This is a genomic window from Mesorhizobium sp. M0106, assembly GCF_040322715.1.
Lineage (GTDB): Bacteria > Pseudomonadota > Alphaproteobacteria > Rhizobiales > Rhizobiaceae > Mesorhizobium.
Window position 1 is genome coordinate 164,834 of sequence record NZ_JAMYUA010000006.1, and the last position, 55,974, is coordinate 220,807.

A 55,974-nucleotide genomic window follows, 5' to 3' on the forward strand; every position below is an offset into this window, starting at 1 on the left:
TCGCTCAAGCGCCACAGCCGCAAATATGCCGAGGGCCAGCTGGACGAGAAGGGCAGCTTCTATTTCCGCGGCCCCGACAATGCGATGAACCTCCGCGCCCATAATCTGATGATTTTCGCCCAGATCGCCGAGGGCATCGACGACAGGACCTGGGAACATCATTTGCGCGCCGGCGACTATTCCGAATGGTTTCGCCACCAGATCAGGGACAAGGAACTGGCGCGCGAAACCGCCGAAGCGGAGAAAGACGGCACACTTTCGGCGCAGGAGAGCCGCAGCCACGTCCTGGACGCGGTGCGCCGCCGCTATACCGCGCCCGCGACCGCGCCGAAGGAATAGATGCAAACGGCGCCCAGCCGGTCCAAGCCGGCTGGGTTCACCTCGTGGTCGATCTCCGTCCCGCCTCGGCAGACGGCCGAGTCCCAGTCGGTTCCAACCGTCGATGGTCCATCGTGGAACCTCATCCGCCAAACGAGATTGTGTTCTATCGGGCGCCAGATCTATTCAATGCTGAATAATTGCCCGAAAGGAGACGATGGATGAGCAACGACCGGGACAAGGATGGTCCTGTCTTTTCAGCGGAACAGGCGCGGCAGGGCGAGATCATCCTGCGGACGCGGGCGCGCCGGATCATTTTCATCGCCGGCCTAGTGGGTCTCGTCTTGCTGGCATTGGTGGTGTGGTGGATTTGAATTCCTGACGGCTGGAGCGAAATCATGAAATCACAGCTTGTTGCCGAAAGCGCCGGACAGAGAACGTTCGTCGTTGTGCTTGATCCCGGCGACGAGGCGTTTGCGCAGCTGACCGCGTTTGCGGTCGACCACGGCGTTGGCAGTGCGTCGCTGACCGCGCTCGGTGCTTTCGAAACGGCGACTGTCGGCTGGTTCGACCCCGGGGAAAAGACCTATCGGAAAATCCCCGTCCGGGAACAGTGCGAAGTGCTGAGCGCGATCGGCGATGTTGCCATCGGCGACGACGGCAGGCCCAGCTTGCACGTCCACGCAGTCCTTGGATTGAGTGACGGCACCACGAGGGGCGGTCATCTGCTGGACGGCATCGTGCGGCCGACGCTCGAGGTCACATTGGTGGAGACGCCTGGCCATCTGCGCCGCAGGCACCGTCCCGAACTCGGCGTCGCCCTGATCGACTTGGAGGCTTGATCCGAGCCGATCACTTCGTTGATTTGACTGCGGCCGTTTCGGGTACGACCTCCCAACCGAAGACGCTGCGGCCGCCGAGCAGATGCGATTGCTCGAACTCCCCGGCGACGATTTCCTTCAGGCTTGGGCCGGTGACATAGCGCTCGACCTGCCTCGACTGGTCGTCCAGCCGCCGCAAGGCGCCGATCTCTTCGTCACGGCCGAGCCTGGCCTTCTGGACAGCCGACTTCAGTACGCCGATGGTCTCGTCATAGACCTTCAGCGGCACGGGGAACGGGTGCCTGTCCTTACCGCCATGCGCCAGCGAGAAACGGCCTGGATCGGAAAAACGGCACGGCGCGCCATGCACGACTTCGGCGACCAGCGCCAGCGCCCGCACCGTGCGCGCGCCGACATTGGGCACCAGGAGAAGCCCGGCGAAATCTGTCGGGCCGCGCTCGGCCGCCGCCGCGATGTTGCCGTGCAGGCGGCGCATGACGACATCGCTTTCGCGCACATCGTGGTGCGCCGGCATCACCAGATGCGGCAGCAGCTTTTGTGCCGGCTCCGGCGCTGGCGCCGAACCCCGCTCCAAAGCGGCAAGCTCCCTCACGATGCGATCCGGTCCAAGGTCGTGCAGAAGGTCCAGTTGTCCCTGGCGCGACGCTTCAGCGCGGCGGTCGGTCAGGTTGACGATCTCGCCCTGGTTGGCGCCCTCGATGGCAGCATGCGGCTGGTCGACAAAGCTCTTCAGGCCTTCGGACAGCCAGTGATAGCGGCGCGCCACCTTGCTGTCGCCGTTCATGCCCTGCTGCACCACCACCCACTTGCCGTCGTCGGTGACGATAAAGCCGTGCAGATAGAGATCGAAACCGTCCTGGACCGCGGCGCTGTCCACCTTGGCGACAAGCCGGCTGGCAGTCGCGAGGCCTTGCCCGTCGAGGCCGACACGCTCGCCGATCAGGGCAAGCTCGTGCGGGGTCTTGCGCGAATGCGCGCCGCGGCCGCCGCAAACGTGGATGCCGAGTTCGCCGGAAAGCGGCGACAGACCGCGCTTCAACGCTCCGACGACGCTGGTGGTGATGCCGGAAGAGTGCCAGTCCATCCCCATCACGGCGCCAAAGGACTGGAACCAGAACGGATGCGCCAGCCGGCGCAGCAACTCATCGCGGCCGTAATGGTGGATGATCGCCTCGCACATGACCGCGCCAAGCCGCGTCATGCGGTCGCCGAGCCATTTCGGCACGCGTCCGCCGTGAAGTGGAAGATCAGCACTTCCCGATCGCTGTGCCACGGTCTTTTGCTTGCTCCTTGAGTCCTGCCTCGACAGATAGGTATCGAAAGGGGTGTGGAGAAGCTATGGCCTGATTCAGGCCGCGATCGTTGCAAGCCGCCAGCTAGCGGGCAGGTTCGCTGAGGAGATCAAACTTCTGGATCTCGCAATGCTCGCCCACCGATGCCAGCAGATCCATCGGCGGTGCGCCCGTGTCGGGCCGCCTCCAACTGATCTCGAACGAGAACACAGGGTCCTTGAGATCTGGGCGCCTCTCTATTGCGACGAGGCGTGCCTGGTAGCCAAGCGGCCCGATGAGCGCATCGAGCTCCTGTCGAGCCGCGGCCTTCCACGTCAGCGCCAACTGGGCATGGTGTTCGCGCGACATTCGAAGGTCCACCCATTTCAGGACCAGCAAGGTGGCCAGCGTCAGCGCCGTGCCGGCCGCGCCCAAGCCGTATTGGCCACCACCGAAAGCCAATCCGATCGCCGTCATCACCCACAACGTGGCCGCCGTGGTGACGCCGCTGACAAGATTGCCGCGGCGAAGAATGGCGCCACCGCCGATAAAGCCGACGCCGGTCAACACGCCCAGCGGAAAGCGCAAGACGTCCATCGATGCAAACGAATCCGGGTGCTTGCCAACGGTCTCGAGCAGAATACTGGCCTGGATCATTGTGATGGCGGCGGCCAATCCGACCAGCACGGTGGTGCGTAGCCCCGCCGCGTGCCCGCGCGCCTCGCGGTTGAGGCCTATCAACAGGCCGGCGAGCGCGGTCAGAAGCAGTCGTGCCGCGATGTCCTGCCAGACCGGAGCAACGAGGAGCATCGCGGTCACCCGTCAGGCCAAGCGCTGCTGGCCAGGAATAGCGCCAGGGTCAAAGCGAACAAGGGCAAGAGCGTCTTCATCGCAAATTCTTTTCGTCGATAAGCAACAAACGATGCGCTTGGATTTTGGTTGCGCCGCCGACGATTCACCCGCGGCGATGGGCAGCGGCGGAACAAAACCTTCGGCCTGCGGGTTGGTGGGTTCACGCCAACGAAGGATTTGCAGTCATGGTCCGCTTGCTGCTTGCCGGAGCCGTCGCTTATCTGGCCTATCGCATCACCAAGGAGATCGGTGGGTCCGACGAGGTCGATCCACGGTCGCCTTCACCCGACCAAACCGGCCGCAAGGTGCCGAGGCGGGAAAGCGGGGCGCGGGGGAATGGCCGACGGCGGTAGCGAATGCCTCAGCGGCGGCGCGGACCAGCCATGACCGCATTTCCGTTGCCGCTCGACCTTCGTCCGATGGAAGCCAAAGCCGCCGACGCAATTCCTGGCGGCGACGGCCTTTGGCAGTACGAGCCGAAATGGGACGGGTTTCGCTGCCACGTGTTCAAGGGCGATGATGCCGTCGATCTGCGTGCAAAATCGGGCAAGCCGCTTGGCCGCTATTTTCCCGAACTGGTCGCGGTGCTGCGCGATGTGAGCTCGCGACGGTTTGTTGCCGACGGCGAGATTGTCATCGAGGTCGACGGATCGTCCTCGTTCGAGGCCCTGCAAATGCGCCTTCATCCCGCCGAAAGCAGGATCCGCAAGTTGAGCCTCGAGACGCCTGCCATGCTGGTCCTGTTCGACATGCTGGCCGAACCCGGCGGCAGGATCATCATCGAAGAGCCTCTCACCACCAGGAGGCAGGCGATTGAGGCCTTTGTCGCGTCGGCGGGACGGCCCGAACTGCGCCTGTCCGAATGCACGCACGATGCCGCTGCCGCCGAGCGCTGGCTGCAAGGCGCCGGCCATGGCTCGACCGACGGTGTCGTTGCAAAACTGATCGCCGAGCCATACCGGCCCGGCGAGCGCGCCATGGTCAAGGTCAAGCGGCTGCGCACTGCGGATTGCGTGGTCGGCGGCTTTCGCTATCTCGCCGGCAGCAACGAAGTCGGATCCCTGCTGCTTGGCCTCTACAATAACGAAGGCAGGCTGGACCATGTCGGGTTCACCTCGACCATCGGCAAGGACGACAGGGCGGCGCTGACCAGACGGCTGGAAAAACTGCGGGCCAAACCGGGTTTCACCGGCAAGGCGCCGGGCGGACCAAGCCGCTGGAGCACGGAGCGGAGCGGACAATGGGAACCGATAAAGCCTGAACTGGTGGTCGAGGTTCGGTTCGACCATGTGACAGGCGACCGGTTCCGGCACGGAACCAAGCTGTTGCGCTGGCGGCCGGACAAAGAGCCCCGGCAATGCACGTTCGATCAGATCGAGTAAGTCCGCTCCGAGGCACCGCTTCAAGGCTCTAGCTGCCCGCTCTACCGTTCATGACAGACCAATGCAGAATTCGCTGGTTCGCCGCGGCCAACCGAGCCTTGGCAACCATTTCCGAGGCTCGGTTGCGGTTTTGAAATCAAGCGGCTTCTTGCATTGCGCGTTCGTTGACACCGCTTTCGCCGAGCTTGGAAAGCGCTTCGTCGGTCGCGACCTCTTCCTTGAGAGTTGCCCTGAGCAGCTCGACAACGTCGCTCTTGCCGAGTTCTTCCGCCCACGCGATCAAAGTGCCGTAGCGAGCGATCTCGTAATGCTCGACGGCTTGCGCCGCACCGACAAGCCCGGCGTCGAGCGCGGGAGCACCGTTATACTCCTCGAGCATTTCCGAGCCCTCTTCGATGATTCCGTCAATCGCCGGACAGGTTTTGCCGCGGGCCGGCTTGCCGAATTTCTCGAACACCTCTTCCAGGCGGTCGACATGTCCTTCGGTTTCCATGCGGTGTTTCTCGAAGGCGGCGGTCACTTCTTCCGACTCCGCGCCCTTGGCCATTTTAGGCAGCGCTTTCAGTATCTTCTTCTCGGCGTAGTAGAGGTCTTTGAGCCCGTCGAGGAACAGATCCTCAAGGCCCTTGCTTGCCGCCTTCGCGGCCTTTTTCGTGGTCGCCATGATCCTCTCCCGAATGGTTGGTGCCGCCTCGCAAAGTAGAGGCGTCCCATAACCCTCCGACGGGAAACAAGTTCCCTGACGGTCCGGGAGCTTTGAAAATTTTTCCGACCCGCCGTGTAGTGTCGCAAGGGGCCTCGACCTGCGGCAGCAATCGGCCAGGAAAGCGCCGTCAGCGCTCGCCGATATGCTCGACCAGGCGGGTATATTCGGCCTCGGCCAGGCCGTAGCCGCCATCCGCCAGTGCGACGAGACCATCGCGATCGCGAATGATAATTTCGCCGCGGCGGGACCGGATGAGCCCTCGCCCCTCGAGCAGCTGCAGCGCGACCGTGACACCCGGACGCCTTACGCCAAGCATGATTGACAGGAATTCATGAGTGATCGTCAGCCGGCCGCCGTCCACCCGATCGTCACACATGAGCAGCCAGCGCGCCAGCCGGTCTTCAAGTTTCGATCGCGCGTTGACCAGCGCGGTATAGCCGGTCTGGACATGCAGATATTGCACGTAGCGCAGCAAGAACAGCCGCAGCGTCGGGCTTTGCGTCAGCGCCGCCTTGAACGGCTCGGCGTCGATCCTGGCGGCTTCTCCCGCCAGCTGCACATAGCAATCATGGACCGTACGGTCGTCGCCCATTATCAGGGCCGAGCCGGTCATACCTTCCAAGCCGACAAGGCCAACTTCCGCATCGCTGCCGTTCGGCATTTTCGCAACCACCGAACCGATGCCGTCCTCGAGGAAATAAATGGCCTCGATCGGCGATCCGGACACTTCGAGCGATTGCCGTAACTCCAGTGAACAGCGCTCGATGTGCGGCTCGAGAGATGCGAAATCGCCGGCGCTCATCCGGAGCAACAGCTTGTTTCTGTATAGATTTCTATTGGAAATTGCTGGATCAGACATAGCTGGCCCCAAAACAGGGCAAGAGCTTTTTTATCTCCCAGCCGTCCGCGCCCGGTATAACCTGCGGACGATAACGCTCATATAGGCACTGAAAGGTATGGAGCCTACTAAATAAAAAAATGAATCGATGCACGACAGTTTCTCCTGCCGCTTGCCTACGAAAACATCCGACTGAAAGTTAGAGTTGGAAACGTACCAAAGACGGTTTGGTACGAAAACGACAATTGAGGTCACCGGACGCGAAAGAGCCCGTCGCGAGGGATGCAACGGGCTCCATTCGGGCGTCGTGGGCTACGCCCAATGATCCAAATGAGGGGTGGGTTGGATCGCAGCAACAATGCAGGTGCAAGGCAGTCGTTCCCAAACTGTCTGCTTGGTAATTTCCGTACATTGAGTTTGGACGAGAGCGGCGCTAATTGAATTGGAGTCGTCCACACAGGCACGGCGAGTGGACGCTTGAAAGACGCTTCGCGCTTTCGCCCTTTTCAAGGGAGGATGGGATGCCGATGCAAGGTGCAGCAACTCCAGCCGAACTGAGCGTGCTGAGAAAAGCGCTCGACGACTGCTGCCGCGAGTTGGGTGTTGCGGACGACAGTCCTGTCCGCGAGCGGTTGGCAGCCCGTATCATGTCGCTGTTCAACGAGGGTGTGCTCAACGCCGATCTGAAAGAAGCGCTGGCCGCCGATCGCCAACAATAAGCTGCTGCTATGGTGGCGTCCTCGGCGCCGAAAGGTTCGGCACCGAGTCGCCCTTTCTAGCCAGGGTCCCGGTTTGCCAAGGATCTTGGAAATCTAGTCTTTTCACGACAAAACGCCCGGCGCTAATTACCAAGCGGCAGGCGTTTTTGTCGCGAGCGTGACACTAACGCGTGTCGCGTTTGGCCGGCCTCATGCGACGCGCTTACTTCCTGTTTTATGCATGTCGCTATCACAAAACCGCTGCACACTTTTGCGCGACATGCATTAAATGCGCCCAAGCAGGACCAGGATAATGACGATAAGCAGCACCAGGCCGAGGCCGCCACCACCGTAATAGCCGGTGCCATAGAACGGTCCGCCGCCCAAGCCGCTGAAGCCGCCAAGCAAGGCAAGGACCAAGATTATGATGAGAATGGTTCCAAGGCCCATGATGTCTGCTCTCCTTGTTTGCGCTGCCGCCATTCGCATCAGCGCGTCGCATTGTACAAAGGTATGAACTCGCAAGAAGCATTCCTGTTCCGGCGGAACGGTAAGGCGTACGCTCATACGGCGAGCAAAATGCCGGGCTGTGCCGTTAGAAAAGTCCACAGAAGCATGCCCGCGGAGAATGGCATGGCGGCCGCCTTGAACACCTGAGAACATGCTGAATTTCATGGGGAATTTGTCGGAACCTTCGCCCGCCCGAACGGTTGTTTTCGTAGTCGCAACGCGACGACCCTCGTAAAAAGGAGAAGCATCATGCTCACAAAAATTCTCGCAGCTTCGGCGCTTACGATCGGTCTGGCCACGTCAGCGATGGCCCAGAACGTCGGCGACCCGTCCGGAGCCGCTGCCGACGGTAGCGGGCGGACGGTCGTAGTCCCGGATAATGGCGGCCCTGACACCGGCACGGATTCGACCATCACCAATAGCATTCGCGATTTCTCAACGACGAATTCGAATGCCGACCGGAATTGCCCGCCGGGCCCGCAGGGGGCTCTGCCCGATGCGACCGGCAAGGCTCCGGGCACGATGGCGCCGACGGTGAACGACAACCACTGCGGCAAGTAAGCGCCCGGTCATCACAGCCTGACGAGGCCGCGGAGCATAAGCTCCGCGGCCGGCTGGTTTTGCCGTAAAATCAGCCTAGCGGCCGCGGTGGTCGAAGCTGACCGCGATATCCCGACCGTCCAGCGCCCGAACGATGAAGCCAACCAGCTCCTCGTCGGTTTGCGGGAACCGGGGAAAGCGTTTGCGCAAATCGGCTATGACGACGGTGGTCGAGAGAATGTCGCCGGAATGATAGTCGGCCATGATGGTATGAACGGCAGCGTCGGTGTCAATACCGATTCCTAGCGGCGACTTGATCTGCCCCACGGAAGCCTCCACCCATCTCTCTCCCAGCCAACGATAGCAAGACTGCCGCAAAGCGAAAGAGCTTGTACGATTCCGTACGATCTCGTGGCTTGCGTTGCACTTTGCAGGACGCAGCCGGCGTCTTTTGTTTTGCGTTTCCAAACCATTGTTTGGCGTGGCGGCAGCTGTGGCCGCCACGACCAGGCAACCTCGCCGCAGCTTGCGCGTTGAGCCAGCGGAGGGATGACATCAGCCTCGGAGAACCCCCATGAAAACCCTTCTATCCATCACTGCGGCAGCGATGATGGCCGGCGCACCTTTGGCTGCTTTTGCCCAATCGGCGACGCTGACGCCTCTAACGACCGACACCATGAGCAAGGTTGACACCGCAACGTTCGTCAAGACCGTGCCCATCGCCAATACATTCGAAATCGAATCGAGCCGACTTGCGCAGACGCAGGCGACTGCCGACGACGTGAAGGCATTCGCGGCGCAAATGGTCACGGACCACACCAAGGCCGGCGAGGACTTCAAGGCGGCGCTCAGCAAGGGTCAGACGACTTCGGCCACCGCGCCAGCCGGCCCGTCGCTGGACACCAAGCACCAGGCGCTGCTCGACCAACTCAAGGAGGCCAGCGGGGACAGCTTCCAATCGAAATATATCGACATGCAGACCCAGGCGCATAAGGAAGCGGTGGCGCTGTTTTCCGCTTACGCGAATTCCGGCGACGATCCGGCGATGAAGGAGTTTGCCAAGAAGACGCTGCCGGTGCTGCAAATGCACGAACGTCATGTCAAGGACCTCGCTGCCGCGCATCAATGAGAGCGAAGAGTGCCTTTTGCAAACGAAAGGCCGCCCCACACACGGCCTGTGTGACGCGGCTGTCGTCCGGCGACACGGCCGGGAACAAAGCACCGAGAGTGTCGTTATTTATCCGGCTTGTTCGGGGAGGATCCAATGGAAGGCGGCATTCGCGGGGCCTCAAGGATAGTAGCGCCGGCTTTCGGCGCCGTCCTGGTCGCCGCTGTCACAGGCTGAAATCGCTTTCCGAACGGGACAGGCTGCCTTCATGCGCTACGGCGAGATATTTGCAAATGTTACGGCTCTCATGTTGCTGGCCTTGATGATTGGCGGCGTCTTCGTCCTGTTTGGAGACCCGCTGTGGCCGCGGCACTACGCGAGAATGGTGCTGGTTACGGATATCGATGCCATGACCACCGCGTCAGTCCGAACAAGCTGCGTGCCCAGTCCCTGCCTGCCCGACACCATCGATCACACCGTGCTCACTCCTCGCCCCGAGGACGGACCTTGATTTGCGATTTGCAGACGCTCGAGCCGGGTACGGAAAAGCCCGCCGCCCGAGCTGCGCGGCGGGCCTTTTTGGTGCATCAACCCACGGTAGACCGTCTGGCCACGACTAGGTCAGGATAATCACGATCTTGTAGGTATTCGGGTCGACGATGACGATCCGGCCGTCGGCGAGCACGAAATACTCATAGCCTTCGTAAGCCGGAACGATCTTGACGATGCGCGCCGGCAGGCGATGCAGCCGGACCTTCTTTCGCGGAACCTCGACACCGACAGAGATGTCGAAATCGACGCTGGAAACCGGTTGGACGTTCGTCTCCTTGATGACCTGCGTGATCTCCGTCTTCTGTTCAACGGTCACATTGTTGATGGAAGCGGTCGAACTCTGGTCTTGCGTCTGCGTCGAGGCATTGCCCTGAGTCTGCTCGGTGGTCGTGGTCCCAGTCTTGCCCTGAGCCTGCTCCTCGGTCTTCATTTTCGTGTTGCCTTGGGCCTGCTCGGTGGTGGTGGTTCCGGCCTTGCCCTGGGCTTGCTGATCGGTCTTCATCTTTGTGTTGCCCTGGGCCTGCTGGTCAGTCGTGGCGCCAGCCTTGCCCTGGGCTTGCTGGTCAGTCGTTGCGCCGGCCTTGCCTTTGGCTTGCTCATCGGTCTTCAGCTTCTTGTTGCCTTGCGCCTGTTGATCAGTTGCAGCGCCGGCCTTGCCCTGAGCCTGCTCGCCCATCTTGGCGCCGTTCTGGCAATTGGCAGTGCCGGCTGCACAATTGGCGCCGGACTGGTCGTCGGTCGACTGCTGCGTCTGGGCAAGTGCAGCCCCGCAGCTGACGCTGATTGCTAGCATGCTGGTGATCAGAACGCCCTTCATGAGAGATCTCCTTGGAAAACGCGTCCCTTCACCGCGCAAAACTGCGGCTAAAAAACTTTGTTCCAAAATAATGGAGCGAAACGGCAAGCGATCCGAGTGGCGGAACAAGCTCCACCTGATGACGTTACCGGCCTATAGCGACCCCGCTGCGAACAGCATGACGCGGCGCAGCGCAGAGGTGGCTCACGACGAAAGGAGACGATCATGAGAATGCATCTTTCGGCCGCCGCGGCTGGGTTCTTGCTGCTTGCGGGTGTTGGCGCCGCTGCCGCTCAGGACGTGATCATCGAACCGCAGCAGGAGACGATCGTACGCGAGTATGTGAAAAAGCAGCCTCTGGCGTCCGTCCAGCTTCCCGGCGTGGAGCTCAATGTCGGCTCGACCCTGCCCGATACCGTCGAGCTTCATGAGGTTCCCGACGTCAAATACCGCTACGTCGTCGTCGACAATCGGACCGTCCTGGTCGATCCTGGCACGCGCAGGATTGTAAAGGTCATCGAGTGAGCAAGCGCGTCGCTTTGAAGGGACATGCGGCGCGTCCAGCATTGTCGAATCCCACACTGCTGCCCGTGTTGGGCATTCGGACGCAGAAAGGCCCGCCGCTTCGAAGCACGGCGGGCCTCGTAGCGGAGACGACGTCCGGACAATTTCTGAACCAGCATTGGCTTAGAACGCATGATCCCAGCACGCCCTGTGCTCGCCAGGCCCGTAACTTTGAGAGAATATTCCTGGCTTCGCATTTCGCGGGAAATACGGTGCTTTGATCCGATGGTCAGCATTCCCGATGATGCCGGCAAGGCTTGGCACTCCGCCTGGCCGCAACGACTTCAGAACCGACGGGATAGATCATGTCTTGGAATACCAACACTTTGCTCTCATTTCTCTCCGCAAGTATAAACCGGCGCGCCGGTCTGGCTGTACTTTTCGCGTCGGCGGTTGCGATTGTCGGCCTTGCTGCGCCGTCGTTCGCCGAAGACAAGACGGCGGTCAAGGTCGGCATCATGAGCGGCGAGGACGAGGATGTGTGGCGCGTCGTCACCGCCCAGGCGGCGGAGAGGGGGCTGACGATCGAGACCGTGGTGTTCAACGACTACACCCAGCCGAATGAAGCACTCGAGCGTGGCGAAATCGACGCCAACGCCTTCCAGCACAAGCCCTATCTCGACAACCAGATCAAGACGCAGGGCTATCACATCGTCCCGGTCGGCTATACCGGGGTCTGGCCGATCGGCCTCTATTCCAAGAAGTACACGAAGATTGCCGACCTGCCCGAAGGCGCCGTCATTGGCGTGCCGAACGACCCGTCCAATGAGGGCCGCGCACTGCGCGTTCTGCAGAGCGAAGGTCTGATCAAGCTCAGGGAAGGCACCGGCATTCTGGCGACGACCACCGACATTGCCGAAAACCCGAAGAAATTGGTCGTCAAGGAGCTGGACGCCGGCATTGTCGGGCGCTCGGTGGAAGACCTCGACGGGGCCGTGGTCAACACGGATTGGGCGCTTAAAAGCGGCCTCACACCGGAGAACCGCATCGCCCAGGAGGCGGTGGCCGACAATCCCTACCGCAACTTCATCGCGGTCAAGGCCGGCAATGAAAACCAGCCCTGGGTAAAGATATTGGTCGCCTCCTACCAGAACGAAAAGGTGAAGGCCGAATTCGACCGAGTCTACAAGGGAACCGGCATCAGCGCCTATTGATGCCGAGCTCGACTTGGCGCTGAAGCCCGGCATGATAAAGCGGTCCGCGCTCCAACGCGGACCGCGATCGCGTTTTGCGGGACACCAATACAGGAACTCTCATGAACCAGCATTTCGCCTCGGTCACCGAAGTCATGCATCCCGTCGGCAGCCGTTCCGCCGGACCGAACGACGTCGTGCGCCTCATCGAGCTGAAGCGCCGCTTCGGCGCGACAGCGGCGCTGGACGGCGTATCGCTCAGCGTGCGCCAGGGCGAGATCCTCGGCATCATCGGCCGGAGCGGCGCCGGCAAGTCGACGCTGATACGCTGCCTGAACGGCCTGGAGCGGCCGGATACAGGACAAGTCTTCATTGAAGGCCGCGACATCAGCCGGCTCGGCGAGCGCGAATTGCAACCGCTGCGCCGGCGTATCGGCATGATCTTCCAGCATTTCAACCTGCTGTCTGCCAAGACGGTCGAAGACAACGTAGCGCTGCCGCTCAAGATCGAAGGCCGGCCCAGGGCCGAACGCCTGGCGCGCGCTGCCGAGCTGCTCGAGCTCGTCGGCCTGTCGGAGAAGGCGAAAGCCTATCCGGCGTCGCTGTCGGGCGGGCAGAAGCAGCGCGTCGGCATTGCCCGGGCGCTTGCGGCGCGCCCGGCGCTGCTGCTGTCCGACGAAGCGACCTCGGCATTGGACCCGGAGACGACGCGCTCCATCCTCGCCTTGCTCAGGGATATCAACCGGCAGCTCGGCCTGACCATCCTGCTCATCACCCATGAGATGGAGGTGATCCGTTCGATCGCCGATCGTGTCGCGGTGATTGACGCTGGGCGGATCGTCGAGCAAGGGCCGGTGTGGTCGGTGTTTGCCGATCCGAAGTCGGCGATCACACAAAGCCTGCTCGGCGGCATCCGGCCGCAATTGCCGGCGGAGATCGCAAGCCGGCTAACGCAGAACGCCGGCCTGGAGGCGATCCTCAGGATCGACGTGGCGGGTGAGGCCGCCCGAAGCCCGCTTTTGTCCGATCTTGCCTCGGCAGTTCCCGGCTCGTTCCGCCTCGTGCATGGCGGCATCGATCACGTTCAGCAGCAGCCTGTCGGGACACTGTTCGTGGCGGTCGCCGGCAGCAATGAAGCTCACCTGGCAGAGGTGATCGCGTTCTTGAAAGCCCGCCAAGCGCGGGTGGAGGTGCTTGGCCATGTCGCCGGTTCTGTTTGAGCTTCTCGTCCGTTCGATCTGGGAAACGATCCTGATGACGGCCGCCTCCGGCCTCATCTCGCTGGTTTTCGGGCTGCCGCTCGGCCTGGCGCTGGTCGCCACCGACCGCGGCGGTATCGCCGAAAACCTGTGGGTGAACCGCGCGCTCGGAGCGGTCATCAACGGCTTCCGCTCGGTGCCTTTCATCATCCTGCTGGTTGCGCTGATCCCGGTGACGCGGCTGATCGTCGGCACCTCGATCGGCACCTGGGCAGCGATTGTGCCGCTGTCGATCGCGGCGACGCCCTACTATGCGCGGATCGCCGAAGTGTCGCTGCGCGAGGTCGACCACGGGCTGATCGAGGCAGCACGCGCCATGGGCGGCAACCGCTGGACGATCATTCGCGAGGTGCTGGTGCCGGAAGCGTTGCCCGGCATCGTTGCCGGCTTCACGGTGACGCTGGTGACGCTGATCGGCGCCTCGGCCATGGCCGGTGCCATCGGCGCCGGCGGTCTCGGCGACCTCGCCATCCGCTACGGCTACCAGCGCTTCGAGACATCCGTCATGATCGCCGTTGTCATTGTGCTGATCATCCTGGTCTGCGGCATCCAGTGGGCCGGCGACCGGCTGGTCGCGAGGCTGGACCACAGAGCGTGACCGGCGAAACGCGGCCAATCCACGCCTTTAATTTCCGGGAAAGTTCAGATTGTTCTCGATGGTCTCGCTCGCCCAAGCGAGCTTTTCGCGATCGTCGGGGCGCAAGGGAGCCTCGACCGCGACGGTGAACAAGTGCCAGGCGAGACTGTCGGATAGAAGCCATGTGGTGACCTGTTCGCTGAAGATCACCTGCCCCTTATCGAGTGTCTTGATGTTGCCGGTAATCAAGTCCGCACAGTGCAACATGGCCTCGGGGTAAGGGCTATCACGCCATGCCGCTAATGCAGCTGCTACATCCATTCCGGCAAGCACTATGCCCTCCAGCCAGGGAACCGCGTTCCCTTCATCGGGATGTATGGTCATCGCTTTTCGCCAGGCAACCTGAAACAGCACCTCGACAGCCTGCTGTTCTTCCAACGGCCAATCGCGCCAGGAGGTCCTTTCGAGCTTTGCGGCAATCACGTTGGCGTCGAACCCCATCGAAGGTTCGCCTTGGATGGCAAGTTCAAGCACTCTCGGCAGAAAGTGCCGGTAGTCATCGACGTCGCCGACCGTCCATATGGCCGATCCGGCATAGGCGCCGAGGTTTTCACCACTGAGCTCCCGAAGCGGACCACTGGATACTCCCCGAAAGATCGATTCCAAATCCTTGTACGGCGAGCCATGCAGGTGGCGGGGCGATGGATAAGACGCGAAAGCGGCATAGACGCGTTCGACTGCGTGGGCCAGTTCGGACGAGAGATCAGCCTCCAGGGGATTTGGATTGCTCATCCGCTACGACTCCGAACAGGTCTCTGGCTTGCTCTGCGGTATAGTAGCCGAGCTTGACATCCCGAGCGACCAATTGCGGATCGCGCTGCAACGGATCGCCGTAGCCGCCGCCGCCAGGCGTGCCGACGCACACGCGGTCGCCTGTCTTCAGCGCGATGTCCTGCTCCTTGGACAGATGCGGCGGCACATGTTCCTTGCCGTCGCGGAACACGGTGACCGTGTTGACCGCGCCGTCCTTGCCGCCGAGCACGCCTTGCGGGCCGAACCGGCCGTGATCCATGACGAAGGAGGCGCGGGCGTCGCCGCGCAGGATCTCGACCTCATAGGCGAGGCCAAAACCGCCGCGATGCTTGCCGGCGCCGCCCGAGCCTTCGCGCAAGGCATAGTGGCGGTAGAGCACCGGGAAGGCCTGCTCCATGATTTCGACCGGCGGCGACTTGGAGATGCCTATGGTCGAGCAGCCATTGGTCAGGCCGTCGTGACCGGCATTGCCGCCATACCCGCCCCCGGAGATCTGATACATGACATAATCGCGGCCGCGGGCCGGATCGTTGCCGCCGAGCGCGAAATTGCCGCTGGAGCCGGCGGGGGCCGCCGTCACCTTGTCCGGCAGCGCCTGCACCATCGCCGCGAACACCGCTTCAGCAATGCGCTGCGAAACCTCGGCCGCGCAGCCCGATACCGGGCGCGGATATTTGGCGTCGAGGAAGGTGCCTTCCGGCCGCTTGACGATCAGCGGCTCGAAGGCGCCGGCGCTGATCGGCACGTCGGGGAAAATGTGCCGCATGGCGAGATAGACCGAGGACAAGGTCGTCGCCAGCACGCTGTTCATCGGCCCAGCGCAGGGCTTTGACGAACCGGAGAAGTCGAAGCTGAGCGTGTCGCCCTGTTTTTCGACGGCCAGCGCGATAGTCAGCGGCTCGTTGACCACGCCGTCGGAATCAACAAAAGCCTGCGACCGGTAAATGCCGTCGGGAATGGCTGATATGTTCGCGCGCATCTGTTCGGCGGCGCGGCGGCGCAGTTCGGCGATCGCATCGACGACCGTTTCATCTCCGTAACGATCCAGGATTCCGTTCAGTCGGTCTTGACCGATCAGCAGTGCCGCCGCCTGCGCCCGGATGTCGCCGATGCGCTGGTCGGCAACCCTGATGTTCGAGCAGATGATGGCGTAGATCTCAGGGTCGAGCACGCCCTTCTTGAACAGTTTCACCGGCGGCAGTCGCAAGCCTTCCTGCTCGACCGCTGTTGCCGAGGCGGAAAAGCCGCCCGGCACCGAACCGCCGATGTCGGGCCAGTGGCCGGTGTTCGACAGCCAGCAGAATATCCTGCCGTCGCGGTAGACCGGCATGGCGAAGCGCACATCCATCAGGTGGGTGCCGCCGAGATAGGGATCGTTGACGATGTAGATATCGCCCGGCTCGGGCGGCAGGCAGCGTCCGTCGGCGATCATCTCGATCACGGTTTTGGTCGAATACTGCATGACGCCGACGAACACCGGCAGGCCCTGGCTGCCTTGCGCGATCAGCGAACCATCGAGCGCTGAATAGATGCCATCCGAACGGTCATTGGCCTCGGCGATGACAGGCGAGAACGCGGCGCGCGAAAACGTCAGGTCCATTTCGTCGCAGACTTGCTGTAGCGCCGCCTGGATGACTGAAAGGGTGATGGCGTCGAGTTTTTCCATCTCAGGCCTCGCCGATATCGATGATGATGTTGCCGTCGGCATCCGATCGCGCCCGGTCGCCGGGCTCCAGCACAGTCGTCGCGTCCATCTGTTCGAGGATCGCCGGACCTTCGATTGTTGCGTCGAGCGGCAACTTCTCTCTGCTGTAGACCGGCGTGTCGTACCAGCGCCCGCCATACCAGACAGGCCGGATCTCGCGCCGCGCCTCTTCGAGCGTTTTGGCGCGCCCAGCCGGGTCGATCAGCCGGGACAGATCGATTGCCGGCCGCACGCCGGTGACCGAGGTGTTGAGGTTGACCAGATTGGCGCGGATTTCCGGCAACTGGACCTTGAAGCGGGCGAAATAGGCCTTCTCGAACAGGTGCTGCAGTCCCTCGCGTGTCACCGCAGACGACGGCAGCGGCACGTTGATGATATGCGTCTGGCCGACGAACTGCATGTCGGCGGAATGCGTGACGCGGATCATTTCCGGCTTCACCGCCTCCTTGCCGATCAGCTCCTCGCCTTCGTTTCGGTGCCGTTCCAATGTCTCATGGAGCTGGGTTTCATCGAGACTGGGCACCGACTGATTGACCGTGTTGACGAAATCATGGCGCAGATCGGCGACGACGCAGCCGAGAGCATTGGTGATGCCTGGCCGCGCCGGCACCAGCACTTTCGGCAGGCCTAGTTCGCGCGCCAATGCCGTCGCATGCAGCGGCCCGGCGCCGCCGAAGGCGAACAGCGCGAAATCGCGCGGGTCGTGGCCGCGCGACACCGAGACCATGCGGATGGCGCCGGCCATCTTCACGTTGCCGAGCCGCAGCACCGCACCCGCCGCCTCGACGCCGGACAAGCCTGTGGCGCGGCCGATCCTGTCCTCGAATATGCCGGTGACCCGTTCGACGGTGACCGGGTTTTCCACCGCGAGCAGCTTCTTCGGCGCCAGCCTGCCGAGCACCAGATTGGCGTCGGTGATGGTCGGCTCCAAGCCGCCGCGTCCGTAGCATATCGGGCCGGGATTGGCGCCGGCGCTTTCCGGGCCGATCTGGATCAGGCCTGCCGCATCGACGTGGGCGATCGAGCCGCCGCCGGCGCCGACCGTATGCACCGCCACCATCGGCACGTGGATCGGCATCGCATACTCGATCTCGATCTCGTTCGACACCGCCGGCTCGGCGTTGCGGATCAGCGCCACGTCGGTCGAGGTGCCGCCCATGTCATAGGTGACCAGGTTTTCGAAGCCGGCGCGTTTTCCCGTATAGGCGGCAGCAATGACGCCGGAAGCGGGGCCGGACATGACAGTCTTGGCCGACTCACGTGTGACAAAGCGGGCCGAGATCATGCCGCCATTGCCGTTCATGATCAGGAAGTCGCGGGCGTAGCCTTTTGACGCCAGCTCCTTGCGCAGCCGCTCGACATAGCGTTCGAGGATCGGTTGCACCGAAGCGTTGACCGAAGCGGTGACGCCGCGCTCGAATTCGCGCGCTTCCGAAAGCAGCGCATGGCCTGTCGTGATGTAGCCGTTCGGCCAAAGCTCGGCCGCGATCTCGGCGGCACGCCGCTCATGCCTCGGGTTGGCGTAGGAATGCAGGAAATGGATGACGAGGGATTCGCAGCCGGCCGCGATCAGTTGTGAAATCGCTGCCCGCATCTCGGCCTCGTCGAGCGGGATGCGCACCGCGCCCGAGGCCTCGACCCGCTCCGACACTTCGAGCCGCAGATTGCGCGGAATGATCGGCACGAACGTGCCTGTCATGCCATAGGCTTGCGGCCGTGTCCGCCGGCCAAGCTCGATAACGTCACGAAAGCCGCGCGTGGTGATCATGCCGGTCTTGGCCAGCCGGCGCTCCAGGACCGCGTTGGTGGTGGTCGTCGTGCCGTGCACGATGAGGTCGATGCCGTCGACCGGAAATCCGGTGGCGCCAAGCGCCGAAACGACACCGAACGCCTGGTTGTCGACTGTCGTCGGGGTCTTGGCGATGTGCACCCGGCCGCCGTCACGGCCGTCGATCAGAAGCAGGTCGGTAAAGGTGCCGCCGACATCGATACCGGCGACGACGCTGCCCGTCGAATCCAGAGCTTGCGCCGAAAAATTCTGTCCCATTGTCGAAACCCGAAATGCCCGAACTGCCTACATGCCTTAGTTTGGAAAGCTGTTTTACGGCGGCGTCTTGACGCAAATATCGTTTGTATACTAATAAATTCCGGACACAAGAGCTTACCGCTTCGGAGTGTGCAAACGGCACGCTGGAATCTGACCGGTTCGGGCGCGCAGGTGAGGATTTGGCGCGGCCGCTGAGCTGGCCCGGAAGGTTAGGTTTGATGAACACCACATCCGCGTTCAACACTGCTGGCGCCCGGCCGTTGCAGTTCCCGATACCGGCCAATGTCTATGCCGAAACCGTCGTCTCGGTGAAGCATTATACCGACCGGCTGTTTTCGTTCCGCATCACCCGGCCGCAATCGCTGCGCTTCCGTTCCGGCGAGTTCGTCATGATCGGCCTGCCCAATGCCGAGAAGCCGGTGTTCCGCGCCTATTCGATCGCCAGCCCTGCCTGGGACGACGAACTCGAATTCTTCTCGATCAAAGTGCCGGACGGCCCGCTCACTTCGGAGCTGCAGAAGATCGAGATCGGCGACACCGTTATCATGCGGCAGAAGTCGACCGGCACGCTGGTGGTCGACGCGCTGACGCCGGCCAAGCGCCTGTTCATGATCTCGACAGGCACCGGCATCGCGCCCTTCGCCAGCCTGCTGCGCGATCCCGATACCTATGAGAAGTTCGAGCAGGTTATCCTGACCCATACCTGCCGCGACAATGCCGAGCTCACCTACGGCCAGGAGCTGGTGGCCGCACTGGAGAACGACCCGCTGATCGGCGAACTGACCGGCGGCCGCGTCACGCTCTACAATTCGACGACGCGCGAGACCTCCGAGCGCATGGGCCGCATTACCGCGCTGATCGGCTCGGGCAAATTCTACAGCGATCTCGACATCGACAAGCTCAATCCCGAGACCGACCGCATCATGATCTGCGGCTCGATGCATATGCTCAAGGACGTCAAGGAACTGGCCGAAAGCCTCGGCTTCCAGGAAGGCTCGCTGCACCATCCGGCAAGCTTCGTCGTCGAGCGCGCCTTCGTCGGCTGAGACGCGGCAGTTCAGAGTCTACTGGTTTGCGAACCTGATTTTGACCATACGGTCAAAAATCGGCTGCCTTGACTGTCTTTTTCCGCTATGACCGCTTGAAGGACTCGTGAAGCGCTGCTTCACGGTCTATCTTCGGCATAACTCGCTGAACAAGGGGCAGGAGATGAGCAGCACAATCCGCGAAACCGATCTCGGCACGTCCAAGATCACGCCGCTGCCGGCGCGCGCCGCGGCCAATGCACCAATCCCGCAAGCCCATGGCATTGCTCGCAATCCCGGCATGAGGCTCGATCTCGGCTTCATGGAATCGATGCGCGGCGTCAACCGCTCGGCGCTGGAACGCCGCGTCGCCAGCCTGACCAAAAGACGCTCGATCAAGGCCGATAACCAGGCCGCCTGGCTGCTGCGCGCCGTCGCCTGCATGGACCTGACGACGCTGAACTCGAACGACACGGAAGAGCGCGTGCGCCGGCTTTGTGCCAAGGCGGTCAACCCGTTCCGTCGCGACATTGCCGAGGGGCTCGGCATTACTGGTGAAAAGATCCGCCCGGCGGCGGTCTGCGTCTATCATCCCTTCGTCGCCACTGCCGTCGAAGCGCTGCGCGGCAGCGGCGTCCATGTCGCCGCCGTTTCCACGGCTTTCCCGCATGGCCTTGCACCGCTTTCGACACGTCTGCAGGAGATCGAAGCATCGGTAAGGGACGGCGCCGACGAGATCGACGTCGTCATCCCGCGCGGCCTGGTATTCGGGGCGAAATGGCAGGAGCTCTATAACGAGATTGTCTCGATGCGCGCCGCTTGCGGCGAGGCCCATCTGAAGGTGATCCTCGGCACCGGCGACCTCGCGACGCTGCGCAACGTCATGCTCGCCTCGATGGTGGCAATGATGGCGGGTGCAGATTTCATCAAGACCTCGACCGGCAAGGAAAGCGTCAACGCGACGCTGCCGGTCGGCCTTGCCATGGTGCGCGCCATCCGCGCCTATTTCGAGGAAACCGGCTATCTCATCGGCTTCAAGCCGGCCGGCGGCATTTCCACGGCAAAAGCCTCGCTCGACTGGCTGGTGCTGATGAAGGAAGAGCTGGGCCGGCCGTGGCTGGAGCCGGAGCTGTTCCGCTTCGGAGTATCGAGCCTTTTGACCGATATCGAGCGCCAGCTCGAGCATCATCTGACCGGCCACTACTCGGCCAATCATCGCCACGCGATGGCGTGATTCGGAGCGCGCCATGAACATTCTCGAACGCTATCACGCCATGGAATACGGCCCGGCGCCGGAGGCGCGCAGCGAGGCCGATGCGTGGCTTGCCGCGTGGGATTTCGGCAAAGCGCTGTTTATCGGCGGCGACTGGAAGGCAGCCAGCGGAGGCAAAACCTTCGACACCAGCGATCCGTCCTCGAGAAAGCTGCTGGCCAAGGTGTCGGATGCCGGTGCCGCCGATATCGACGCGGCGGTTTCGGCCGCCACAAAAGCGCTGCCGAAATGGAGCGCCAGCACTGGTTATCAACGCGCCAAAGTGCTCTACGCCATCGGCCGCGCCATGCAGCGCCACCAACGGCTGTTCGCGGTGCTGGAATCGATCGACAATGGCAAGCCGATCCGCGAAAGCCGCGACATCGACGTGCCGCTGGCCATCCGCCATTTCATCCATCATGCCGGCTGGGCGCAAGCGCTGGACAGGGATTTTCCAGGCCATAAGGGGGTCGGCGTCGTCGGCCAGATCATCCCGTGGAACTTCCCGCTCTTGATGCTGGCCTGGAAGATCGCGCCGGCGCTCGCCGCCGGCTGCACCGTGGTGCTGAAGCCAGCCGAATTCACGCCGCTCACCGCGATCCTGTTCGCCGAGATCTGTGAACGATCTGGCGTGCCGAAGGGCGTCGTCAACATCGTCCAGGGCGGGCCGGAAGCGGGTGGGGCAATCGTCAATCATCCCGGCATCCAGAAGATTGCCTTCACCGGTTCGTCCGAGGTCGGCAAGATCATCCGCAAAGCCACCGCCGGTTCGGGCAAGAAACTGTCGCTGGAGCTTGGCGGCAAGTCGGCATTCGTCGTTTTCGAGGATGCCGACCTCGACAGCGCCGTCGAGGGTCTGGTCGACGGTATCTGGTTCAACCAAGGCCAGGTGTGCTGTGCCGGCTCGCGCCTTCTGGTGCAGGAAGGCATCGCCGATGCCTTCATCGCCAAGGTCAAGACGCGGATGAGCCGGCTGCGCGTCGGCAGCCCGCTCGACAAGAACACCGATATCGGCCCGCTGGTCGACTTGACTCAGCTCGATCGCGTCAAGGGCCTGATCGCCGAGGGCGCCAAGCAGGGCGCGATCTGCTGGCAGCCGGACTCGGCGCTGCCCTCCTCGGGCTATTACCATCTGCCAACGCTGGCGACAGGTGTTTCGCCGGCTAACATTCTGGCACAGGAAGAGGTGTTCGGGCCGGTGCTCGCCACCATGACCTTTCGCAACACCGAGGAAGCGGTCGAGCTCGCCAACAACACGCGCTATGGCCTGGCTGCTTCGGTGTGGAGCGAGAACATCAATCTTGCCCTGCACGTCGCGCCGCAATTGAAGGCCGGCGTCGTCTGGGTCAACGGCACCAATATGTTCGACGCCTCCTGCGGCTTCGGCGGCTACCGCGAGAGCGGCTTTGGCCGCGAAGGCGGGCGCGAGGGCATGTTCGAATATCTCTCGGCAAAACTGCCGCTCGGCCCGATCATCAAACCGGCAACGTCTTCGGCGCAACCTGTCGAGCAGGCCGAAGGCGATGCCATCGACCGCACGGCAAAGCTGTTCATCGGCGGCAAGCAGGTCCGGCCGGACGGCAATTATTCCTTCGCCGTCGCCACCGCCAAGGGCAAGCTTGCCAGCGAGGTCGGTCTCGGCAACCGCAAGGATATCCGCGACGCCGTCGCGGCCGCGCGCGCCTGCAAGGCCTGGCCGGAGGCGACCGCCCACAACCGCAGCCAAGTGCTCTACTACCTGGGCGAAAATCTGTCCGGCCGCGCCGACGAGTTTGCCGCCCGTTTGACCCAGCTCACCGGCGCGACCGCCAAGGCGGCGCGTGACGAGGTCGAGCTGTCGATCGAGCGCCTGTTCCTCTATGCCGGCTTGGCCGACAAATTCGAGGGCCGCGTCCACCAGCCGCCGGCCCGCGCCGTCACGCTGGCACTGCACGAACCGGTCGGGGTCGTCGGTATCGTCGCGTCGGACAACGCGCCTCTGCTTGGCCTGATCTCGCTGGTGGCGCCGGCGCTTGCCATGGGCAACACGGTAGTCGCAGTGCCATCCGAAAAATACCCGCTGCTTGCCACCGACCTCTACCAGGTCATCGAATATTCCGACGTTCCGGCAGGCGCCATCAATATCGTCACCGGCCGTAGCGCCGAGCTTGCCGGCGTATTGGCCAAGCATGACGATGTCGACGGGCTCTGGGTGTTCGCCGACGCCGAGACTTGCGCCAAGGCCGAGGCCGAGTCCATCGGCAATCTCAAACGCGTCTGGACCGGCAACGGCCACAGCCTCGACTGGCCCTCGAACGAAGCAGCCGGCGATGCCTTGCTGCGCCGTGCGATCGAGGTCAAGAACGTCTGGGTGCCCTACGGCGACTGAGTGTCCCGGAGGGACGTCCGGGCTTGACGGGCCAACAAATGTTCTTTACCGAGAAAAAACATTTGGTTGGCAGGGCGAATATCGAAACAGGCGGGATGGTACTGCCCGGCTGGCACATTGCGCCCCGGCCTTGTGCCGGTAAAAAGCCGAACGATCACAGACGGGCGAGGAGAGAAGCATGGCGGATCTGACAGGCAAGATCGTTGTCGTCACGGCGGCGGCGCAAGGCATCGGCCGGGCAAGTGCGCTGGCTTTCGCCAAGGCCGGCGCGGTCGTCCATGCCACCGACATCAACGAGGTGGTGCTCGCCGACCTCGGCAAGACGCCCGGTATCAAGACCCGCAAGCTCGACGTGCTGAACGACGAGGCGGTGAACGCCGCTTTTGCCGAGATCGGCGCCGTGGACGTGCTGTTCAATTGCGCCGGCTTCGTCCATTCCGGCTCGATCCTCGAGATGAAGGACGGCGATCTCGACTTTGCCTATGATCTCAATGTCCGCTCGATGATCCGCACCATCCGCGCCGTGCTGCCCGGCATGCTGGAGCGCGGCGACGGCTCGATCATCAACATGGCATCGCTGGCCAGTTCGACCAAGGGCGTGCCGAACCGCTTCGTATATGGCCTAACCAAGGCAGCCGTCATCGGCCTGACCAAGTCGGTCGCCGCCGACTATGTCGGCAAGGGCATACGCTGCAATGCGATCTGTCCGGGCACGGTCGAAAGCCCGTCGCTGCAGGACCGCATGCATGCGCAGGGCGACTACGAAGCAGCTCGCGCCGCCTTCATCGCCCGCCAGCCGATGGGCCGGCTCGGCACGCCCGAGGAAATCGCCGATCTCGCCGTCTATCTGGCCGGCGCCACCTATACGTCGGGGCAAGCTTATAATATCGACGGTGGCTGGTCGATCTAAGAGGCCATTTGAAAACCCTACTCCGCCGGGCGCCTGACGCGGCTTTCTGCGCTTCCGGTGCTCACGTACTTTAAGTACGCTCCGCTCCGGTTCTCGAAACCCACGCCATTCGCCGCAGCGGAGCGAGTTTGCAAACGGCCTCTGGTCGCAACTGGGAGAAAACTGCATGAAACTGCTGCGCTATGGCGAGGCGGGGAGCGAACGCCCCGGCCTGCTCGATGCCGATGGAACGATCCGCGACCTCTCCGCCCATGTCACCGACATTGCCGGCAAGGCACTTGACCCGGCATCGCTCGAGACATTGTCGAAGCTCGACACGAAGACGCTGCCGGCGGTTTCCGGCAAGCCGCGGATCGGCGCCTGCGTCGCCGGCACCGGCAAATTCATCTGCATCGGTCTCAACTATTCCGACCACGCCGCCGAAACCGGCGCCACCGTGCCGCCGGAGCCGATCATCTTCATGAAGGCAAGCTCGGCTATTGTCGGGCCGAACGACGACGTGCTGATCCCGCGCGGCTCGGTGAAGACCGACTGGGAGGTCGAGCTCGGCGTGGTGATCGGCAAGACTGCAAAGTATGTCACCGAGGCCGAGGCGCTGGATTATGTCGCCGGCTATTGCGTCGCGCACGACGTCTCCGAGCGCGCCTTCCAGGCCGAGCGCCAGGGCCAGTGGACCAAGGGCAAGTCCTGCGACACGTTCGGGCCGATCGGCCCGTGGCTGGTGACCAAGGACGAGGTCAAGGACCCGCAGAACATCCCGATGTGGCTGACGGTCAACGGCAAGACGATGCAGAACGGCTCGACCAAGACCATGGTCTTCGGCGTCGCTTATCTCGTCTCCTATCTCAGCCAGTTCATGTCGCTGCACCCGGGCGACATCATCTCGACCGGCACGCCGCCCGGCGTCGGCCTCGGCATGAAGCCGCCGGTCTTCCTGAAGCCCGGCGACGTGGTCGAGCTCGGTATCGAGGGGCTGGGCATCCAGAAGCAGACGTTCAAGGCGGATGCGTAGGCGCTCTTCCTTCTCCCCTTGTGGGAGAAGGTGGATCGGCGCGCAGCGCCGAGACGGATGAGGGGTGCTGGAAGAAACGCGACGAGAAAACATCGAAGGATTTCCGTCGCTTACGCCTTCAGCGTAGCGATCGTCCAACACCCCTCATCCGACCGAGCTTCGCTCGGCCACCTTCTCCCACAAGGGGAGAAGGGGAGTCGGCGCCTGCGCTACTTCAGCACCTTCCCATCGGCTCCAAACCGGTATGTCTTTGCCGGATCCGGCGTCGCATAGAGCGTGGCACCAGGTTCGGCGTTATAGACGCCGAAGATGCGCACTGTGATCAAGCCGGCCTTCTCGCAGTCGAGATAGAGGTTGGTGTCGGCGCCAAGGTGCTCGGCATGGACGACCGTGCCTTTCCAGGCGCCGGATCTGGGATCGACCGTCAAATGTTCGGGACGGACGCCGATGGTCTTTGCCGTTTCGCCAAGCCTGGCGCCGTCGACGAAATTCATCTTCGGTGAGCCGATGAAGCCGGCGACGAATTCATTTGCCGGCGAATTGTAAAGCTCCATCGGTCCGCCGATCTGCTCGATCTTTCCCGCGTTCAGCACGACGATCTTGTCGGCCAGCGTCATCGCCTCGACCTGGTCGTGGGTGACATAGATCATCGTGGCCTTCAGCCGGCGATGCAATTGCGCGATCTCCAGCCTGGTGTTGACGCGCAGCGCGGCATCGAGGTTGGACAGGGGCTCGTCGAACAGAAAAAGCTTGGGCTCGCGCACCACGGCGCGGCCGATGGCGACGCGCTGGCGCTGACCGCCGGAAAGCTCGGCCGGCCGCCTCGAGAGGTAGGGCTCCAGCGACAGCATCGACGAGGCGATGCCGATGCGGCGGTCGATCTCGGCCGCCGGCGTGCCCGCCTGCTTGAGGCCGAGGCCCATGTTGTTCTTCACCGTCAGATGCGGATAGAGCGCATAGGTCTGGAACACCATGGCGATACCGCGCTTGGCCGGCGGCGTTGCGGAGACGTCCGCACCGTCGATCACCACGCGGCCCGAGGTCGAGTCCTCCAGCCCGGCAATGACCCTGAGCAGCGTCGACTTCCCGCAGCCAGATGGACCGACGAAGACGACGAACTCGCCATCCGTCACCTCGAGGTTGATGCCCTTCAGCACCTCGACCGGCCCGAAGGCCTTTTTCACGTTCTCGATGTTCAGCGAGCCCACGGCGTCGTCCCTGTTCTAGAGTTTCACGGCGAGGCCGCTGCGCACGCTCTCGTCTGCGGCAAGGCAGACGGCGAGCGACTTCACCGCGTCGTCCATGTGACGGGTCAAGTCCAGATCCTCGCGGACCGCCTTCAGCACAAACGCCTGTTCCAGGTCGCAAAGGTCCTGATGGCCGGGCTCGCCTTGCATCGACAGCATCTCGTCCGGTTTGGCGAATTTGCCGTCGGCTCCGGTCGCCGCGCTGTGCAGGCGGATGGTCGAGGTCTTGGTGTGGGTGTCGATGTCGTCGGACCTGACACCCTCCTTCATGACGATCGACACGCAGCCATTGGGCGAGATCACGTCTTTCACGAAGAAAGCCGTCTCCGAAATCATCGGCCCCCAGCCGGCCTCGTACCAGCCGACCGAACCGTCGTCGAACAGCACCTGCAGATGACCGTAATTGTACATCGACGGCGCGATCTCGTCGCTCAGCCTCAGTCCCATGCCGCGCACCTCGACTGGTCTGGCGTCGGTGATCTGCAGCATCACGTCGAGATAATGCACGCCGCAGTCGACGATCGGCGACGTCGTCTGCATCAGCTGCTTGTGCGTCTCCCAGGTATGTCCGGAGGATTGCTGGTTGAGGTTCATGCGGAACACGTAAGGGCCGCCGAGCTTCCGCGCCTCGGCAATCAGCCTGATCCAGGACGGATGGTGGCGCAGGATATAGCCGATCACCAGTTTTTTGCCGTTGGCCTTGGCGGCGGCGACGACGCGCTCTGCATCTGCGACGGTGGTTGCCAGCGGCTTTTCGAGGAAGACGTGGCAGCCGGCCTCGAACGCCTTGACGGCATAGTCAGCATGGCTGTCGGAATAGGTGGCGATGCAGGCGACATCGGGCTTTTCGTCGCGTAGCGCCTCGTCGAAGGAACGCCGGATGGCGTAGGTCGAAAGCCCTTCCGGCAGCGGCACATCGGAGCGGTTGACCAGCGCGGCGATCTGGAATCCCGGATTGGTGTGATACGCCAACGCATGGCTGCGCCCCATATTGCCGAGGCCGGCGATGACAACGCGAAGGGGTTGGTCCATTTCAGTTTGCCTTTAGTAGAGCGCGGGCTTTCAGGTCCATCCTAATACTCGATCCATACTCACTGGCGATCTGCAGAGCAGCCTTTTCGCTTTCACAACGTGCCAGAAGTCCGAACCCGTATGTATCGACTCCCTCTTTGATCAGAGAAGACCTCCGGTCGTCCGGCAACGGACGGTCCAGATCCAGCGCCTCGGTGAATGCCTTGGATTGCTCGCTAACCATCAGGGAGTTGACACGCCAGATGATATGACAGTTGTATTCCTTCGGTCGACGCTCGATCCCGAACCGAGTCAGCCAGACAGCTGCATTGAGATAGAACTGCGGTCCCCAGGCAGACTTCTGAAGGTTAAGCAGACAGACCGTTTCCGGCCATTCGCGATAATAGTTTGTGTTGCGAACGCCGCGGAATCTGTGGCGGGTTGCCGACTCGGTGAGGCCTCGAATGATCGCGTCCCGACCCTCACTCACTTGACGGCCCCCGAAGTGATGCCGCGGATCAGCTGCCGCGAGAAGATGACGTAGAGGATCAGCACCGGCATGATCGCCAGCGACAGTGCCGCCAGGATGGCGTTCCAGTTGGTGACGAACTGGCCGAGGAACAATTGCGCGCCGAGCGTCACTGTCTTGGTCTCCTCCGACGGCGCCAGGATCAGCGGGAACCACAGATCGTTCCAGATCGGGATCATGGTGAAGACCGCGACCGTCGCCATCGATGGGCGCACCAGCGGCAGCACCAGCCGGAAAAAGATGGTGTATTCGGACAGGCCGTCGATCCTGCCCGCATTCTTCAGATCGTCCGAGACCTGCTTCATGAATTCCGACAGGATGAAGACGGCAAGCGGCAGGCCCTGCGCCGTGTAGACCAGGATCAGCGCCGTCAGCGTGTTGACCAGCCCGCTCGCCACCATCAATTGCAGGATGGCGACGGTGGCAAGGCGGATCGGGATCATGATGCCGAGCGCCAGATAGAGCCCCATCAGCGAATTGCCGCGGAAGCGGTATTCCGACAGCGAGAAAGCCGCCATGGCGCCGAACAAAAGCACGAAGAACAGCGAGGCGACGGTGACGACAAGGCTGTTCTGGAAATAGTGGATGAAATCGCCCTGGCCGATCACCGTCGTGTAGCCGATCAGGTCGAAGGTACCTGGCGTCGGCGGCGTCAGCGGCGCGCCGAAAATCCCTGCGCGTGATTTGAACGAATTCATGATCACGAGGATGACCGGAAACAGCGCGATTGCGGTGTAGGTCAGAAGGATCGCATGCGCGCCGATGGTGCGGGGCAGCGAGCGGGTTGCCGTGCTCATGTGGCGCCTCAGAACTGGTAGCGACGCAGGCGCGTCTGCACGAGGAACAGGTAGACGCAGACGCCGCCCAGGATGATCAGGAACATCATCGTGGCGATCGCCGCGCCCATGTTGGGATCGCCGACCTGCAGCTGGAAACCGAAGAAGGCGCGGTAGAGGAAGGTGCCGAGAATATCGGTTGAATAGTTCGGCCCGGCCAGCGCCCCTTGCGCGGTGTAGATCAGGTCGAAAGCGTTGAAATTGCCGACGAAGGTCAGGATCGAGATGATGCCGATCGACGGCAGGATGAGCGGCAGCTTGATCTTCCAGAACTGCGCCATCCCGGTGATGCCGTCGCATTCGGCTGCTTCGATCACCTCTTCGGGAATGGACAGCAGTGCCGCATAGATCAGCATCATCGGGATGCCGACGAACTGCCAGACCGAGATCAGGCTGAGCGCGGTCAGCGCATATTGCGCCTTGCCGAGCCAGGGCGTGAACAGGCTTTTCAGGCCGACCAGGTCCATCATATGCGGCGCCACGCCCCATAGCGGCGACAGAATCAGCTTCCAGGCGAAGCCGACAATGACGAAGGACAGGATCGTCGGCACGAAGATCGCCGTGCGGTAGAAGGCGGAAAACCGCAGCCTAGGGCTGGACAGAAGTGCGGCCAAAAGGACGCCGATCGGGTTCTGCACCAGCATGTGGATGATGAAGAACCAGACATTGTTCCTGAGCGCGTTCCAGAAATTGACCGACCAGTTGGGATCACCGAACAGCATGCGGAAATTTTCCAGTCCGACGAAGACCTGCGACTGATTGATGTTGCGGAACAGCGACAGCTGCAGCGTGCCGGCCAGCGGCAGGATCATGATCGCCGTATAGACCAGCACTGCCGGCGCCAGGAAAACGCCGATATGCCAACGGAACGGTCTTTTCGGTGCTGCGGCCATGCGTTCGGTCCCCGCCGATCAGGTCTTGCTATTGCCGTCAAAGGGCGCGGCGCCTCCCTCCCCCTCGAGGGGAGGGTGCCTCGCAAAGCGAGGCGGGTGGGGTCGGCAGAGGCAGCGCGCCATCGTCGTTCGACCGTGCTTTCCAGCAGCGATCAAGCCGCAGCCTGCCTCGACCGACCCCCTCTGTCGCCTTCGGCGACATCTCCCCCTCGAGGGGGGAGACAACGCTTCGCCGCGCTCTTACTTCGCCGGCTTGTACCAGCTATCGAGGCCGTCCTGCAGCTTCTTGGCGGCAGCTTCCGGCGTGTCGGTGCCGTTGATGACGTTGGCCGATTCAACCCACGTCTCGTTTTCAAGGTTCGGCGTGCCGCGCGACAGGATCTGGTAGGTCGAGCGGATCGTCGACTTGCACTTGCCGCGCCAGGAGACGAATTCCTGGGCCAGCGGGTCTTCCATCTTCACCGGGGTGTTGTTCAGGCTGAAGAAGCCCGGCAGCGCGTTGGCGTAGATGGTGGCAAAATCAGGCGAGGCCACCCAGGACAGGAAGGTCTTGGCCGCATCCGCGTTCTTCGAGGCAGCATTGAGGCCCATGCCGATGTCGGTGTGGTCGGAGATGTAGCAGGTGTCGCCGGCCTTCTGCACCGGCGGCGGGAAGGCGCCCATCTTGAACTGCGCCTGCGTGTTGAAAAGGCCGATCTCCCACGAACCGGCCGGGTAGATGGCGGCGCGGCCGAGCGTGAACAGGTTCTGGCTGTCCGGATAGGTCTGCGCCTCGAAGCCGTCGCCGAGATAGTCCTTCCACTTGGCCAGTTCCTTGAAGGGCTCGACCCACTGCGGATCGGTCAGCTTCTGCTCGCCCTTGATCAGCGCCAGGCGGCCTTCCTCGCCCTTCCAGTAGTTCGGGCCGATGTTCTGGTAGCCCATGGTCGCCGCTTCCCAGAGGTCCTTGGTGCCCATCGCCATCGGGATGTAGGTGCCGTCGGCCTTGATCTTGTCGAGCGCGGCGAAGAATTCGTCGCGCGTCTCCGGCACCTTGATGCCGAGCTTGTCGAAGGCGTCCTTGTTGTAGATGAAGCCATGGATGACGGAGGCCATCGGCACGCAGAAACTCGACTTGCCGTCGTCGGTCTGCCAGGCGGCCTTGGCGACGTCGGAGAAGTTCTCCATGCCGGGCAGGGTCGAGATGTCGGCGAGGTTGCCCTTCTTGAAGAGCTCCAGCGACTTGTCGAACGGGCGGCAGGTGATCAGGTCGCCGGCCGAGCCGGCGGCGAGCTTGGCGCCGAGGGCGGCGTCATATTCGGTTGGCGCCGACGGCGCGAACACCACCTTGATGCCCGGGTTCTTGGCTTCGAAGGCCGGGATCAGCTTGTCCTTCCAGATGGCAAGGTCGTCGCCGCGCCAGCTTTCGATGTTGAGCGTTACGTCGTCGGCATAAGCCACCCCGGCGGAGCCGAGAATGCTGGTGCCGAGAAGAAGTGCCGTCAGTAGCTTCGTTGTCATGCTCAGTCTCCCTGTTGACCTTTTTCAGGTTCGGTTTTGATGAGAACAGAGGCATTGCGCCCCTTGCTCCCCTCGATCGCGGAAAGGGCCGGCCGCAGCTTGTGGCCGGTCCCTTCCAATATCTTCTCGGCTGCATCGGCGCTGGCGGCGCCGGCGGCGAGCAGAATAGCGGTCTTGACGACGCCGCCGCTCCTTTCGAGCAGGCGTGCCGCCTCGTCCTTGTCGCGCCCGCTGACGGCGGCGACGATGCGTGCGGCGCGGTCGCGCAGCTTGATGTTGTCGGCCATGAGGTTGACCATGTAGCCGTCAAGGACATGGCCGAGATGGATGGCGGCGAGCGTCGACAGCATGTTGAGCGCGATCTTCTGGGCGGTGCCTGCGCCCATGCGCGTTGAGCCGGCAATCAGCTCCGGTGGCGTTTCGAGCAGGATGGCGATGTCGGCCAGCCGCAACAGCGGCGCATCCCTGTTGTTGGCGATGGCAATGGTCGCCGCACCGCGGCGCCTGGCGTCCTCGATCGCCCTGACTGCATAAGGTGTCGAGCCGCTGGCCGAGACGGCGATCAGGCAGTCGCCCTTGCCGATGCGGGCGGCGGCAACTGCTGCCGAAGCTTCCTCGGTGTCGTCCTCCGGCCCGCCGGCCAGTGTCTTGAAGGCCTCGTCGCCGCCGGCGATCAGGATGGCGATGCGGTCGCGTTGGATGCCGAAAGTGCCCGGCAGCTCAAGCGCATCGGCCAGTGCCATCAGGCCCGAACTGCCGGCAGCCGCATAGGCGAGCTTGCCGCCGCTTTTCAGTCTGCTTGCGATGATTTCGGCTGCCGCGGCAATAGCGGGAATGGCGCCGTGCACGGCCTTGGCGGCCTCGATCTGTGCGTTGGCCAAAGAGGAAAGGATGGCTTCCGGGGCCTGGATATCCAGTCCCTCGGCATTCTGGTGAAGCGCTTCGGTGCGCGTTTCGGCCATCCGCTTTCCTCCAATCGAGAAAACCATACCAAAAAAATACCACTTGTCCACACGCATTAATGAAATCCTTGCGGCGGTGCAGGCTTGCGAACGAAATTGGCTGATTTTCCAACAAACTACGTCTTAACTTTTTTGAAACGGAAATTAATCCTTGGCTATTGGTATTTTATTGGTATTATCCGCCCGGAGGAGAAATCGCGTGAAATTCGTGCTCGGCATCGATGGCGGCGGCACCAGCTGCAGGGCGGCCCTTGCAACGGCCGACGGCAGCGTCCTCGGCCGCGCCAAAAGCGGTGCCGCCAACATCCGAACGGATCTCACCGGCGCCAGGACGAACATCGTCGACGCAGCGCAGCAGGCCTTTGTCGCCGCGGGCAGGGATCCCGCACTGATCCCGCAAACTCCGGCCGTTCTCGGTCTTGCCGGCGCCAATGTCGGCACCTACCGGCAGCAACTCGAAGCGATCCTGCCGTTTCGCATCAGCCGTGTCGAGACCGACGCCGAGATCGCGCTGGAAGGCGCGGTTGGCTCCGGCGACGGCGCCATGGCCATACTCGGCACCGGCACCGCCTATATGGCACGCAAACAAGGCAAGTCGCGCGCCATCGGTGGCTGGGGTTTTCAGGTCGGCGACCAGGGCAGCGGCGCCCGTATCGGCCGCGACCTGCTCGAGCAGACGCTGCTCGCCTATGACGGCATCCGCCAGGGATCGCCGCTGACGCAGGCCATGCTCACCATCTTCCGCAACAATCCCGAGAATCTGGTCGAATTCACCACCAACGCCAAGCCCGGCGATTTCGGCGGCTTCGCGCCCAAGGTGTTCGAACATGCCGAAAAAGGCGACGCCGTCGCTGTCTGGATCCTCGACAAGGCGGTCGCCGATGTCGAGGCAGCGCTTGGCGTGCTCGACCTCGGCGGCGACGATCCGCTCTGCCTGCTCGGCGGGCTGGCGCCGCTTTATGCGCCGCGCCTGTCGGCCCGCTACCGGGCGCTGCTGAAACCGCCGCTCGACGACGCGCTGGGCGGCGCGGTGCAGATGGCGGTTCGGATTTTCGCAAACACGGCGGAGGCAGCTCGATGAGTGAGGCCGCCGACCAGATATTCGCGGCGCTGAAACAATCGTCGCAGAGTGGCGCGCCGCTCTATCTGCAGCTCAGGAAGAGCATCGAGGATGCGGTCAAACGCGGGCTGATCGGACCTGGCGATGCGCTGCCTTCCGAGCGCGACATCGCTAGCAAGGCCGACATTTCGCGCGTCACCGTGCGCAAGGCGGTACAGGACCTGGTCAAGGGCGGCATCCTCGTCCAGCGCCATGGTTCCGGTACCTTCGTTGCGCCACGTATGGAGCGCGTCGAGCAGTCGCTGTCGATGCTGACCTCGTTTACCGAAGACATGGCGCGGCGCGGCATGGCGGTGCGTTCGGCTTGGCTCGACCGCGGCCTCTATCCGCCGTCGCCCGACGAGATGATGGTGCTCGGCCTGGCGTCGAACGAATTGGTGGCGCGCGTGGCGCGCCTTCGTATCGCCAACGACACGCCGCTGGCGATCGAGCGCGCCTCGCTATCGACAAGCGTGCTGCCCGATCCGGCGGCGATTGGTTCGTCGCTCTACGCCGCGTTGGAAAAGACCGGCAACAGGCCGGTGCGGGCGGTGCAGCGCATTTCCGCCACCAATCTCGGCGATGGCGACGCACATCTGCTGGAAGTACCGTCGGGCATTGCCGGCCTGCACATCGAGCGTATCTCCTATCTGGCGAGCGGCAAGGTGATCGAGTTTACCCGCTCCATCTACAGGGGCGACGCCTATGATTTTGTCGCCGAACTCCGGCTGAGCGGGCCGGGCGAAGAGGGCCGGCCATGACCGCGACAACGACCCATATGCGGCGCGAGATCGAGGAGATCCCGGAGGCCACCGCCCGCCTGCTCGATGGCTCGGCCGCGGTGCTGACGGAAGCTGGACGCGGCATTCGCGAGCGCGATCCGAATTTCGTCGTCACCGTGGCGCGCGGCTCGTCCGACCATGCCGCAACCTTCATGAAATATGCCGTGGAGTTGACCGCCGGGCTGGCGGTTGCATCGGTCGGCCCGTCGATCGCCTCGATCTATGGCGCCAAGCTGAAGCTGGGCGGCTCGGCCTGCCTGGCGATCTCGCAGTCCGGCAAGAGCCCGGACATCGTTGCAATGGCGCAAGCGGCGAGGACCGGCGGTTCGCTGACCGTCGCCATCACCAACACCGCCGATTCGCCGCTGGCGCGGGCTTCGGACTACGCAATCGACATCCTGGCCGGACCGGAGCGCAGCGTCGCGGCGACGAAGACCTTCGTCAATTCAGCCGTCGCAGGACTCGCCTTGATGGCGCATTGCACCGGCGACGACAAACTCCTGGTGGCGCTCGCGCGCTTGCCGGAGCATTTTCGCAAGGCGATCGCCTGCGACTGGATGGCGCTGGCTGGGGCACTCGAGATGCCGAAATCGCTGTTCATTCTCGGCCGTGGCCCGTCGGCGGCGATCGCCAACGAGGCGGCGCTGAAATTCAAGGAAACCTGCGCCATGCATGCGGAAGCCTATAGTGCGGCCGAGGTCATGCACGGCCCGCTGGCGCTGGTCGGTCCCGGTTTCCCGGTGCTGGCGCTGGCTGCTCGCGATGCGTCCGAGCCATCGGTGGCCGATGCCGCCGACAGCCTGGCCGGCAAGGGCGCTGCCGTCTTTGTGACGTCGAACAAGGCAAAGAGCGCTCAGCGCCTGCCGTATGTCGCAACCGGTCATCCGCTGACCGACCCGCTGACGCTGATCGTGTCGTTCTATGGTTTCGTCGAGGCCTTTGCCCGCCATCGCGGCCTCGACCCCGACACGCCGCCCAATCTGCGCAAGGTAACGGAAACCCTATGAGCGACCGTTTTGCCCTGACTGGCGCCGGGATTTTCGATGGCGACGACTGGCACGACAATGCGGCGCTTGTCGTGCGCGACGGCCTCGTCGAGGCCATTGTTGCCGCCGGTGCCATTCCATCCGATGTTGCGCGTATCGAGACCGGCGGCGGCATGCTGGCGCCTGGCTTCGTCGATCTGCAGGTCAATGGCGGCGGCGGCGTCATGCTCAACGACCATCCGGACGTCGCCTCGATCGAGACCATCTGCCGGGCACACGCCCCCTTCGGCACGGCGGCGCTGTTGCCGACGCTGATCACCGACACGTCCGAGATCACCGCCGCGGCGGTTGCGGCCGGAGCCGAGGCGGCACGGAGGAAGGTGCCGGGGTTCCTGGGCCTGCACCTCGAAGGGCCGCATCTGTCGATCGCCCGCAAGGGCGCACATGACCCGGCTTTGATCCGGCCGATGCTAGACTCCGACCAGACGATGCTGATCGCCGCACGGAAAAACCTGCCCGTGCTGCTGACGACGGTGGCGCCCGAATCCGTCGAGCCCAGCCAGGTGTCGGCGCTTAGCAAGGCCGGCATTGTCGTCAGCATCGGCCATTCCGATATCGGCTATGCCACGGCTCGCGCCTTTGCCGAGGCCGGCGCAACGGTGGTCACCCATCTGTTCAATGCGATGAGCCAGATCGGCAATCGCGAGCCAGGGCTAGCGGGCGCCGCAATCGATACCGGCGCATTCTATGCCGGGATCATCGCCGACGGTATCCATGTCGATCCGGCCACCATGGCCATCGCCTTGCGCGCCAAGCAGGGGCCGGGCAAGATCCTGCTCGTTACCGATGCCATGGCGACGATCGGCACCGACATGACCTCGTTCACGCTGAACGGCCGCACCATCCACCGCAAGGATGGCAGGCTGACACTTGCCGACGGCACGCTGGCGGGCGCGGATCTCGACATGATTTCCGCGGTGCGCTTCATGCACCGCGTCGTCGGCCTCGACCTCGACGAAGCCTTGCGCATGGCCTCCCTCTATCCGGCGCAGGCGGTCGGCCAGTCGCACCGGTTCGGGCGCTTCGCCAACGGTACCGCGGCCAACATCGTTTCGCTGTCGGACGATCTGGACATTAAAAGCGTCTGGATCGATGGTGCCAAGGTTTTTGCAGGCAGCCCTGCTCGTTAGGGTTAGCCGGCTTTGGACGTATAGAGGTCCTTGTAGGCTTCGCGCAGCAGGTTCTTCTGCACCTTGCCCATCGTGTTGCGCGGCAGTTCGTCGACGAAGATCACCCGTTTCGGATGCTTGTACCTGGCGAGGCGCCCGGCGATGGCCTCGACGATCCCTGCGGCGCTGATGGTCGAGCCCGGCGCCCTCACCACGACAGCGGTGACGCCTTCGCCGAAATCCGGATGGGCAACGCCGATGACAGCGCTTTCGGCGACGCCAGGCAGCGCGTCGATCTCGCTCTCGACTTCCTTTGGATAGATATTGTAGCCGCCGGAAATGATCAGGTCCTTGCCGCGGCCGACGATGTGGACATAGCCGTCGGCATCGATCAGCCCGAGATCGCCGGTGATGAAGAAACCGTCGTCACGGAACTCCGCTTTGGTCTTTTCCGGCATGCGCCAGTAGCCGCAAAAGACATTGGGACCCCTCACCTCGATCATGCCGACATCGCCCTTGGCAAGTGTTTCGCCGCTCTCGGGGTCGGTGATGCGCAGGGAAACGCCGGTCACGGGAAACCCGACCGTGCCGGCACGCCGCTCGCCATCATAAGGGTTCGACGTGTTCATGTTGGTCTCGGTCATGCCGTAGCGCTCGAGGATGGCGTGGCCGGTGCGCTCTCGCCAGGCTCTGTGCGTCTCGGCCAACAGCGGCGCCGAGCCGGAAATGAACAGGCGGATGTTTTTCGCCGCTTGCCGGTTCAAACCGTCCTGCTGCAGCAGGCGGACGTAGAATGTCGGCACGCCCATCAGCACGGTGGCGCGCGGCAGCAGCGAGACGATGCGGGCCGGGTCGAATTTGGTTTCGAACAGCATCGAGGCACCGGCCATCAGGACGACATTGGTGGCGACGAAAAGGCCATGCGTGTGGAAAACCGGCAGCGCGTGAATCAGCACGTCTGCGGCAGTGAAGCGCCAGAGGTCGACCAGCACCCGCGCATTCGAGGCGAGGTTTTCGTGGCTGAGCATGGCGCCTTTCGAACGGCCGGTGGTGCCGGAGGTGTAGAGGATCGCAGCAAGGTCGTCCGGTCCGCGCGCCACGTCGTGGAAGTCCACGGCCGCCTCAGAGGCCCGATCGGTCAACGAACCCTCGCCCTTGCTGCCGAGTGTCGCGACCGCAGCGCCCGAGTCCTGCGCCAAAGCGCCGATCTCGGTCACTCGCGCCGGGTCGCAGACGATCAGTCGCGGCTCGGCATCCCTGAAGAAATACTCGAGCTCGGTCAGCGTATAGGCGGTGTTGAGCGGCAGGAAGATCGCGCCGGCACGCAGACAGGCGAGATAGAGGAAAATGGCCTCCGGGCTCTTCTCGACCTGAACGGCGACGCGGTCGCCGGCTTCGACGCCCAGCTGCGACAGCACATGTGCCAGTTGAGCGGAGCGCGCCAGCATTTCGCCATAGCTGATCGAGCGCCCGTCCTCTGCCTCCATCAAAAGGCGTCCGGGCGTGGGCATCCGGGCACGGAAAGCATCGAACAGATGGTTGCTCAAAAGTCCCCCCGAGCGGCTGTCTCCGGCCGAACGGCGGCGGTCAGCCGGCCGCCTTGTCCGCCGCTGCCCTGATTGCCTCGATGTTTGCCCGATAGGCTGCGACGCTGCCGCCCTTGAAAATGGCCGCACCGGCGACCAGCACGCTGGCGCCGGCGGCGGTGACCAGGGGCGCAGTTTCCGGCGAAATGCCGCCGTCGATCTCGATCCGGATCGGCCTGTCACCGATCAGCGCCTTCACCCGCTTCACCTTGTCTACGATCGCCGGAATGAAGGCCTGGCCGCCGAAGCCCGGATTGACCGTCATGATCAGGATAAGATCGAGCCGGTCGAGCACGTATTCGATCATCGTCTCCGGTGTCGCGGGGTTGAGCGACACGCCGGCCTTCTTGCCAAGGTTTTTGATCGTCTGCAGCGAGCGGTCGAGATGCGGCCCGGCTTCGGCGTGCACCGTGATGCCGTCGCAGCCGGCCTCGGCGAAGGCGGCCAGATAGGGGTCGGCGGGGGCGATCATCAGATGGCAGTCGAAGAAGGCCTTGGTGCGGTTGCGGATCGCCTTGATCACCGGCGGCCCGAAGGTGATGTTGGGGACGAAATGCCCGTCCATGACGTCGAGATGGATCCAGTCGGCGCCGGCGGCCGCCACCGCCTCGACCTCGTCGCCGAGCTTCGAGAAATCGGAAGCCAGCACCGATGGCGCGATCAGGGTTTTTTTGCTCATGACGCGGTCTTCCCGAACGCCTCGGTTTACGGACCCTCTGTATCGCCTGCCTAGACCATGAGTCGAGTCCGGAAAGTGGAAGCCGGTTTGTCCTTCCGCTGATGCCACGGCTTCAGGTTTTCGCTGCTCTTTCATCTGCCAGCCAAAGAAAAACCCCGCCGGATCGCTCCGGCGGGGTTTTCTTGATCGAATGATCACCCGTTTGAAGTTCGCGCGCGATCCTATTGCTCGAGCTGCGGCTTGCGCCTTGGCAGCTGCTGAAGAACATCTGGATTCAGCAGCAGGCTCGGTTTGCGGATCGGCTGGCACTGGCCATTAATCGGCCGCGCGCCCGGTGCGCACTCCAGCCGCGGTTTGCGGCAGGCGCCGTCGCGCAGCTCTGTCCCACGCGGGCAGACGCAAACGCCACGCTTGTTGTGGATCTGACCGGGTATCGGGCACTCCACCACAACAGGCTTCTTGCGCCTGCAGGCATTGCCTTGCACTTCCGTACCCCGCGGGCAGACGCAATCGCCGTTGGCGTCGTGGATCTGCCCGCGGATGGTGCACTGCTCCGGCTTCGGCTGGATTGGCCGGCAGGCATTGCCCCTGACTTCCGTACCCCGCGGGCAGACGCAATCGCCACCGGCGTCGTGGATCTGACCGCGGATGGTGCACTGCTCCGGCTTCGGCTGGATTGGCCGGCAGGCACTACCCCTGACTTCCGTGCCCCGCGGGCAGACGCAATCGCCGGCAGCGTCGTGGATCTGGCCACGGATGGTGCACTGCTCGGGCTTCGGCTCTTTCCCCACGCAAGCGCCGTTCTCCAGTTCGGTTCCGTGCGGGCAGACGCAGCGTCCGTCTTCGGTACGGATCTGGCCTTTGAGCAGAACGCAAGGTTTTGGCTTCGGCACGATGACCGTGCCGCCGCCGGACGAGCATTGGCCGTTGCGGAAGGTCGTGCCGGGCGGGCAGACGCAGTTGCCGGCGTCGTTCATGACGAAGCCTGCCGAGCATTCCTTCTTCACCTCATTCCTGATGGTGAAGGGATGACAGGCATAGGCCTTGCCGTGATCGCCCTGCACGTTGGCCGCGCCGCGGGACAACACGTCGCCGCCGCCTTGCACCGGCGTGTCGGGAGAGAGCACGCCGACGCAGTTCTGACCATTGACAGTGCCCTGCAGATTTGCCAGGCGACCGTCGTCGGGAAGCACCACGGTCACGTTGTGAACGTGGCTTTCCCCGGCGCCGAGCGTCAGTTGAGCGATGCAGGACACAGGCAAGATTGCCGGCTCCGGCGAGCAGCCGAAGGGCGGATCGATCGAGGTGATCGCAACGCCCTCCAGCCGGCCGAGGCCTTCGACGCCGATCGCATCGCCGATGCGAACCGGGCCGGAGAAGGCGCTCGCGCCATCGTTCGTGATGGTGATCTCGAACGAGCAGGGCTGGCCGGGCTTGCACTCGGCATCACCGGTCTTCTCGACGCGGATGGTCGAGGCGCCGCCGCCCTTGGCGCAGGCCTGGCCGATCGGATAGACGATGTCGTCTCCCGGAGCCGGGCCGTAGGAGCCGCGTGCGCAGTTCTCGAATTCGCCGTTCGCGGCAACCGTCACGTCGAAATGGCGGCTGGTTCCAGGCGTCATGACGGCGCCGGGAATCTGGCAGGACAGTGTGTTGGCCGGAACCGGTCCGCAAGTCCATTCCGCGCCGTCTGGGGTGACGGTCTGGATCTGGACCGGCGCTCCGCTGGCTATCAGCGTCGCGGCATCGTTGACCCGTACCGGACCGGTCGGGGCAGTGGTGCCGAGGCTGATGACGGTAATGCGGCAGGAAACGACCGCAGCACCGGCCAGCGAACCATTGCACACCTTGGTGATGCGCAGGGCCGGCGGGCCGCCATTCGGATGATGGATGCGTTCCTTGGCGCACGCCCTGTTGTTGGTGATGTCGTTCTCACCGGGAATAGCCTTCACCTCGGCGCAGTTCTCGACACGGTCGGGCCGGTAGTTGGCCAGCATCACCGCCCTGACGAAGATCGGCGTCGAGGCGCCAGGCAACAGCACGATGCCGGCATTGTCGCAGCGGAACTTGCCGGGACCGTTCGGTCCGCATGTCCATGGCGGCGTCGGGCCGAAGGTCGAGGATGCCGGCGCGCCGCCCGGATAGGTATCGACGACCGTCAGCGGCCCATTATAGGGGACGCTGCCATTGTTGATTATGTCGACCACGAAGGTGCAGACGCCATCGGCCGAACAGAATTCGGTGCGGGCGCGCTTCTTCAGGATCAGGTCGACCTTCTTCTCCACCGGCGGCCGGCAGTCGCGGTCACGATCGCCACGCCGGCAGACCGGGATCGAAGCACAGCCGCGATCGTCTTGCTGGCTGCCGAAAAGCGGCTTGCCGCTGGCATAATTGTAAGTGGCGCAGTTGCGCAAGACGCTGCCTCGCCAGCCTGCGGCCGGCTTGAAGCCGAGCTTGAGGTCGACAGAGGCACCCGGATTGAGCGTGGTCACCGGATGAGTGCAAATCATCGGGGTGGTTCCAGGCGCGCAGACCCAAGGCGGGTTCGGCCCTGAATCGAGGGTGGAGCCGGCCGGCAGGGTGACTTCGTCGAGCACGATCTTGCCGTGGTAGGGTGCATCGCCGACATTGGTGACCCTGATGGTGAAGTCGCAGCCGCCGCCGATCGTGCAACGTTGCACGTCGGCGCGCTTTTCGACTTTCAGATCCGGTTCCTTGTCCTTCGGCGGGCAGCGCTGATCACGCGGGATGACGATATCGATGGTCTGCGTGCAGCACAGGCCCCAGCCCTCCCTCGGGCCGGCATAGGTTTCGATACCGGTGACGATGATGTGGATGACGTCGCCGGGTGAAGCGCCGACGATCTTCCAATTGAGCACACCGCCGCCGGCCGGCACCAATTGCGTGTCGGGAATGATGGTGATGCCGGGTGTCGTCGTCGAAAGCTGCACCCATTTGCCAGCCATCTCTGGGCCGACCGGCATGTGGTAGATGAAGGCGCCGCCGCCGGGCACGCAATCGACCGTGCCGCGCTCCACCTTGAAGCATTCCTTGCCGGGAGGTGGAGGCGGCGGGTTGCACCTGCTGACGTCGATCTTGATCGACGTCTTTGCACCCGTGAGATAATTGCCGTCGTCCGGCTTGCCCGGGTCCTGCGACGGGATTTCGATGCCGGCGCCGCGTTCGCGGCTCACCTTGACCACGCCCTGGTTGTGAACGATCGTCGGCGACGGAAACGCCGCATGGTCGATCTTGGCGGTGATCTGGAACGTGATGACGCGCTCGTTCGCAGCGCCGATGCCGTCGAGATCGCTGGCGGAAATCCGGAAATCGGACACCGTCGCGGTATCGTCCGGGCCAGCCGAACTGCTGATCACAGCACCGGGCAGCGGTCCGCCGGACGCATCGGTGCCGTCGCCGGTCACATGCACGCCGACGATGCGCAGGCCGTGCGGGAGCTGGTCCCTGAAATCGAGCCTGACCTTTTTCAGCACGGCGGCGAGGCCGGGGCTGGCAAGACCCTGCGGATTGCCGCGCAAGCCAAAGCTCAGCGAGTATACGACATAGTCGCAGCCTCTCTGGGTGCCTTTCTTGGTGAACAAGGGCACGATCCGGCCCGGCTCCGGATTGACGGTGCGAGGATTGTCGAAATCGAGCCTGGTATCGGGAATGACAGTGACCGCATCGGCAGGCTTGGTCTTGGCCGGAGCAAGGTCTTCAGCGAAGCCTTGCAGCGGACTCAGCATGGCGACCGCGATACCGGCCGCCATCAGCCAGCGCACGCCGCGCCTGGCGAGTGACAGGGGTTTCATGATGGTCTCCATGACGAATGATTGTTTGCCGGTTGATTGGCTGCTTGTCGCAGGCGGGAAAAATGCGAGATTGCTCATCTTCCCCTCCTCACGGTTCGCAGCTGACGGCTGGGGTTCTGAGCGGCAAGGTCATCTTGCAGCAAGGGTAGTAGCCACCCTTGTCGGTATCGGACTGCCTGTAGAAGCAGAGCCCGACATCGACCGTATCGCCAGGGTAATGGCCGGTGATGCCGATCGTGTATGGCGCGCCGGGCGCATGCGACAGAGGTGAAGTCACCCCAACGCCAGGGGTCCTGGACAGAGCCCTGATCGAATCGCCGCCAAAGCCGGCATGGTCATGGAGATAGAGATCGGCCTCGAGGCCGGAGGGCGTGCAGAAATACCTGACATCCTCGACATCGAGGCAAGGAGGCAGATTGCCGGGGGGCGGAAAGTCCGGCGGATAGAACGGTGGCAGATAGCCGCCAGGCACCTGCTCGTAATAGCCGGCACGGCCTTCGCAGGGGCGCCAGACCTCGACGTCGCCGACATGGCCTTCGACTTCCGGGTCTTCGAAATAATTGTCGAAGTCGACGAACCACGAGCCGAAAGGCGGCATGTTGGCCGGCTTGGCCAGTGCCGTCGGCGTGATTTGCACGCCGTGCACGGCGAGCGGCCCGCCGGCTGCGAGTTGTTCGGCAAGCTCCGGGTTGTCGCGTAACTTGTCGCCGGTATCGACCAGCGTGTCGGTGCAGACGCCGGTATCGAGATTGCCTTCGGCATCGTAGCCATATTGCAGGTCGAGGCCGCCGGCTGACTGTCGGTTGTCTTGCGGGAAGCCGACCGCATATTCCTGCGGCACTTCCACCCAGGCCGATTCCGTCGCCGGATCGTCCGGATTTTCGCGCCAATAGCGGATGACCTCACCCTTGCCGGAATCGGCGAACTGGCTGTAGTCGTAGCGGTTCTCCACCGGGCCGCGCTGGGCCAGGTACATGAAGCCCTCGTTGTCGAAGGCGATGTCGGTGACCGCGTAATCCTTGTCGGCCTTGACCGTCAGTTCCCAGCGCGGGTCGCCGGCGAAACTGCCGTCGCCGGCAACGCCCACCGACCAGATCTCCGCCTTATCACCGACCGAATAGTAGAGCCGGCTGCCACGATAGGCGACCGACCAGACGCGGCGCTCGTCCTGCGTGTAGCCCCAGCTGTCGGGGTCCTCGCTGTCGAAGGCAGCACCCTGGATGTCAATCACCGAGCCGTCGTCGGCAAGGGCGGCAAGCCCGTGCGCCGGGCGGCCGGCTATACCGTGGTCGAACGCGTCGAGCAGCGCGCCATTGGCGTCGATGCGGTGGATGAGGCCGGTGTCGAGATCGCTGGCGAAGAACTGGCGGTGGATATTGTCGAAAGTGACGTCGCCGATGCCGGGACCGCTATTGGCGTCGATATCGGCGAATTTCGAGACGGCGCCGGTGATGCCGTCGATTTTCCAGATCGTTCCGGGGCCGCCGCCGTTTTCGGTGCCGAACTGGCCGTCCATGAAGACCGCGTCAGCCGTGCCGCGGCGCTGCCGCTCCGGCCGGCCGTCGGCGTCGCCGTCTGGCGTGACTATGCGGATGCCGTGCAGCGACGTGGCGCCGGCATAGAGGTTTGGAATGGCCGATGGAACGCCGTCGCGCACGCCGTCGTCGTAGGTGATGCCGAACACCTGGCCGATTTGCCCGGCCGTGACCTCGAACGGTGGCGGGGTGAAGACCAATTGGCCAGACGCCGGCCCGCCCAGCCTTGAGACGTCGAAGATGCGCAAGGTCGCGCGCGCCGTGTCGATGAAGGTTTCGTCGACGGGATCGACGCCCGGCGGCAGGCCTTCCTCGAAATTGGGAATGATGGTGCCGGAGAATCCGGTCATTGCCATCGAGCCGGGATAGATGATCCGGGTTTCCTGAGCCTGGGCCGAGCCACCGAGCCAGAGCCCAGTGGCGAGCGCCAAGATCGACAATCCGGTGGCAGCCTGGATGGCGCGGCGCAAACGGCCGGCACGAGAGCGCACGAACGCGCCGTGGTCGCAAGACATGGATCTCCCCCCACAGGTCATGGGAGAAACATCCGGTCCCGGCGCGCAAATCAGGGCAAGGCGCGGCGTTCCGGCACGTTCATCCCTGATCGAATTGTCTGCTTTCCTCAACGTCACGATACGCCTGCGTCCGCGCAGGGTCAACGGAACCAGCGAAAAGCCCAGCGCATCGACCCGGTCCCGAAGGCGATAGTCGCGCTGAGCTCCTGCTGTTCCCGGAGACCATGGAGCCTCTGGATCTGTGGTCATGGGGCTTTCCTTTCCGGGGCCGCACCACGCGGCACCTGAGCGTCAGTCGCGAGGTGAGGCGGAAAGGTTCATGGGCCGGGCCGGGCCGGGCTGGATCACGGCCGGAAAATACGGGCGTGCCGGTCCCGAATCCGATCAACCGCGATGAATGGTGAACGCCTTGCGCAGAATGCTTGCGCGCCACGCAGCCTGTTCTTATATACGCGCCAAGCCGTCCAGCGCCGAATGCCGGTTGCCGGAGCGGAATTTCTTGTGAACAGGGGCTTTCGTCGGAACGCCTGTACGGGTCCTGAGAGCCTGCTTAGCGGAGAGATTAGAGAAATGGCAAAAGTAATCGGTATCGATCTGGGAACAACCAACTCCTGTGTGGCCATCATGGACGGCAAGGAATCCAAGGTCATCGAGAATGCGGAAGGCGCGCGCACGACTCCTTCCATCGTCGCCATCAACAGCGACGGCGAGCGCCTTGTCGGCCAGCCGGCCAAGCGCCAGGCGGTCACCAATCCTGAGAACACCATTTTCGCGGTCAAGCGCCTGATCGGCCGCCGCTACGACGATCCGGTGACGGAGAAGGACAAGAAGCTTGTCCCCTACAAGATCGTCAAGGGCGACAATGGCGACGCCTGGGTCGAGGCCGGCGGCAAGAAGCAGTCGCCTAGCCAGATCTCGGCGATGATCCTGCAGAAGATGAAGGAAACGGCGGAGGCCTATCTCGGCGAGAAGGTCGAGAAGGCGGTCATCACCGTTCCGGCCTATTTCAATGACGCCCAGCGCCAGGCGACCAAGGATGCCGGCAAGATCGCCGGCCTCGAAGTGCTGCGCATCATCAACGAGCCAACGGCGGCAGCGCTTGCCTATGGACTGGACAAGAAGGAAGGCAAGACGATTGCCGTCTATGACCTTGGCGGCGGCACGTTCGATATTTCGGTGCTCGAAATCGGCGACGGCGTGTTCGAGGTGAAGTCGACCAATGGCGACACCTTCCTCGGCGGCGAGGATTTCGACATGCGTCTGGTCGAATATCTGGCGGCCGAGTTCAAGAAGGAACAGGGCATCGACCTGCGGAACGACAAGCTCGCCCTTCAGCGCCTCAAGGAAGCGGCTGAAAAGGCCAAGATCGAGCTGTCGTCCACCACGCAGACCGAGATCAACCTGCCCTTCATCACCGCCGATGCCACCGGCCCCAAGCACCTGACGCTGAAGCTGACGCGGGCGAAGTTCGAGAGCCTGGTCGAGGATCTCGTCCAGCGCACGATCGATCCTTGCAAGGCGGCGCTCAAGGATGCCGGCCTGAAGGCCGGCGAAATCGACGAAGTCGTCCTGGTCGGCGGCATGACCCGTATGCCCAAGATCCAGGAGATCGTGAAGCAGTTCTTCGGCAAGGAGCCGCACAAGGGCGTCAACCCGGATGAGGTCGTCGCGTTGGGCGCCGCTATCCAGGCCGGCGTGCTGCAGGGCGACGTCAAGGACGTGCTGCTGCTCGACGTGACGCCGTTGTCGCTCGGCATCGAGACGCTGGGCGGCGTGTTCACGCGGCTGATCGAACGCAACACGACGATTCCGACAAAGAAGAGCCAGGTGTTCTCCACGGCCGAGGATTCGCAGTCGGCGGTGACCATCCGCGTCTTCCAGGGCGAGCGTGAAATGGCCGCCGACAACAAGGCGCTCGGCCAGTTCGATCTGGTCGGCATCCCACCTGCGCCGCGCGGCGTGCCGCAGATCGAGGTCACCTTCGACATCGACGCCAACGGCATCGTCAACGTCTCGGCCAAGGACAAGGGCACCGGCAAGGAGCACCAGATCCGCATCCAGGCGTCCGGCGGCCTTTCGGACGCCGACATCGAGAAGATGGTCAAGGACGCCGAGGCCAATGCCGAAGCCGACAAGAAGCGGCGCGCGCTGGTCGAGGCCCGCAACCAGGCCGAGGCGCTGGTGCATTCCTCGGAGAAATCTCTGAAGGAATACGGCGAGAAGGTTTCCGAGGCCGACCGCACGGCGATCGCCGATGCGATCGCGGCGCTGAAGACCGCTGCCGAAGGCGACGATGTGACCGAGATCGAGGCCAAGACGCAGACGCTCGCCGAAGTCTCGATGAAGCTCGGCCAGGCCATGTACGAGGCTTCGCAGAAGGAAGCCGCCGAGGCCGACGCCAAGGCTGATGCCGCCAAGGACAGTGACGTCGTCGATGCCGACTTCGAGGAAATCGACGAAGACGACGAGAAGAAGAAGTCGGCCTGAACCGCCTGACGGTACAGGTAAGGGAAAAAGCCCGGCGCACAGCCGGGCTTTTTTGCAACCCTTTGCCGGAAAAACGCTGAGCTGCCCGAAAAAATGCGGACAAAGCCTCGTAGACACTGGCATCGCGGCTCCATCACACCTAAATCGGAACAGCGTGCCGGCAAACGACGCAACGATGCTTCAAGACGTTGACTATCCGGACTGCGGGAAAACATGAAAGCTGATTTTTACGAAACGCTAGGCGTGCAAAAGGGCGCCGACGAGAAGGAGCTCAAGAGCGCTTTTCGCAAGCTCGCCATGCAGTTCCATCCCGACCGCAACCCAGGCGACCATGCCTGCGAGCACAAGTTCAAGGAAATCAACGAAGCCTACGAGACACTGAAGGACCCGCAGAAGCGCGCCGCCTATGATCGCTTCGGCCACGCCGCCTTCGAGCACGGCGGTATGAATGGCGGGGCGCAAGGCTTTGGCGCCGGCGGCTTCGCCGACATTTTCGAAGACATTTTCGGCGACATGATGGGCGGGCGCCAGCGCCGCTCGTCCGGCGGACGCGAGCGCGGCGCCGACCTGCGCTACAATATGGAAATTACGCTGGAAGAGGCATTTTCCGGCAAGACCGCGCAGATTCGGGTGCCAGCCTCGATTTCCTGCTCGGAATGCTCGGGCAGCGGCGCCAAGCCTGGCACCCAGCCCGTCACCTGCTCGATGTGCAACGGCCACGGCAAGGTGCGCGCCACGCAAGGCTTCTTCTCGATCGAGCGCACCTGCCCGCAATGCCAGGGGCGCGGCCAGACCATCAAGGATCCGTGCCCGAAATGCGCCGGCCAAGGCCGTGTCACCGAGGAGCGCTCGCTGTCGGTAAACATCCCTGCCGGCATCGAGGATGGCACCCGCATCCGGCTGGCCAATGAGGGCGAGGCTGGCCTGCGCGGCGGCCCGTCGGGCGATCTCTACATCTTCCTCGCGGTCAAGCCGCACGAATTCTTCCAGCGCGACGGGGCCGATCTTTATTGCAAGGTGCCGATCTCGATGACGACAGCAGCGCTTGGCGGCTCGTTCGAGGTGACGACACTGGACGGTACCCAGACGAAGGTGAAGGTGCCGGAAGGCACCCAGAACGGTCGCCAGTTCCGCCTCAAGGGCAAGGGCATGCCTGTGCTGCGCCAGCCTAATATCGGCGACCTCTACATCCAGACCGTGGTTGAGACGCCGCAGAACCTTTCGCGCCGTCAGCGCGAATTGCTGGAGGAATTCGAGCAGCTTTCCTCAAAGGACAATTCGCCTCAGTCGAGCGGATTTTTCGCCCGCATGAAAGACTTTTTCGAAACGTTCGGCGAGCACTGAAGCTGATCCCTGGAAAACGCTTCCCGAGCGTCATCAACACCTTATCCGGGGATTCGCCTTGTCTTGCACCTCGTAACTGTTAAGTAGCATGCGAGGGAGCGTTGAGGAGGACTTTCAATGACGCGTAGTCCCGGACTGCGAAAGACGCTGGCGGAAAAGTTCGACGACGAGCTGAAGTTCTTCAAGGGCTGGATCGACAAGCCGAAGGCGGTCGGTTCGATCGTCCCGACCAGTTCCATCACCGCAGGCAAGATGGCCTCGATCGTCGATCCGACATCCGGCCTGCCGGTGCTCGAGGTCGGGCCCGGTACAGGCGTCATCACACGCGCCATCCTCGCCCAGGGCATTAAGCCTGAGAATCTCTACGCGGTCGAATATTCCACTGATTTCGTGCGCCATCTGCGCCAGCTTTATCCAGGCGTCAACGTCATCGAGGGCGACGCCTTCAATCTCGACGCGACGCTTGGCGACAAGCGCGACCTGATCTTCGATTCCGTGATATCGGGCGTGCCGCTGCTCAATTTCCCTGTCGCCCAGCGCATCGCCTATGTCGAGAGCCTGCTCGACCGTATCCCGGCGGGCCGGCCGATCGTGCAGCTGACTTACGGGCCGCTGTCGCCGATCCCGCCGGGCCGCGGCGACTATACGGTCGAGCATTTCCATTTCGTCATCCGCAACATTCCGCCGACGCAGCTTTGGATCTACCGACGCGGGGCCGCATGAATTGAAGCGTTGGGTTTGAATAGCACTTGTCTTATACCCATCGGGTGACAAGGCAGACCCATGGCTGTGATCCCGAAAATTCTCGTCGTCGCCGGTTCGGTGCGCAGCGGCGCCTATAGCGGCAGGACCGCCGACGTGGCACAGAAGGAACTTGCCATGCAGGGCGCCGAGGTGACCCGCATCTCGCTCGCCGACTATCCGCTGCCGATCCTCGACCAGGATTTGGAAAAGGAAGAAGGCATTCCCGACAATGCTTTCAAGCTCGGCCGGATGATCGCCGCCCATGACGGGCTGCTGATCGCGACGCCCGAATATAACGGCTCCATTCCACCGTTGCTCAAGAACAGCATCGACTGGGTGAGCCAGCTGCGCAAGGATGGCGGCCGGACGTTCAGGCCGCTTGCCGGCAAGGTCGCCGGCCTCTGCTCGTCTTCCAACGGACCCTTCGGCGGGATACGCTGCATCAACCATCTGCGCGCCGTTCTGGTACGCTGCCGGATGGAGGTGGTGACACCGGAATGCTCGGTGCCGGAGGGCGGCAACGCCTTCGACGACGAGGGCAAGTTCCGGGACGAGAGACTACGCCAATCGATGGAGCACCTATGCCGAACGCTGATCGAAACCTCGCGCATGCTGTCGACGCGGATCGAGGCATGATCCCGGACGCCGCGCATGCCGACACGATGCAGGAAAGGCTGATCGTCGGCCTCGACCTGCCGACGCTGAAGGAAGCCGAGAAAGCGGTGCGCGAGCTCGACGGGATCGTCTCCTTCTACAAGATCGGTTACCAGCTCGCCTTTGCCGGCGGGCTCGACTTCGCCCGCGAGCTGGCCAGCGGCGGCACCAGGATCTTTCTCGACATGAAGCTGCTCGACATCGACAACACGGTGGCCAAGGGGGTCGAAAACATCGCCAGGATGGGCATGAGCATGCTGACCATCCATGCCTATCCGAAGACGATGAAGGCGGCGGTCGAGGCTGCCAGGGGCAGCGACCTTTGCCTGCTCGGGGTCACCGTGCTGACCTCGATGGACGAGCAGGACGTGATCGACGCCGGCTATGAATATGATCCGCATACACTGGTGCTGAGGCGCTCCGAGCAGGCGCTGCATGCCGGCATGGGCGGCATCGTCTGCTCGGCCGAGGAAGCTGAGGCGGTGCGCCGCATCGTCGGCCCCGCCCTGGCGGTTGTGACGCCGGGAATCCGGCCGAAGGGCAGCGACCATGGCGACCAGAAACGCGTGGTGACGCCGGCGCAGGCGATCCGCAACGGCTCCAGCCACCTCGTCGTCGGCCGGCCGATCGTCGGTGCGGCCGACAGGCGGGCGGCAGCGGAAGCGATCCTCGATGAAATGCGCTCGGCCTGAGGACCAATTCCGAAACTTGCTCCGGCGGCCGTCTGACGGCGTTTTCTCCGCTTCCGGTGCTCACGTACTTTAAGTGCGCTCCGCTCCGGTTCTCGAAAACACCCCCAGCCATCTCACCGGAGCGACTTTCAAAATCGGTCCGCGCACGGCCAAAACCAGGAGAAATACCATGCCCAAGGGATACTGGATCGCTCGCGTCGACGTGCGCGATGCGGAAGGCTACAAGGACTATGTCGCAGCTGCCAAACCGGCCTTCGACCGCTTCGGCGCCAAGTTCCTGGCGCGCGGCGGCGCGCATGAGAAAGCCGAGGGGCCGGGCCGCGACCGCAACGTGATCATCGAGTTTCCGTCGCTTGCGGCGGCGCATGACTGCTACCACTCGCCCGAATACCAGCGCGCCGTCGCGATCCGCCAGAAGGTGGCCGAGGGCGAAATCGTGCTGGTCGAGGGGATTTAGGCGAGAAGCCGGTTCGCCGCTGCCTCCGCCATCGCATCGGCGAGGCTCAAGCCCCATTGCTGGCGACAGTAATCGCGGAAATCGAAGCAGGGCAGGCCGGGGCAGACCTCGAACTCGATGAGGTGGACGCTGTCGTCGGCTTCGACCCGGAAATCGATGGAAAACACATCCCGCAGGCCAAGCCCGACCATCAGGCGTTCGGCGATGCGACGGATTCTTGCGTCGGCTTCAGGCTGGCTGCCGGCGACCGGCAGCAGCACCGGCTCGGTATATTTTCCCGCAGCTTTCGCCGCTGCGCCGGTATCGCCGTAAAGCGCCAGGCTGTCCTGCATGGTCTGGAAATCGCCGCCCGAATCGACAAAGGCGATGCCCAGCGCCTCGACGCCGGTATCCGGCCTCAATCCGAGAAAACTGGCGCGCGCGTTGCGGCCGGCGACATAGGGCTGGACGATGACATCGTCGCCATAGGCGGCGAAGACGCGCCGGCTAAGCTCCAGCGCGTGGCCGAGATCGTGGCAGTGCGAATCCGGCCAGATGCCGATCTTGGCGCCGAGCCGGTTCGGCTTGACGAACCAGCCGGCGGGCGAGGCCGGTGGCGCGACCAGCCAGGCGCCGTCACGGGCAAGGCCCGCCTGCGGCACCGGCAGGCCAAGCGCGCCGAGCACGGCGCCGGACCGGAACTTGTCCTGACAGAGCGCGAACAGCGCATCGTCGGCGCCGATCGTCTTGAGGCCATTCAGCCGTGCCAGAGCCGGTGCGGCGCCGCCGCGGAAATAGGCGACGCCGTCGGTCAGCGTCCAGACAAGCGTGGTGTTCGGGTCCTCGCCGGCGAGAACGCTTGCGGCGTCGTCGAGCGTCACCGGCGCAAACGACAGGCCGCGCTTTTGGCAAGCGGCGGCAAGTGCGTCGAATTCAGCAGCGATGTCGGTCGATTGCGCCAGATAGGAGGCGATTTCGGCGGCACGCTCCGGCACGTGGTTATCGGCGACCAGCCGATCGAAGCAAGCCTTTTCCGGCTCGTAGACAAGGATCAGCTTGGGCTCGCGGCTTGACATGATCGAAACGATTTCCCGGCAGCACGATTGCCTAAAGCAATTCCAGGAAAAGTGTGAAACGGTTTTCCGTCCGGAATTGCGTCAAAACAATGAGATAGAGCGCTTCAGCGTTCCCGCGAAACGATGAAGCGTTCAAGCATCGCACGGCGAGCGCATTCGGCTTTCGCGGAACCGACGTCAGCTGGACGCCTGCACGACAGTGCTAGATATGGGTCTAGCCAATCAGCACGCGCGGCTCGAAGCGACCATTGACTGGAATGTCGAGCATAAATGTCATGCCGGCTTGCGGGTCGAGCAGGCGCTGCTTCTCGCTCTTGCCCGACCAGGCGGAGGTGACCGCCAGCCGGTCGGCGTTCCTGCCGACGAAAGCTGGACAGGACGGTTGCGTCGCCGGCATCGCCACCGAACGGACAAGCTTGCCGTCGGGTCCATAGGCTTCGACGACGCTGCCGCCCCAGCAGGCGTTCCACAATATGCCGTCACGGTCGAGCACCGAACCATCGATATAGCCCTTGGCCGAACGGTGGTCGACGAAGACCTTCGGTTCGCCAACCGGCAGTCCGGTCACCGGATCGCAGCCGACGCGCATCAACAGCCCGGTGCTGGTGTCGGTGTAATAGGCGATCGTCCCATCCTCGGAAAAGCAGATCGAATTGGGCACCGTGACGTCGGCATAGAGCCGGCGCAGCTCGCCCTTGAAGAACCAGTAGATCGAACCGGCACCCTTCTCCTCGCCCTTGCCCATGGTGCCGACCCACAGCGCGCCGCAAGGGTGAACGCGTGAATCGTTCGAGCGGGTGACCGTATTGTCGGCCTCGATCGGCGTGTGCAGCGTCAGCTTGCCGGTCGCGACGTCGCGGACATGCAGACCGGTCTCGGTGGCGATCAGCTGGCGTTGGTCGTCGATGATGCAGATGGCGCTGGCCATCTGACCGAGCTCGTGGATTTTGACGGCACCGCCCGACAGGCGCTGTTCGAGGAGCTGGCCGTTGACGATGTCGAACCAGTAGAGCGTGTCGGTGGCAGGGTCATAGCTTGGTCCCTCGCCGAGTTGGCAGACATGGTCGGAAAAAACCGAAACAATGGTCTCGCTCATTATGCCACTCCAAACGCCGCGTCCCAGGCCTGAACTGCGGCTTTCGCTCGCGCTGCCACTTCGTCGACGCTCGTGCCCGGCTTGAACAGGCTGGAGCCAAGACCGAAGACGCTGACGCCGGCTGCCTTGTAGCCGGCAAAATCCTTATCTGAAACGCCGCCGACCGCGCCGACCAGCACACTGGCAGGCAGCACCGCGCGCATCGCCGAAATGCCTGCCGCGCCAAGCACGCTCGCCGGGAAGAATTTCAATGCCGAGGCGCCAAGCCGGATTGCTTGAAATGCCTCGGTCGGCGTGAACACGCCGGGCATCGTTACCATGCCGTAGTGCATGGCCCGGCCCATGACCTCGGCATCGATATTGGGGCTGACCAGGAGCCGCCCGCCGGCCTTGTGCAGGCCGTCGACATCGGCGGCGCTGAGCACCGTGCCGGCACCGACCAAGGCTGTTGGAGGAAGCGCTCCGACAATGCTGGCGATGGAGGCGTAAGGATCGGGCGAGTTGAGCGGCACCTCGATCGCTTCGATACCGGCGCCGAAGATCGCCTGGCCGATCGCCACCGCCTCGCTTGGCTTGAGGCCACGCAGGATGGCGACCAGACCCCGCTCGAGCTTTGGAAAAGGTGCGGTTTCGGTCATGCGGCAACTCCATTTCCAGCGATCATGCCATTTTCGCGCGCGGCTTCAGCAAGACCGGCACGCACCGCCTCGTCGGCGTCGACCACCCTGACCGCGAGCCCGGCAAGGCCGAGCGCCTCGGCATAGAGCTTGCCGAGTGCGCCCGACGCGATCAGCACGACGGGCACGGCCCCATAACGGCGATTTGCCGAAGCGATCTCGCCGCCGATCAGCAGGCCGGACAGGCACGCGGCGGCATCCTCGGGCTTCAGATCCTGCAGCAGGCTGGCGGCGCGGATCGAGAACAGTCTTGAACCGATGTCACCGCCTTCGGCCAACGCCTTCAGGCACCACTCCCGGAAAAATGGATTTTCGGCGGCAACCGGCTTCGGCGGCTCGCCCAGCGAATGGCGCAGGATCGAGTGCGCGGCCAGCACCGAAAACAGCTCGCCGGTCGGCCAGGTGCCGAAACCGGCAACAGAGCCGTCCTCGACCAGCACCCATTTGGAATGGGTGCCAGGCATGCAGACGAGATGGCGTCCCTTTGCCGGCAAACCGGCGCCGGCAAGCTGCGTCTCCTCGCCGCGCATGACATCCGGGGCGTCGGCCAGACGCTGGGCAAGGCCAGGCACGATGCGGATGTCGCGGCGCTGGCCGGGGATGCGGGCAGCGCCGGCGAGAATAGCGCCGATCGGCGCCGGCACGCTGACATAGGGCGCCTCCAGCCAGCCCTGGCGCGAACCGGCCATGCCGCAAATGATGACCGGCAGCGCCTCGGCTGCGCCCAGGGCAGCCAGATGCCCTTCGAGAATGGACGAAAATCCTTTAGCCTGGGCGGTGATCAGCCCGTCATCGCCGCGCCGCTCGGCGAGAACCTTGCCGGCGCCGTCGAGCAGCCAGACCCTCATACGGGTGGTGCCCCAGTCGACGGCCGCGACGGAAGCTGCCTTGCTCGATGAGATCACAGGAACCCCCCATCGACGATCAGCATCTGCGCGGTCAGCATGCGTGAGGCATCCGACGCCAGGAACAGCACAGTGCCGACAATGTCTTCCGGCTGCATCACCTCTTTGATGCACTGTTTGGCGACATGAGCGGCGAGCGCTTCTTCGGTGACCCAGAGCTTTCTCTGCCGCTCGGTGATTACCCAGCCGGGCGCGATCGCGTTGACACGGATGCCGTCGACGCCGAGCTTGCCGGCAAGACCCTTTGTGAGGCCGACGATGCCGGCCTTGGCGGCGGTGTAGGCCGGCATATCGGGATGGTTGATGAGAAACGAGGTCGAGGTGAAGTTGATGATCGAGCCGCCGCCGGCCCGCTTCATGCCCGGCGCCACCGCCTGTGCGCTGAAGAAATGCGGGCGCAGGTTGATGGCATGATTGTTGTCCCAGAACTCCACCGTGACGTCTTCCACGGCATGACGGTCATCCTGCGCGGCATTGTTGACCAGCACGGTCACGTCGCCATGCGCCTCTGCAGCTTTGGCCGCCGATAGCCGCAACGCCTCGATGTCGCGTATGTCGGTCTTGAGATAAAGCGGCCGCCGGCCCAGCTCCTTCTCTAACCGATCGGCCAGCGCCACACTCGGACGGTCCGCGATATCGATGAAGGCGACCTTTGCCCCCTGGCGGATAAATCCCTCGGTCAAGGCGGCGCCAATGCCGGAGCCGCCGCCGGTGATGAGCACCGAAGCGCCTTCGAGGTCGGCAAAGCGCGCCGATGGCATCATGAATTCTCTCCCGGTCCAATAATCGCAGTCGGCCGGCGCGCATCCTATCCAGCCGTGTCGGGTGGGCAAGGGCGAAAGAGTGGATTGTCAGGACTTACGTCCGACAAAAGGCCGCACGGGCCGCCGATCGATCAGCTGCCCAGCCGGACGCGGTACAATTCGACGGCGGCTCCGCTGGTCCCGGCAACCGGCTCAAGCCATTCCGGCACGCTGCCGCGCATCAGCCCGGCAAGAAAGCCTGCCGGCGCCTCGGCTGCGAGGAGCTTGCTTTCGGCGCTGCCGGGGCACAGCGCGACGAGGCCGACGTGATGATCCGCCAGGATGGTCCTGGCATCCGCATCGGACCCAAGGAAGGCATCGAGCGCCAGCAGGTTGCCGGCGACGTTGCGATGATAGGGCCCGGCGAAGACGTGATGTCCGGAATAGGCCAGGATCGGCGATCCGAGATTGGAAATTGCCAGTATGGTGGTGCCTGGCAGGCGGCCAAGCGCCGCAAAGGAGGCCATGCGCTGGCAAGCGACATCGGCGCCGTCGCCATTATCGGCGGCGGTACTGCTGTCCTCGAAGGCGACCGAGGTTGCCGCGGCAGCCCCAGTCCAGACGGCATTCACCGAAACCAGCCAGACGGCGGCCATGCGCAGCGCCACGCTGCGCGACGGGCTGACCTCGGCCCGTTGACGCCATTTGGCAATCCAGGCGGCAAGCGGGACGACAGCGAAGGCGATCGAGAATGTCGAACCGCGCACCTGCCAAGCACTGACGATGAAGGCCACGACAAGCAGCGCGCCGACAAGGCTGTCCTGCCGCCGCCAGCCGCCACGGCCAAGGCGAAGCGCCATCAGCACGAGCGCGATGAGCGGCGTGGCATAGCGCGCCACCA

55 protein-coding genes (2 of these 55 only partly in view) are annotated in these 55,974 nt (G+C 63.4%); 28 read left to right on the forward strand and 27 right to left on the reverse strand.

What is annotated here, in order from left to right:
• The 3 genes from NKJ55_RS08980 to NKJ55_RS08990 all read left to right on the forward strand — a co-directional run.
• On the forward strand, window positions 1-339 hold the final stretch of the coding sequence (locus NKJ55_RS08980; protein WP_352449578.1) for an HAD family hydrolase. 1,377 nt of this gene lie to the left of the window's left edge; the window shows 339 of its 1,716 coding nt (coding positions 1,378-1,716); its start codon lies beyond the left edge, outside the window; its stop codon occupies window positions 337-339.
• Between the two features lie 200 nt (window positions 340-539).
• On the forward strand, window positions 540-692 hold the full coding sequence (locus NKJ55_RS08985; RefSeq protein ID WP_352449579.1) for a peptide ABC transporter permease: 153 nt from the start codon (window positions 540-542) through the stop codon (window positions 690-692).
• Between the two features lie 24 nt (window positions 693-716).
• Window positions 717-1,160, forward strand: coding sequence for a PPC domain-containing DNA-binding protein (locus tag NKJ55_RS08990; protein WP_352449580.1), 444 nt, complete (start codon window positions 717-719; stop codon window positions 1,158-1,160).
• A gap of 10 nt (window positions 1,161-1,170) precedes the next feature.
• Here the strand turns inward: NKJ55_RS08990 and NKJ55_RS08995 are convergent, their stop codons facing one another.
• Window positions 1,171-2,433 carry a DUF763 domain-containing protein gene (locus NKJ55_RS08995; protein WP_352449581.1) on the reverse strand — a complete coding sequence of 421 codons (1,263 nt, stop codon included), beginning with the start codon at window positions 2,431-2,433 and terminating at the stop codon, window positions 1,171-1,173.
• Between the two features lie 103 nt (window positions 2,434-2,536).
• A complete protein-coding gene (locus NKJ55_RS09000) occupies window positions 2,537-3,241 on the reverse strand; it encodes an MgtC/SapB family protein (RefSeq protein ID WP_352449582.1) in 705 nt (234 codons plus the stop codon).
• A gap of 227 nt (window positions 3,242-3,468) precedes the next feature.
• Between NKJ55_RS09000 and NKJ55_RS09005 the strand changes: the two genes are divergently transcribed.
• Both NKJ55_RS09005 and NKJ55_RS09010 read left to right on the forward strand, forming a co-directional pair.
• Window positions 3,469-3,636, forward strand: a complete 168-nt coding sequence (locus NKJ55_RS09005) for a hypothetical protein (protein ID WP_352449583.1) — start codon at window positions 3,469-3,471, stop codon at window positions 3,634-3,636.
• A gap of 30 nt (window positions 3,637-3,666) precedes the next feature.
• On the forward strand, window positions 3,667-4,665 hold the full coding sequence (locus NKJ55_RS09010; protein WP_352449584.1) for an ATP-dependent DNA ligase: 999 nt from the start codon (window positions 3,667-3,669) through the stop codon (window positions 4,663-4,665).
• A 136-nt stretch (window positions 4,666-4,801) separates the two neighbouring features.
• On the opposite strand, the gene NKJ55_RS09015 is transcribed toward NKJ55_RS09010, so the two are convergent.
• Both NKJ55_RS09015 and NKJ55_RS09020 read right to left on the reverse strand, forming a co-directional pair.
• Window positions 4,802-5,329, reverse strand: coding sequence for a YciE/YciF ferroxidase family protein (locus NKJ55_RS09015; RefSeq protein ID WP_254815759.1), 528 nt, complete (start codon window positions 5,327-5,329; stop codon window positions 4,802-4,804).
• Window positions 5,330-5,498: 169 nt separating this feature from the next.
• Window positions 5,499-6,173 carry a Crp/Fnr family transcriptional regulator gene (locus NKJ55_RS09020; protein ID WP_502894902.1) on the reverse strand — a complete coding sequence of 225 codons (675 nt, stop codon included), beginning with the start codon at window positions 6,171-6,173 and terminating at the stop codon, window positions 5,499-5,501.
• A 557-nt stretch (window positions 6,174-6,730) separates the two neighbouring features.
• On the opposite strand from NKJ55_RS09020, the gene NKJ55_RS09025 reads away from it, so the two are divergent.
• Window positions 6,731-6,928, forward strand: coding sequence for a hypothetical protein (locus NKJ55_RS09025; protein ID WP_352449586.1), 198 nt, complete (start codon window positions 6,731-6,733; stop codon window positions 6,926-6,928).
• Between the two features lie 264 nt (window positions 6,929-7,192).
• Here NKJ55_RS09025 and NKJ55_RS09030 read toward each other — a convergent pair whose 3' ends face one another.
• A complete protein-coding gene (locus tag NKJ55_RS09030; RefSeq protein ID WP_023677107.1) occupies window positions 7,193-7,357 on the reverse strand; it encodes a DUF3309 family protein in 165 nt (54 codons plus the stop codon).
• A 309-nt stretch (window positions 7,358-7,666) separates the two neighbouring features.
• Between NKJ55_RS09030 and NKJ55_RS09035 the strand changes: the two genes are divergently transcribed.
• The gene (locus NKJ55_RS09035) at window positions 7,667-7,978 is read left to right on the forward strand and encodes a hypothetical protein (RefSeq protein ID WP_023720549.1); all 312 of its coding nucleotides are present in this window, start codon (window positions 7,667-7,669) and stop codon (window positions 7,976-7,978) included.
• Between the two features lie 75 nt (window positions 7,979-8,053).
• Here NKJ55_RS09035 and NKJ55_RS09040 read toward each other — a convergent pair whose 3' ends face one another.
• Window positions 8,054-8,284, reverse strand: coding sequence for a hypothetical protein (locus NKJ55_RS09040; RefSeq protein ID WP_352449587.1), 231 nt, complete (start codon window positions 8,282-8,284; stop codon window positions 8,054-8,056).
• 247 nt (window positions 8,285-8,531) lie between these two features.
• On the opposite strand from NKJ55_RS09040, the gene NKJ55_RS09045 reads away from it, so the two are divergent.
• Both NKJ55_RS09045 and NKJ55_RS09050 read left to right on the forward strand, forming a co-directional pair.
• A complete protein-coding gene (locus tag NKJ55_RS09045; RefSeq protein ID WP_352449588.1) occupies window positions 8,532-9,086 on the forward strand; it encodes a DUF4142 domain-containing protein in 555 nt (184 codons plus the stop codon).
• A 247-nt stretch (window positions 9,087-9,333) separates the two neighbouring features.
• Window positions 9,334-9,576: a polymerase gene (locus tag NKJ55_RS09050; RefSeq protein WP_352449589.1), complete on the forward strand. Its 243-nt coding sequence runs from the start codon at window positions 9,334-9,336 to the stop codon at window positions 9,574-9,576.
• Window positions 9,577-9,681: 105 nt separating this feature from the next.
• Here NKJ55_RS09050 and NKJ55_RS09055 read toward each other — a convergent pair whose 3' ends face one another.
• On the reverse strand, window positions 9,682-10,434 hold the full coding sequence (locus NKJ55_RS09055) for a DUF1236 domain-containing protein (protein ID WP_352449590.1): 753 nt from the start codon (window positions 10,432-10,434) through the stop codon (window positions 9,682-9,684).
• Between the two features lie 204 nt (window positions 10,435-10,638).
• Here NKJ55_RS09055 and NKJ55_RS09060 point away from each other — a divergent pair, with 204 nt between their 5' ends.
• From NKJ55_RS09060 to NKJ55_RS09075, 4 genes are all read left to right on the forward strand, one after another.
• Complete coding sequence (locus NKJ55_RS09060) at window positions 10,639-10,938, forward strand: DUF1236 domain-containing protein (protein ID WP_352449591.1); 300 nt, start codon at window positions 10,639-10,641, stop codon at window positions 10,936-10,938.
• Window positions 10,939-11,282: 344 nt separating this feature from the next.
• The gene (locus tag NKJ55_RS09065) at window positions 11,283-12,131 is read left to right on the forward strand and encodes a MetQ/NlpA family lipoprotein (RefSeq protein WP_352449592.1); all 849 of its coding nucleotides are present in this window, start codon (window positions 11,283-11,285) and stop codon (window positions 12,129-12,131) included.
• 134 nt (window positions 12,132-12,265) lie between these two features.
• Complete coding sequence (locus NKJ55_RS09070; protein WP_352449634.1) at window positions 12,266-13,330, forward strand: methionine ABC transporter ATP-binding protein; 1,065 nt, start codon at window positions 12,266-12,268, stop codon at window positions 13,328-13,330.
• Window positions 13,311-13,967, forward strand: a complete 657-nt coding sequence (locus tag NKJ55_RS09075) for a methionine ABC transporter permease (protein WP_352449593.1) — start codon at window positions 13,311-13,313, stop codon at window positions 13,965-13,967. Before NKJ55_RS09070 ends, NKJ55_RS09075 begins: the two co-directional genes overlap by 20 nt.
• A gap of 27 nt (window positions 13,968-13,994) precedes the next feature.
• On the opposite strand, the gene NKJ55_RS09080 is transcribed toward NKJ55_RS09075, so the two are convergent.
• The 3 genes from NKJ55_RS09080 to NKJ55_RS09090 are packed head-to-tail and all read right to left on the reverse strand — an operon-like array spanning window position 13,995 to window position 18,511.
• Entirely contained in the window at window positions 13,995-14,738 is a 744-nt protein-coding gene (locus tag NKJ55_RS09080; RefSeq protein WP_352449594.1) for a hypothetical protein, read from the reverse strand.
• The gene (locus NKJ55_RS09085) at window positions 14,710-16,425 is read right to left on the reverse strand and encodes a hydantoinase B/oxoprolinase family protein (RefSeq protein WP_352449595.1); all 1,716 of its coding nucleotides are present in this window, start codon (window positions 16,423-16,425) and stop codon (window positions 14,710-14,712) included. Before NKJ55_RS09085 ends, NKJ55_RS09080 begins: the two co-directional genes overlap by 29 nt.
• A gap of 1 nt (window position 16,426) precedes the next feature.
• A complete protein-coding gene (locus tag NKJ55_RS09090; protein ID WP_352449596.1) occupies window positions 16,427-18,511 on the reverse strand; it encodes a hydantoinase/oxoprolinase family protein in 2,085 nt (694 codons plus the stop codon).
• Window positions 18,512-18,729: 218 nt separating this feature from the next.
• Here NKJ55_RS09090 and NKJ55_RS09095 point away from each other — a divergent pair, with 218 nt between their 5' ends.
• From NKJ55_RS09095 to NKJ55_RS09115, 5 genes are all read left to right on the forward strand, one after another.
• Window positions 18,730-19,557: a ferredoxin--NADP reductase gene (locus tag NKJ55_RS09095; protein WP_352449597.1), complete on the forward strand. Its 828-nt coding sequence runs from the start codon at window positions 18,730-18,732 to the stop codon at window positions 19,555-19,557.
• A 163-nt stretch (window positions 19,558-19,720) separates the two neighbouring features.
• On the forward strand, window positions 19,721-20,770 hold the full coding sequence (gene deoC, locus NKJ55_RS09100) for a deoxyribose-phosphate aldolase (protein WP_352449598.1): 1,050 nt from the start codon (window positions 19,721-19,723) through the stop codon (window positions 20,768-20,770).
• Between the two features lie 13 nt (window positions 20,771-20,783).
• A complete protein-coding gene (locus NKJ55_RS09105) occupies window positions 20,784-23,156 on the forward strand; it encodes an aldehyde dehydrogenase family protein (RefSeq protein ID WP_352449599.1) in 2,373 nt (790 codons plus the stop codon).
• A 178-nt stretch (window positions 23,157-23,334) separates the two neighbouring features.
• Window positions 23,335-24,066 (forward strand): SDR family oxidoreductase, encoded by a 732-nt coding sequence (locus tag NKJ55_RS09110; RefSeq protein ID WP_254815741.1) that lies wholly within the window; start codon window positions 23,335-23,337, stop codon window positions 24,064-24,066.
• Window positions 24,067-24,232: 166 nt separating this feature from the next.
• Window positions 24,233-25,078, forward strand: coding sequence for a fumarylacetoacetate hydrolase family protein (locus NKJ55_RS09115; protein ID WP_352449600.1), 846 nt, complete (start codon window positions 24,233-24,235; stop codon window positions 25,076-25,078).
• Between the two features lie 209 nt (window positions 25,079-25,287).
• Here the strand turns inward: NKJ55_RS09115 and NKJ55_RS09120 are convergent, their stop codons facing one another.
• The 7 genes from NKJ55_RS09120 to NKJ55_RS09150 form a co-directional block, all read right to left on the reverse strand.
• A complete protein-coding gene (locus NKJ55_RS09120) occupies window positions 25,288-26,286 on the reverse strand; it encodes an ABC transporter ATP-binding protein (protein ID WP_352449601.1) in 999 nt (332 codons plus the stop codon).
• A gap of 15 nt (window positions 26,287-26,301) precedes the next feature.
• Entirely contained in the window at window positions 26,302-27,357 is a 1,056-nt protein-coding gene (locus NKJ55_RS09125) for a Gfo/Idh/MocA family protein (protein WP_352449602.1), read from the reverse strand.
• A gap of 1 nt (window position 27,358) precedes the next feature.
• Window positions 27,359-27,826, reverse strand: a complete 468-nt coding sequence (locus tag NKJ55_RS09130) for a DUF4304 domain-containing protein (RefSeq protein WP_352449603.1) — start codon at window positions 27,824-27,826, stop codon at window positions 27,359-27,361.
• On the reverse strand, window positions 27,823-28,662 hold the full coding sequence (locus tag NKJ55_RS09135) for a carbohydrate ABC transporter permease (RefSeq protein ID WP_352449604.1): 840 nt from the start codon (window positions 28,660-28,662) through the stop codon (window positions 27,823-27,825). Before NKJ55_RS09135 ends, NKJ55_RS09130 begins: the two co-directional genes overlap by 4 nt.
• 8 nt (window positions 28,663-28,670) lie before the next feature.
• Entirely contained in the window at window positions 28,671-29,594 is a 924-nt protein-coding gene (locus tag NKJ55_RS09140; protein WP_352449605.1) for a carbohydrate ABC transporter permease, read from the reverse strand.
• Between the two features lie 240 nt (window positions 29,595-29,834).
• Entirely contained in the window at window positions 29,835-31,094 is a 1,260-nt protein-coding gene (locus NKJ55_RS09145; RefSeq protein ID WP_352449606.1) for an ABC transporter substrate-binding protein, read from the reverse strand.
• A gap of 2 nt (window positions 31,095-31,096) precedes the next feature.
• The gene (locus NKJ55_RS09150) at window positions 31,097-32,056 is read right to left on the reverse strand and encodes an N-acetylmuramic acid 6-phosphate etherase (protein ID WP_352449607.1); all 960 of its coding nucleotides are present in this window, start codon (window positions 32,054-32,056) and stop codon (window positions 31,097-31,099) included.
• A 199-nt stretch (window positions 32,057-32,255) separates the two neighbouring features.
• On the opposite strand from NKJ55_RS09150, the gene NKJ55_RS09155 reads away from it, so the two are divergent.
• Genes NKJ55_RS09155 through nagA form a run of 4 tightly spaced genes read left to right on the forward strand, consistent with a single transcriptional unit; the run spans window position 32,256 to window position 36,113 of the window.
• The gene (locus NKJ55_RS09155) at window positions 32,256-33,137 is read left to right on the forward strand and encodes a glucosamine kinase nucleotide-binding domain-containing protein (protein ID WP_352449608.1); all 882 of its coding nucleotides are present in this window, start codon (window positions 32,256-32,258) and stop codon (window positions 33,135-33,137) included.
• Window positions 33,134-33,916 carry a GntR family transcriptional regulator gene (locus tag NKJ55_RS09160; RefSeq protein ID WP_352449609.1) on the forward strand — a complete coding sequence of 261 codons (783 nt, stop codon included), beginning with the start codon at window positions 33,134-33,136 and terminating at the stop codon, window positions 33,914-33,916. Before NKJ55_RS09155 ends, NKJ55_RS09160 begins: the two co-directional genes overlap by 4 nt.
• Window positions 33,913-34,944 (forward strand): SIS domain-containing protein, encoded by a 1,032-nt coding sequence (locus tag NKJ55_RS09165; RefSeq protein ID WP_352449610.1) that lies wholly within the window; start codon window positions 33,913-33,915, stop codon window positions 34,942-34,944. The genes NKJ55_RS09160 and NKJ55_RS09165 overlap by 4 nt, the downstream gene beginning before the upstream one ends.
• The gene (gene nagA, locus NKJ55_RS09170) at window positions 34,941-36,113 is read left to right on the forward strand and encodes an N-acetylglucosamine-6-phosphate deacetylase (protein ID WP_352449611.1); all 1,173 of its coding nucleotides are present in this window, start codon (window positions 34,941-34,943) and stop codon (window positions 36,111-36,113) included. The genes NKJ55_RS09165 and nagA overlap by 4 nt, the downstream gene beginning before the upstream one ends.
• Window positions 36,114-36,115: 2 nt before the next feature.
• Here the strand turns inward: nagA and NKJ55_RS09175 are convergent, their stop codons facing one another.
• From NKJ55_RS09175 to NKJ55_RS09190, 4 genes are all read right to left on the reverse strand, one after another.
• On the reverse strand, window positions 36,116-37,639 hold the full coding sequence (locus NKJ55_RS09175; RefSeq protein ID WP_352449612.1) for a malonate--CoA ligase: 1,524 nt from the start codon (window positions 37,637-37,639) through the stop codon (window positions 36,116-36,118).
• Between the two features lie 40 nt (window positions 37,640-37,679).
• Window positions 37,680-38,357, reverse strand: a complete 678-nt coding sequence (rpe, locus tag NKJ55_RS09180) for a ribulose-phosphate 3-epimerase (RefSeq protein ID WP_352449613.1) — start codon at window positions 38,355-38,357, stop codon at window positions 37,680-37,682.
• Between the two features lie 221 nt (window positions 38,358-38,578).
• Window positions 38,579-42,247 carry a DUF7929 domain-containing protein gene (locus NKJ55_RS09185; RefSeq protein ID WP_352449614.1) on the reverse strand — a complete coding sequence of 1,223 codons (3,669 nt, stop codon included), beginning with the start codon at window positions 42,245-42,247 and terminating at the stop codon, window positions 38,579-38,581.
• A 10-nt stretch (window positions 42,248-42,257) separates the two neighbouring features.
• Entirely contained in the window at window positions 42,258-44,219 is a 1,962-nt protein-coding gene (locus NKJ55_RS09190) for a hypothetical protein (protein WP_352449615.1), read from the reverse strand.
• Window positions 44,220-44,789: 570 nt separating this feature from the next.
• Here NKJ55_RS09190 and dnaK point away from each other — a divergent pair.
• The 6 genes from dnaK to NKJ55_RS09220 all read left to right on the forward strand — a co-directional run bounded on the left by dnaK (window position 44,790) and on the right by NKJ55_RS09220 (window position 50,597).
• Window positions 44,790-46,706 (forward strand): molecular chaperone DnaK, encoded by a 1,917-nt coding sequence (gene dnaK / locus NKJ55_RS09195; RefSeq protein WP_023679851.1) that lies wholly within the window; start codon window positions 44,790-44,792, stop codon window positions 46,704-46,706.
• Window positions 46,707-46,919: 213 nt separating this feature from the next.
• Window positions 46,920-48,050, forward strand: a complete 1,131-nt coding sequence (gene dnaJ / locus NKJ55_RS09200) for a molecular chaperone DnaJ (RefSeq protein WP_023679852.1) — start codon at window positions 46,920-46,922, stop codon at window positions 48,048-48,050.
• Window positions 48,051-48,167: 117 nt separating this feature from the next.
• On the forward strand, window positions 48,168-48,773 hold the full coding sequence (gene pmtA, locus NKJ55_RS09205; protein ID WP_023679853.1) for a phospholipid N-methyltransferase PmtA: 606 nt from the start codon (window positions 48,168-48,170) through the stop codon (window positions 48,771-48,773).
• Window positions 48,774-48,833: 60 nt separating this feature from the next.
• Entirely contained in the window at window positions 48,834-49,430 is a 597-nt protein-coding gene (locus tag NKJ55_RS09210) for an NADPH-dependent FMN reductase (RefSeq protein WP_352449616.1), read from the forward strand.
• The gene (pyrF, locus tag NKJ55_RS09215; RefSeq protein ID WP_352449617.1) at window positions 49,427-50,140 is read left to right on the forward strand and encodes an orotidine-5'-phosphate decarboxylase; all 714 of its coding nucleotides are present in this window, start codon (window positions 49,427-49,429) and stop codon (window positions 50,138-50,140) included. The genes NKJ55_RS09210 and pyrF overlap by 4 nt, the downstream gene beginning before the upstream one ends.
• A gap of 169 nt (window positions 50,141-50,309) precedes the next feature.
• Window positions 50,310-50,597, forward strand: a complete 288-nt coding sequence (locus NKJ55_RS09220; RefSeq protein WP_023679856.1) for a DUF1330 domain-containing protein — start codon at window positions 50,310-50,312, stop codon at window positions 50,595-50,597.
• Here the strand turns inward: NKJ55_RS09220 and NKJ55_RS09225 are convergent.
• From NKJ55_RS09225 to NKJ55_RS09250, 6 genes are all read right to left on the reverse strand, one after another.
• Window positions 50,594-51,652 carry a D-alanine--D-alanine ligase family protein gene (locus NKJ55_RS09225; RefSeq protein WP_352449618.1) on the reverse strand — a complete coding sequence of 353 codons (1,059 nt, stop codon included), beginning with the start codon at window positions 51,650-51,652 and terminating at the stop codon, window positions 50,594-50,596. The two genes, NKJ55_RS09220 and NKJ55_RS09225, sit on opposite strands and share 4 nt — an antisense overlap.
• 214 nt (window positions 51,653-51,866) lie before the next feature.
• Complete coding sequence (locus tag NKJ55_RS09230) at window positions 51,867-52,748, reverse strand: SMP-30/gluconolactonase/LRE family protein (protein WP_352449619.1); 882 nt, start codon at window positions 52,746-52,748, stop codon at window positions 51,867-51,869.
• A complete protein-coding gene (locus NKJ55_RS09235) occupies window positions 52,748-53,386 on the reverse strand; it encodes a 2-dehydro-3-deoxy-6-phosphogalactonate aldolase (RefSeq protein WP_352449620.1) in 639 nt (212 codons plus the stop codon). The genes NKJ55_RS09230 and NKJ55_RS09235 overlap by 1 nt, the downstream gene beginning before the upstream one ends.
• Entirely contained in the window at window positions 53,383-54,327 is a 945-nt protein-coding gene (locus tag NKJ55_RS09240; protein WP_502901467.1) for a 2-dehydro-3-deoxygalactonokinase, read from the reverse strand. Before NKJ55_RS09240 ends, NKJ55_RS09235 begins: the two co-directional genes overlap by 4 nt.
• Window positions 54,327-55,094, reverse strand: a complete 768-nt coding sequence (locus NKJ55_RS09245) for an SDR family NAD(P)-dependent oxidoreductase (protein ID WP_352449622.1) — start codon at window positions 55,092-55,094, stop codon at window positions 54,327-54,329. The genes NKJ55_RS09240 and NKJ55_RS09245 overlap by 1 nt, the downstream gene beginning before the upstream one ends.
• A 131-nt stretch (window positions 55,095-55,225) precedes the next feature.
• Window positions 55,226-55,974, reverse strand: the 3' portion of a protein-coding gene (locus tag NKJ55_RS09250) for a GtrA family protein (RefSeq protein ID WP_352449623.1). The gene runs 1,054 nt beyond the window's last position; the window shows 749 of its 1,803 coding nt (coding positions 1,055-1,803); the start codon falls outside the window, past its right edge; it ends in the stop codon at window positions 55,226-55,228.

Bases quoted from the DNA above. Each gene is read 5' to 3' on its own strand.
- NKJ55_RS08985 (WP_352449579.1), top strand. From the start codon at position 540: ATGAGCAACGACCGGGACAAGGATGGTCCTGTCTTTTCAGCGGAACAG.
- NKJ55_RS08990 (WP_352449580.1), top strand. From the start codon at position 717: ATGAAATCACAGCTTGTTGCCGAAAGCGCCGGACAGAGAACGTTCGTC.
- NKJ55_RS09000 (WP_352449582.1), bottom strand. From the start codon at position 3,241: ATGCTCCTCGTTGCTCCGGTCTGGCAGGACATCGCGGCACGACTGCTT.
- NKJ55_RS09005 (WP_352449583.1), top strand. From the start codon at position 3,469: ATGGTCCGCTTGCTGCTTGCCGGAGCCGTCGCTTATCTGGCCTATCGC.
- NKJ55_RS09010 (WP_352449584.1), top strand. From the start codon at position 3,667: ATGACCGCATTTCCGTTGCCGCTCGACCTTCGTCCGATGGAAGCCAAA.
- NKJ55_RS09015 (WP_254815759.1), bottom strand. From the start codon at position 5,329: ATGGCGACCACGAAAAAGGCCGCGAAGGCGGCAAGCAAGGGCCTTGAG.
- NKJ55_RS09020 (WP_502894902.1), bottom strand. From the start codon at position 6,173: ATGAGCGCCGGCGATTTCGCATCTCTCGAGCCGCACATCGAGCGCTGT.
- NKJ55_RS09025 (WP_352449586.1), top strand. From the start codon at position 6,731: ATGCCGATGCAAGGTGCAGCAACTCCAGCCGAACTGAGCGTGCTGAGA.
- NKJ55_RS09030 (WP_023677107.1), bottom strand. From the start codon at position 7,357: ATGGGCCTTGGAACCATTCTCATCATAATCTTGGTCCTTGCCTTGCTT.
- NKJ55_RS09035 (WP_023720549.1), top strand. From the start codon at position 7,667: ATGCTCACAAAAATTCTCGCAGCTTCGGCGCTTACGATCGGTCTGGCC.
- NKJ55_RS09045 (WP_352449588.1), top strand. From the start codon at position 8,532: ATGAAAACCCTTCTATCCATCACTGCGGCAGCGATGATGGCCGGCGCA.
- NKJ55_RS09050 (WP_352449589.1), top strand. From the start codon at position 9,334: ATGCGCTACGGCGAGATATTTGCAAATGTTACGGCTCTCATGTTGCTG.
- NKJ55_RS09055 (WP_352449590.1), bottom strand. From the start codon at position 10,434: ATGAAGGGCGTTCTGATCACCAGCATGCTAGCAATCAGCGTCAGCTGC.
- NKJ55_RS09060 (WP_352449591.1), top strand. From the start codon at position 10,639: ATGAGAATGCATCTTTCGGCCGCCGCGGCTGGGTTCTTGCTGCTTGCG.
- NKJ55_RS09065 (WP_352449592.1), top strand. From the start codon at position 11,283: ATGTCTTGGAATACCAACACTTTGCTCTCATTTCTCTCCGCAAGTATA.
- NKJ55_RS09070 (WP_352449634.1), top strand. From the start codon at position 12,266: ATGCATCCCGTCGGCAGCCGTTCCGCCGGACCGAACGACGTCGTGCGC.
- NKJ55_RS09075 (WP_352449593.1), top strand. From the start codon at position 13,311: ATGTCGCCGGTTCTGTTTGAGCTTCTCGTCCGTTCGATCTGGGAAACG.
- NKJ55_RS09080 (WP_352449594.1), bottom strand. From the start codon at position 14,738: ATGAGCAATCCAAATCCCCTGGAGGCTGATCTCTCGTCCGAACTGGCC.
- NKJ55_RS09085 (WP_352449595.1), bottom strand. From the start codon at position 16,425: ATGGAAAAACTCGACGCCATCACCCTTTCAGTCATCCAGGCGGCGCTA.
- NKJ55_RS09090 (WP_352449596.1), bottom strand. From the start codon at position 18,511: ATGGGACAGAATTTTTCGGCGCAAGCTCTGGATTCGACGGGCAGCGTC.
- NKJ55_RS09095 (WP_352449597.1), top strand. From the start codon at position 18,730: ATGAACACCACATCCGCGTTCAACACTGCTGGCGCCCGGCCGTTGCAG.
- deoC (WP_352449598.1), top strand. From the start codon at position 19,721: ATGAGCAGCACAATCCGCGAAACCGATCTCGGCACGTCCAAGATCACG.
- NKJ55_RS09105 (WP_352449599.1), top strand. From the start codon at position 20,784: ATGAACATTCTCGAACGCTATCACGCCATGGAATACGGCCCGGCGCCG.
- NKJ55_RS09110 (WP_254815741.1), top strand. From the start codon at position 23,335: ATGGCGGATCTGACAGGCAAGATCGTTGTCGTCACGGCGGCGGCGCAA.
- NKJ55_RS09115 (WP_352449600.1), top strand. From the start codon at position 24,233: ATGAAACTGCTGCGCTATGGCGAGGCGGGGAGCGAACGCCCCGGCCTG.
- NKJ55_RS09125 (WP_352449602.1), bottom strand. From the start codon at position 27,357: ATGGACCAACCCCTTCGCGTTGTCATCGCCGGCCTCGGCAATATGGGG.
- NKJ55_RS09135 (WP_352449604.1), bottom strand. From the start codon at position 28,662: ATGAGCACGGCAACCCGCTCGCTGCCCCGCACCATCGGCGCGCATGCG.
- NKJ55_RS09140 (WP_352449605.1), bottom strand. From the start codon at position 29,594: ATGGCCGCAGCACCGAAAAGACCGTTCCGTTGGCATATCGGCGTTTTC.
- NKJ55_RS09145 (WP_352449606.1), bottom strand. From the start codon at position 31,094: ATGACAACGAAGCTACTGACGGCACTTCTTCTCGGCACCAGCATTCTC.
- NKJ55_RS09150 (WP_352449607.1), bottom strand. From the start codon at position 32,056: ATGGCCGAAACGCGCACCGAAGCGCTTCACCAGAATGCCGAGGGACTG.
- NKJ55_RS09160 (WP_352449609.1), top strand. From the start codon at position 33,134: ATGAGTGAGGCCGCCGACCAGATATTCGCGGCGCTGAAACAATCGTCG.
- NKJ55_RS09165 (WP_352449610.1), top strand. From the start codon at position 33,913: ATGACCGCGACAACGACCCATATGCGGCGCGAGATCGAGGAGATCCCG.
- nagA (WP_352449611.1), top strand. From the start codon at position 34,941: ATGAGCGACCGTTTTGCCCTGACTGGCGCCGGGATTTTCGATGGCGAC.
- rpe (WP_352449613.1), bottom strand. From the start codon at position 38,357: ATGAGCAAAAAAACCCTGATCGCGCCATCGGTGCTGGCTTCCGATTTC.
- NKJ55_RS09185 (WP_352449614.1), bottom strand. From the start codon at position 42,247: ATGAGCAATCTCGCATTTTTCCCGCCTGCGACAAGCAGCCAATCAACC.
- NKJ55_RS09190 (WP_352449615.1), bottom strand. From the start codon at position 44,219: ATGTCTTGCGACCACGGCGCGTTCGTGCGCTCTCGTGCCGGCCGTTTG.
- dnaK (WP_023679851.1), top strand. From the start codon at position 44,790: ATGGCAAAAGTAATCGGTATCGATCTGGGAACAACCAACTCCTGTGTG.
- dnaJ (WP_023679852.1), top strand. From the start codon at position 46,920: ATGAAAGCTGATTTTTACGAAACGCTAGGCGTGCAAAAGGGCGCCGAC.
- pmtA (WP_023679853.1), top strand. From the start codon at position 48,168: ATGACGCGTAGTCCCGGACTGCGAAAGACGCTGGCGGAAAAGTTCGAC.
- NKJ55_RS09210 (WP_352449616.1), top strand. From the start codon at position 48,834: ATGGCTGTGATCCCGAAAATTCTCGTCGTCGCCGGTTCGGTGCGCAGC.
- pyrF (WP_352449617.1), top strand. From the start codon at position 49,427: ATGATCCCGGACGCCGCGCATGCCGACACGATGCAGGAAAGGCTGATC.
- NKJ55_RS09220 (WP_023679856.1), top strand. From the start codon at position 50,310: ATGCCCAAGGGATACTGGATCGCTCGCGTCGACGTGCGCGATGCGGAA.
- NKJ55_RS09225 (WP_352449618.1), bottom strand. From the start codon at position 51,652: ATGTCAAGCCGCGAGCCCAAGCTGATCCTTGTCTACGAGCCGGAAAAG.
- NKJ55_RS09230 (WP_352449619.1), bottom strand. From the start codon at position 52,748: ATGAGCGAGACCATTGTTTCGGTTTTTTCCGACCATGTCTGCCAACTC.
- NKJ55_RS09235 (WP_352449620.1), bottom strand. From the start codon at position 53,386: ATGACCGAAACCGCACCTTTTCCAAAGCTCGAGCGGGGTCTGGTCGCC.
- NKJ55_RS09245 (WP_352449622.1), bottom strand. From the start codon at position 55,094: ATGATGCCATCGGCGCGCTTTGCCGACCTCGAAGGCGCTTCGGTGCTC.